This window comes from Micromonospora sp. RHAY321 (assembly GCF_023896955.1).
Classification (GTDB): domain Bacteria; phylum Actinomycetota; class Actinomycetes; order Mycobacteriales; family Micromonosporaceae; genus Micromonospora.
Genome location: NZ_JAMHIW010000003.1, coordinates 562,681 through 619,329 on the forward strand (window position 1 = coordinate 562,681; position 56,649 = coordinate 619,329).

Sequence of the window (56,649 nt, forward strand, 5' to 3'; positions counted from 1 at the left end):
GCGACCACGCCCATGTTGCCGGCGGCGGCCTCGGTGATCACCGCGGCGATGTGCTGGCCCTCGGCGGCGAAGGCCTCCTCGACCGCCCTGATGTCGTTGTAGGGCAGCACGATGGTCTCGCTGGCCGCCGCGCCGGTGACGCCGGGCGAGTCGGGCAGGCCCAGGGTGGCCACGCCGGACCCGGCGGAGGCGAGCAGCGCGTCGACGTGGCCGTGGTAGCAGCCGGAGAACTTGACGATCTTTGAGCGGCCGGTGAAGCCACGGGCCAGCCGGACCGCCGACATGGTCGCCTCGGTGCCGGAGTTGACCAGCCGGACCTGCTCCACCGGGGTCCGGTCGACGATCTCGGCGGCAAGCTCCACCTCACCGGGGGTGGGGGTGCCGAAGCTGGTGCCCCGGGCGGCGGCGGCCTGCACCGCCTCCACGACCTCGGGGTGGGCGTGCCCGAGGATCAGCGGACCCCACGAGCAGACCAGGTCGACATAGCGGCGGCCGTCGGCGTCATGCAGCCACGGACCCTCCCCGCGAACCATGAAGCGTGGGGTGCCGCCGACCGCCTGGAAGGCACGCACGGGGGAGTTCACCCCGCCCGGCACGATGGCGCGGGCGCGGTCGAACAGGGCCTCGGAGGCCGGCGCGTCGGCCGGGTAGCGGCCAGATCCGGCAGAGAAGGTGTCGGTCACGATGCCGCCATTGTGTCAGCGCCGGGCGGCCAGGCCGCAGCCACCCCGGACCGGGGTTACCCGGCTCACCCGCCTCCGGTGCCCGGCAGCGGCGCCGACGCGCGGCTCACAGCCTCGACAGGCCGGGCCGTCCGGATCGCGCTAGGCTGACCGGGTGGATCGTGCCGAACTGTCCATCACGCTACACCGGACGGGCGACGAAGCAGTGCTGCGCCTGGCTGGTGAGATCGACATGCTCACGGCCGCGCAGCTCTCCACCGTCGTCAACGAGGTGCTGGCCGACCCGCCCCCGCGAATCGTGCTCGACCTGGGCGGTGTCACCTTCTGCGACTCGCAGGGCCTCGGCACGCTGGTCGTCCTCAGCCGCAAGGCCAGCCACGCCCAGAGCCTCCTGATGTTGACCCACGTGGGCGATTTCCTGATCCGCGTCCTCGACATCACGGGCCTCCGCAGCGCCCTGATGATCCGCAACGACCAACCCACGGGCTGACCCGGGCCGGCCAAAGGCCAGGCCCAGGGTCAGGCGGTGTTGCCCCAGCGGGCCTGTTCGAGCAGTCGCACCGCCCGGTCCCGAACCTCCGGCTCGTCGGACCGGAGCAGGGTCGTCGCCTCGTCGACCGCGTCGGTGAGCCGCCGCCACTGCGTGTCGCGCTCCCGGACCAGGTCCGACTGGGCGGCCAACTGCCGCGTCTTCACCCACAGCTCGACGAAGACCGACACCTTGGCCCGCAGCACCCACGGGTCGAACGGCTTGGTCAGGTAGTCCACCGCCCCCACCTGGTAGCCGCGCAGGGCGAGCTGGGCGTCGCGGTCGGCGGCGGTGAGGAAGATGATCGGCACGTGCCGGGTCCGCTCCCGGCGCTTGATGTGGCTGGCCGTCTCGAAGCCGTCCATGTCCGGCATCTGCGCGTCCAGCAGGATCACCGCGAAGTCGTCCACCAACAACTGCTTGAGCGCCGCCTCGCCGCTCTCCACCGCCACGGACTGGACGGGCAGGCCTTGGAGGATCGCCTCCAGGGCCATCAGATTCTCCCGCCGGTCGTCGACGAGCAGCGCCTTGGCCATCTGGGTCACGAGGTCTCCTCAGTCCGGCTGCCGCTGATCCAGGACGACATCAGCTCGATCAGGTCGTCCAGGTCGACCGGCTTGGTGATGTAGTCGCTGCCCCCGGCCGCGAGTGCGGACTCGCGGTCGCCCGGCATCGCCTTCGCGGTCAGGAAGACGATCGGCAGGTCGGCGAACCGGTGGTTGCGGCGAATCTGACGGGTGGTCTCGTACCCGTCCTGGTCCGGCATCATGGCGTCCATCAACACGATGTCCACCTCCGGGTGCTCGGCCAGCAGGCGGACACCGTCCGCTCCGTTGTCCGAGTACAGCACGGTCATCCCGTGCAGCTCCAGCGCGCTGGTCAGGGCGAAGACGTTACGCACGTCGTCGTCCACGATCAGCACCGTGGCCCCGTCCAGCTGACGGGTGGCCGGCGCCTCCGGCCGCTCCGGCAGCAGCTCCAGCGGCGGCATCAGCAGCGACGACGGCAGGCCGGCGCGCTGCGGGGACGGCGACTGGGGCGCGACCACGGCGTCCGGGGCCAGCACCTGCGGCACGAACAGGGTGAAGGTCGAACCCTGCCCGGGTGCCGACGACACGGTGATGGTGCCCCCGATCAACCGAGCCAGGTCACGGCTGATCGACAGGCCCAGGCCGGTGCCGCCGTAGCGGCGGCTGGTGGTCCCGTCCGCCTGCTGGAACGCCTCGAAGATGATCGACAACTTGTCGTCGGAGATGCCGATCCCGGTGTCGATCACGGTGAACGCGATCACCTGCTGGGCGTTGGTCAGCGCCGGCACGTCGAAGACCGCGTTCTCCGCCGCCGGGGCGATCCGCAGCGTCACCGCACCGTTGTCGGTGAACTTCACCGCGTTGGAGAGCAGGTTGCGCAGGATCTGCTGCAACCGCTGCGCGTCGGTGACGAGCGCCGGCGGCAGGTCCTTGCTCACCCGTACCTGGAAGTCCAGGGACTTCTCCTCGGCCTGCGGGGCGAACGCCTGCTCGACGTAGCCGCGGATCTCCGCGAACCGGATCTCGGTCGGCTCGACGTCCATCCGGCCCGCCTCGATCTTGGACAGGTCCAGGATGTCGTCGATCAGCGACAGCAGGTCCGAGCCGGCGCTGTGGATGGTGCGGGCGAACTCGATCTGCTTCGGGTTGAGGTTCTGCTCCGAGTTCTCGGCCAGCAGTCGGGCCAGCAGCAGCAGCGAGTTCAGCGGCGTCCGCAGCTCGTGGCTCATGTTGGCCAGGAACTCCGACTTGTACGCCGAGGCCCGGGTGAGCTGCTGCGCCTTCTCCTCCAGGCCGAGGCGGGCCAGCTCGATCTCCCGGTTCTTCGTCTCGATGTTGCCCTTCTGCTCGGAGAGCAGGGTGGCCTTCTCCTCCAGCTCGGCGTTGGTGCGCTGCAACTCCGCCGACTGCTCCTGGAGCTCGTGCGCCAGCCGCTGCGACTGGGCCAGCAGCTCCTCCGTACGCCGGTTGGCCTGGATGGTGTTGACGGCGACGCCGATGGTGAGCACCAGCCGCTCCAGGAACGACAGGTGCAGCTCGGAGAACGCCGCCACGCTCGCGAACTCGATCACCCCGAGCAGCTCCCCCTCGAACAGCACGGGGAGCACCACCAGGTCCGACGGGGGCGTCTCGGCCAGTCCGGAGCGCAGTGTGAGGCGGCTGTTCGGGGAGGCGCTGACCCGGATCGTCCGGCGCGAGAGCGCCGTCTGCCCGACCAGCCCCTCACCGGGGCCGAAGGTGACGTCGTGGCCGCGGGCCACGTACCCGTAGGAGGAGGTCAACCGCAGCCGCATGCTGCCGTCGGCGTCGTCGGCCAGGAAGAAGGCACCGAGCTGGGCGTCGACCAGCGGGGTCACCTCGGTCATGATCATGCGGCAGACCTCGCCCAGGTCCCGCTGGCCCTGCAACAGGCCGCCGATCCGGGCCAGGTTGGAGTCCAGCCAGCCCTGCTCGGCGTTCTTCTTGGTCGTCTCCCGGAGGGTGACGATCATCTGGTTGATGTTGTCCTTCAGCTCGGCGACCTCACCCTGCGCCTTGACCGCGATCCGCTGGGTCAGGTCGCCGCGGGTCACCGAGGTGGACACCTGCGCGATGGCCCGCAGCTGGGTGGTCAGGGTCGAGGCGAGCTGGTTGACGTTCTCGGTGAGGTCGCGCCAGGTGCCGGAGACACCCTTCACCTGCGCCTGACCGCCGAGCTTGCCCTCGATACCGACCTCGCGGGCCACCCGCGTGACCTCGTCGGCGAACGACGACAACTGGTCGACCATCGTGTTGACCGTCGACTTCAGCTCCAGGATCTCGCCCTGCGCGTCCACCGTGATCTTCTGGCTGAGGTCGCCCTTCGCCACCGCCGTGGTCACCGAGGCGATGTTGCGGACCTGGCTGGTCAGGTTCGACGCCATCGAGTTCACGTTGTCGGTCAGGTCCCGCCACGTGCCGGAGACACCCTTCACCTGCGCCTGACCGCCGAGCTTGCCCTCACTGCCGACCTCGCGGGCCACCCGCGTGACCTCGTCGGCGAACGACGACAACTGGTCGACCATCGTGTTGACCGTCGACTTCAGCTCCAGGATCTCGCCCCGGGCGTCCACCGTGATCTTCTGCGACAGGTCACCCTTCGCCACGGCCGTGGAGACCTGGGCGATGTTCCGCACCTGCGCCGTCAGGTTCGACGCCATCGAGTTGACGTTGTCGGTGAGGTCGCGCCAGGTGCCGGCCACGCCGCGCACCTGGGCCTGACCGCCGAGCTTGCCCTCGGTGCCCACCTCGCGGGCCACCCGCGTGACCTCGTCGGCGAACGACGACAACTGGTCGACCATCGTGTTGACCGTCGACTTCAGCTCCAGGATCTCGCCCCGGGCGTCCACCGTGATCTTCTGGCTGAGGTCACCCTTCGCCACCGCCGTGGTCACCGACGCGATGTTGCGGACCTGGCTGGTCAGGTTCGACGCCATCGAGTTCACGTTGTCGGTCAGGTCCCGCCACGTGCCGGAGACACCCTTCACCTGCGCCTGACCGCCCAGGTTGCCCTCGGTGCCCACCTCGCGGGCCACCCGCGTCACCTCGTCGGCGAACGACGACAACTGGTCGACCATCGTGTTGACGGTGTTCTTCAGCTCCAGGATCTCGCCCTGGGCGTCCACCGTGATCTTCTGGGACAGGTCACCGCGTGCCACCGCCGTGGAGACCTGGGAGATGTTGCGGACCTGACTCGTGAGGTTGCCGGCCAACTGGTTCACGTTCTCGGTGAGGTCACGCCAGGTGCCGGAGACCCCGCGCACCTGGGCCTGGCCGCCCAGCTTGCCCTCGATGCCCACCTCACGGGCGACCCGCGTCACCTCGTCGGCGAACGACGACAACTGGTCGACCATCGTGTTGACGGTGTCCTTCAGCTCCAGGATCTCGCCCTGCGCCGCCACCGTGATCTTCTGCGACAGGTCGCCCCGCGCCACCGCCGTGGAGACCTGGGCGATGTTACGCACCTGGGCGGTCAGGTTCGACGCCATCGAGTTGACGCTGTCGGTCAGGTCCTTCCAGGTGCCGGCCACGTTCGGCACCTCGGCCTGGCCACCCAGCTTGCCCTCGGTGCCCACCTCGCGGGCCACCCGCGTCACCTGCTCGGCGAAGAGTCGCAGCGTGTCGGTGAGGTAGTTGATCGTGTGCGCCAGCTCGGCGACCTCACCCTTGGCCGACACGGTGATCTTCTGTGACAGGTCGCCCTTGGCCACCGCCGTGGACACCTGGGAGATCGACCGCACCTGGTAGGTGAGGTTCGACGCCATGGTGTTCACCGAGTCGGTGAGGTCCTTCCACGTGCCGGCGACGCCCCGGACGTCGGCCTGGCCACCCAGCTTGCCCTCGGTGCCCACCTCGCGGGCCACCCGGGTCACCTCGTTGGAGAACGAGGAGAGCTGGTCGACCATGGTGTTCACGGTGCGCCCGATGCGCAGGTACTCACCGCGCAGCGGCCGGCCGTCGATCTCCAGCGCCATGTGCTGGGACAGATCGCCGTCCGCGACCGCCACGATGACGCGGGCGATCTCGGTGGTCGGCCGGCCCAGGTCGTCGATCAGTGAGTTGATCGCCCGCTGCCCCTCCGCCCAGGAGCCGTCCAGACCCTCGTCGTCGAGCCGCTCGGTGAGCCGGCCGTCACGACCGACGATCCGGCTGATCCGCCGCAGGTCCAGGTACTGCCGCTCCTGGAGCGACACCACCTCGTTGAAGGCGTCCGCGACCTCGCCGCCCTTGCCCGCCCGGCGAGGTAGCCGAACCTTCAGGTCGCCGCGACGGACCCGTCGCAGCGCCTCGGCCAACTCACCGAGGAGCGCCTCGTGGTCGGCCGCGGACGGATCCGCCACCGACTGCTTCGCCGTGGTCATGATTCCTCGCTCAACTCGGGGGCCGCCGGCCCGGTGCGGACACGCCGGCTCCCCATATTGTGCCCGCGCGCGCCGCGGTGCCAGGGTGCGCGACCCGCCGGTTCGCCCCGGACGGCCCACGGATCCTCTCGATGGGGGCCGATCCAACACGGCCGGTCGCAGACCTCGCCGGCGTGCCAGACCCCCTCGTCAGGGGCGGACTGTCGCAGCCGGTCGGAGATCGGCGCGCGGCCCGCCGACACACGCCTCCGCGATCGTCGACCGGCTTGGCACCCGGCGGGGCGACGGTGGAGGATACGGGGGTGTCAGCCGAGGCGGGGCCCGCGACGGCCGGGGCCCGGAACGGGGCGGTCCGGCGTGTCCGCCTGCCCGCTGACCGCCGCACGCCCGCCGCAGCCCGCGCGGTCGTCCGCTCGGTGCTGACCGAGGCGGCCCTCGACGAGCTGGCCAACGAGGCGCTGCTGCTCACCACGGAGCTGACCACCAACGCCATCGAGCACGCCCGCACCGAACTGGACATCGAGGTCGTCGCGGACGAGATCGGCCTGTCCGTGACGGTCTCGGACTTCGCACCCGGCACGGGCGACGAGCTGACCGTCGGCGTCCGCAACGACGCCACCGAGATCAACGAGGTCTCCGAGCGGGGGCGGGGTCTGCTGCTGGTCGACCACTTCGCCAGCCGCTGGGGCACCACGTACCTGCCCACCGGCAAGGGCGTCTGGTTCCGGCTGGACCGGCCCGGCGCCGACCCGTCGGCCGCAGCCGCCGCGAGCGGCGAGTCGACGCCCGCCGCCGCCGGCCCGGGAGCCGCCGTCGACAGCTCCGCGCCGAGCGCCGGCGCGATGAGCGAGCTCATGCAGACCGCCCCCGACATGTACGCGGACGACCCGCTGCCCGACTTCGCCACCGGCCTGCTCAGCCGGGTCGCCGAGATGGTGGGCGCGGCCGGCGGCACGATCCGGCTGGACCGGGGCGACGGGCAGGGTCGCCAGGTGCTGGCCCGCTTCGGCCGGCAACCCCGCGACGACGGCGACCTGCTCCGGGTGCCGCTGACGGTGCACCGCCCGTACGCCGGGGAGCTGGAGCTGGACGCCGCACCGTCGGCGTACGCCCGGCCGCTGGCGGTGCTGACCGCAGAGCGGCTGTCGCTGCACCTGGAGAACGACCGGCTGCGCCGGGCCGACGTCCGCCGGCAGGCGTGGCTGACCTTCCTGGCCGAGGCGAGCGAACTGCTGGCCCAGTCGCTGGACGTCGAGCTGACCATGGCACTGATCCCGCAGCTGGTGGTGCCCCGGCTCGGCCAGTGGTGCGCGGTGCACACCACCGACGAGTGGGGCCGGCTCCGGTTGGCGGCGGCCACCCACGCGGACGAGTCGGTGCTGCCGCAGCTGCACAAGGTGCTGGCGGAGACCGGCCCGGACTCGATCCAGGCCCGGCTGCGGGAGGCGTCCCGCAGCGCGGCACAGATTCCGCTCGGCGGGCCGATGGAGGGGTTCGCGGTCCCGTTGATCGCGCGCGGGCAGCGGCTCGGCACCCTGGCCGTGGGGCGGCACCAGCGGCACCGGCACGACCCGGACGAGGTGTCCGTGCTGGAGGACGTGGCCCGGCGGGCCGCGCTGGCCATCGAGAACGCGCGGATCCACGCCGAGCGCCGCCGGGTGGCGCAGACGCTCCAGCAGTCCCTCCTGCCGCCGGTGCTGCCGCTGTTGGACGGGATCGGCTTCGCCGCCGAGTACGTCCCGACCGGCGACGACGCCGAGGTGGGCGGCGACTTCTACGACGTGGTGCCGCTGCCCGACGGGCGCTGGCTGGTGGTGATCGGGGACGTCTCGGGCAAGGGCGTCCAGGCGGCGGCGGTCACCGGGCTGGTCCGCGACGTCATCCGGGTGCTGGTCGGCGACGGCAAGCCGCTGCCGGAGGCCCTGGCCCGGCTCAACGAGACGCTGGTCGAGCGGGGCGGCGGCCGGTACTGCACGCTCGCCCTGGCGGCGGTCGGGCCGGGCGACGGCAACCGGCTGGACGTCTCGCTGCACCTGGCCGGGCACGACCGGCCGGTGCTGCTGGCCGCGGCGGGCGGCGCCGGGTTCGTCGGCACCGGCGGCACGGCGCTGGGCCTGTTGGACACGATCACCTCGCCGACGGCGGGGATCACGCTCGCTCCGGGCGACTCGCTGATCTTCTACACCGACGGGGTCACCGAGCGGCGGCGCGGCCGGGAGCTGTTCGGCACCGACCGGCTGCGTGACGCCGCGGCGCCCCTGGCGGGATATTCGGCCGACGTGGTCGCGGCCCGGCTGCGCGCCGCCGCGATCAACTTCTCGGTCGAGCCGCCGCGCGACGACATCGCCATCCTGGTGCTCCGCAACGACGCGACCTGAGCGCGGGCGGCACCCGATTCACGGTCGGCTCGGTAGATTGACGGCCATGTCGACTGTCGCACGGGTCGCGCCGTACTCCCGGCCGCTGGTCCGGGTGCTGATCGCCGCGCAGCTCGCGACCGTCGGGGCGTTCCTCACGGTGCTGCTGCTCTACCTGGGCCGGATGGCCGCCGCCGGCGTCGGGCCGGCCGAGATGCTGACCGGCGCGTACGACCCCAAGGAGCTGGTCCCGTTCGGGATGCACGGGGCGAACCCGTTGTTCTGGCTCTACGCCGTGGTGGCGCTGCTCTACCTGGTGGGCGCCGTGCTCGGGCTGCCGTTGGCGGTCGTCGCGGTGGCGCTGGCCGCCCGGGAGCGGGACGCCCTGCCCCGGACGGCCCGGACGCTACTGCTGGCCGGTGCGGCCAGCAGCGTGCTGGTGCTGGTGGCCCGGTTCACCCCGCCGCTGCTCGACATGCATCAGTGGTGGTTGGACTGACCACCGGGCGGTAGCGAGGAACGCGCCCGGTCACAGGCCGCCCGGGAGCCGGCCGGGCGCGAGCCGGTGCTTGGGGTCGAGGTGCTCCTTGGCGGCCCGCAGCTGGGCCAGGCCGCCCAGCTCACCCCACAGGTCGACGGCCTGTCGCACCGGCGCGGGTGCGGAGACCACGACGCAGCGCCCCTGCCGGGCCAGCAGGACCCCTCGGACGGCGGCCAGGATGGACGCCACCCGGTCGGGGGCCAACGCGCCGGGCAGTGCCGCGTGCACCACGCCCAACCCTGCGGAACCGCGCACCGGCACCGGCGCGCCGGCCGCGTCGCGCAACGCGTAGACGGCGGCGTGCAGGTCGCTGATCGGCACCTCCAGGCGCAGCGCCGTGTCGCCGGGTGCGAACGGGTAGCGACGCCACCACGGCGGCGGGGAGTGCGTGACGGTGGCTTCCCCGTGCAGCAGGCCGACCAGGCGCTCGGCGCGTTCCGTGACGTCGGCCGGCCCGCCCTCCAGCAGCACCACGAGACTGCCCGCCCGGGACGGGGCGCTGGCCCGCCCGGACATCGAGGGGTGGCGCTCGCGGGCGGTGGCGGACGGATGGCCGGGCGGGTACGGCGAGCGGGGCCTGGGCGCGCCGGCCGGCAGGTCCAGCTCGATGGCCGCCGGCTCGAGCCGGGCGGCGAGGATCGCCCGGACCAGGTCGTGCACCTCCAGTGGCGTCCACACCGGGCGGGACACCCAGAGCAAGCTGGCCGGCGCTGGCTGCACCCGCAGGCTCGCCGAGACCAGCACACCGAGCGCGCCCTGCGAGCCGCACAGCATTCGCGCCAGGTCCAGCCCCGGCGCTCCGCCGCCGGCGCTGACCAACTCGCCGTCGGCACCCAGGTAGCGCAGACCGAGAAGCTGGTCGCAGGGGCTGCCGTGGCGGTGTCGCAGGGGGCCGGCCTCACCGGCGGCGAGCACCCCGCCCAGCGTCGCCCCAGGCGACGGGGCGTCCATGGCCAGCCGCTGCCCGGTGCGCTCCAGCGTGGACTGCACCGCTCGCAGCGGAGTGCCGGCGCCAACCTCGGCGACCGGCGCGCCGACCGGCTCGTGACCGATGCCGGCCAGCCGGCCGGTGTCGAGCATGATGTCGACCCGCGCGGGCGCGGCACCCCAGTCGATCTTGGTGCCGGCGCCCCGGGGGACCACCGTCAGGTCATGCGCGGCGGCCAGGCGCAGCACCTCGGCCGCGGCGTGTGGCCCGCCCGGCACCGCCACCCAGCGGGCCGGTCGCCCGGCCACCTCGTCGGCCGGCCCGGCGAGCCGGGCGAACGGCGGACCGCAGATCGCCGCCAACCTCCGGGTGATCTCAAGGGCTCCGGACCGGTCGAGGGAACTCGCTGCTGCCGCCATGCCGGCCATCGTACATGTGTTCGAATGCGGTGGTGGCGACTATCGGGATGCCGCTGGTCCGGCGCGCGGAGCGAGCCGGCCGGTAACGTGGCGCCGTGACCACCGAGACTGCCCCGCCCGCGGCGAAGCGGGTGCCCGCCGAGCGCACCCACCACGGCGACACCGTCATCGACGAGTACGCCTGGCTCGCCGCAAAGGACGACCCGGAGACGATCGCCTACCTGACCGCCGAGAACGCCTACACCGAGGAGCGCACGGCGCACCTGGCCGGGTTGCGTGCCGAGCTGTTCGAGGAGACCCGCCGGCGCACCCGGGAGACCGACCTGTCCGTGCCGACCCGCAAGGGCGGGCACTGGTACTACACCCGGACGGTCGAGGGGCAGCAGTACGGGGTGCACTGCCGGCGCGCGGTCCGCGACTCCGAGACCGACCCGCCGCTCAGCGCGGACGGCGCCCCGCTGGACGGCGAGGAGGTGCTGCTCGACGGCAACCTGCTGGCCGAGGGGCACGACTTCTTCTCGCTGGGCGCCTTCGACGTCAGCCCGGACGGGCGCTGGCTGGCCTACTCCACCGACTTCTCCGGCGACGAGCGGTTCACGCTGCGGGTGAAGGACCTGACGACCGGCGAGCTGCTGCCGGACGAGGTGCCCGACACGTTCTACGGCACCGCCTGGTCGGCCGACGCCTCGGCGCTGTTCTACGTGACCGTCGACGACGCCTGGCGGCCCAACCGCGTCTGGCGGCACACCATCGGCTCGGCCGCCGCGGACGACGTGGTGGTCCACCAGGAGGACGACGAGCGGTTCTGGGTCGGCGTGGAGCTGACCCGGTCGGAGAAGTTCATCCTGATCGACATCCACAGCAAGGTCACCAGCGAGGTGCTGGTGATCCCGGCCGGCAACCCGACCGGCGCGCCCGCCGTGATCGCGGCCCGCCGGCAGGGCGTCGAGTACACGGTGGAGCACCACGGCCACCGCTTCCTGATCCTGCACAACGACGGCGCGGAGGACTTCGCGCTGGCGTTCACCTCGGCGGACACGCCGGGCGACTGGGTGCCGCTGATCGAGCACAGCCCCGGCACGCGGCTGGAGGCGGTGGACGCCTTCGCGAACCACCTCGTGGTGTCGCTGCGCACCGACGGGCTCACCGGGCTGCGGGTGCTGCCGATCGGGGGCGGCGACGCGTACGACATCGACTTCCCGGAACCGTTGTACAGCGTCGGCCTGGACGCCAACCCGGAGTACCGCACCGGGCAGCTCCGGTTGCGCTACTCCTCGCTGGTCACGCCCGACTCGGTGTACGACTACGACCTGGTCACCCGGCAGATGGTGCTGCGCAAGCAGAAGCCGGTGCTGCCCGGCCCGGACGGACGGCCGTACGACCCGGCCGAGTACGAGCAGCACCGCGACTGGGCGCTCGCCGACGACGGCACCCGCGTGCCGATCTCGCTGGTCTGCCGGGTCGGTACGCCCCGGGACGGCTCCGCCCCCTGCGAGCTGTACGGCTACGGCTCGTACGAGGCGAGCATGGACCCGTGGTTCTCGGTGGCCCGCCTGTCCCTGCTGGACCGGGGTGTGGTCTTCGCGGTGGCGCACATCCGGGGTGGCGGTGAGCTGGGCCGACGCTGGTACGACCAGGGCAAGATGCTGGCCAAGAAGAACACCTTCACCGACTTCGTCTCCTGCGCCCGGCACCTGGTCAAGGCCGGCTGGACGGCCAGCGACCGGCTGGTGGCCCGGGGCGCCTCGGCGGGCGGCCTGCTGATGGGCGCGGTGGCGAACCTCGCCCCGGACGCGTTCGCCGGCATCGTCGCGCAGGTGCCGTTCGTGGACGCGCTCACCTCGATCCTCGACCCGTCGTTGCCGCTGACCGTCACCGAGTGGGAGGAGTGGGGCAACCCGCTGGAGGACCCGGAGGTGTACGCGTACATGAAGTCCTACACGCCGTACGAGAACGTGGCGCCGGTGGACTACCCGGCGATCCTGGCGGTGACCAGCCTCAACGACACCCGGGTGCTCTACTCGGAGCCGGCGAAGTGGATCGCCCGCCTGCGGGCGGTCTCCCCGGGCGGCGACTACCTGCTGAAGACCGAGATGGGGGCCGGGCACGGCGGCCCGAGCGGCCGCTACGACGCCTGGCGCGAGGAGGCGTTCATCAACGCCTGGATCCTGGACCGCCTCGGCCGCGCCTGAGCTGGTGACCGGGGCGGCGGCGATGAGTGACGAGGACGGTGCGGCGCCGGCTCCCCGGCGCGCCTCCGCCTGGATGATCCTCGCGGTGGTGGCCGCCGCCCTGCTCGTCTGCTGCTGCTCCGCCGCCGTCGGCCTGGTGATCGCCTGGTCCGCCGGCCTCTTCCACGCCCCGACCTGACCGGCAACCGCGACGTCGCGGACGGGTCAGGTCGGGGTGGGCAGCCCGCCGATCAGGGGCGGCCGGCGCCGACCAACGCGGCGGCCTCGCCGGTACGGACCATCCGTTGCCAGCGCAGCCGGTTGCCGACCAACGCGGTGACCACCGACTGCACCACGACCAGATACATGAGTTGCCGGTAGACCAGCTGCTGGAACGGCAACGCCCACAGCGGCCCGTACCGCTCCCGGTCGAGGCGTAGCGCGTAGCCGGCGGTGGCCGCCTGGAGCAGCAGCAGCCCGGCCCAGGCCAGGGCGAGGGTCGACCAGGGCAGGAAGAGCAGGCCGTAGACGGCGAACACGTCGACCGCCGGCGCGGTGAGCGGCAGCACGATCTGGAACACCGTGAGGTACGGCAGACCTCGCCGGCCGAGTTTCCCGCCGGCACCCGACTCGCGCAGCGCGTGCCGGTGTTTCCACATCGCCTGCATGGTGCCGTAGCACCAGCGGTACCGCTGCCGCCAGAGCTGCCGCAGCGACGAGGGGGCCTCCGTCCAGGCGATCGCCGACTCCTCGTAGACCACCCGCCACCCGGCCCTGAGCACCTTCATGGTCAGGTCGGTGTCCTCGGCCAGCGTGTCCGCCGGCACGCCGCCCACCCGCAGCAGCACCTCGCGCCGGAACGCGCCGATCGCGCCGGGGATGGTCGGCATGCACTCCAGCACGTCGTACATCCGGCGGTCGAGGTTGAAGCCGATCACGTACTCCAGGTGCTGCCACCGGCCGAGCAGCCGGCGCCGGTTCGCGACCTTGGTGTTGCCGCTGATCGCACCCACCGTCGGGTCGGCGAAGCCCTGCACCAGCCGGTGCACGGTGTCCGGTTGGAAGACGGTGTCCCCGTCCACCAGCACCAGCAGGTTCGCGCGGGCCGCCCGGATGCCGGTGTTCAGCGCCGCCGGCTTGCCGGCGTTGGCCTGCCGGATCACACGTACCCCGCGCAGCCGCATCCGCTCGACGATGTCGGCGGTGCCGTCGTCCGATCCGTCGTCCACCACGATCACCTCCAGCGCCGGGTACGCGCTGGCCACCAGGGAACGGACCGTGGCGGCGATGTTCGCCGCCTCGTTGTACGCCGGCACGATCACCGACACCGGGACGCGCACCTCGGGCCGGTCCCGACGGGGCCGGCGGACTCGACGTACGTGCCGTTGGGCGCAGATCACCTGCACCACCAGCCGCAGCACGCCGAGCACCAGGGCGATGGCGAGCAGTGCGTTCATCACCCCGGCCGACCAGCGTGCGCCGGTCTGGGTCCAGCGCAGCGCGGTGCCGCTCAGTCGGCTGCCGGCGCCGGCCGGGACCATCGACGGCGAGGCGTCGATGCCCGTGGAGATCGTGGTGAACCGGTAGCCCTGGCCGGTCAGCGCGGGCAGCAGCCGGTCCAGCGCGGCCACCGTCTGCGCCCGGTCACCGCCGCCGTCGTGCATCAGCACCACGGCGCCCTGTCCCCGCTTCGGGGTGGCCGCCCGGGCGATCTGGTCGACGCCGGGGCGCTGCCAGTCCCTGGTGTCCAGGTCGGCGAGCACCGCGACGTGCCCGGTCCCGGCGGCGGCGCGCAGCGCGGCGTACTCGGGCCCGGTCAGCGCCGTCGGCACCGAGGAGAACGGCGGCCGGAGCAGGGTGACCTCCCGGCCGGTCGCCGCGGCGACCGCCTTGCGGGTGAGCGAGAGTTCGAGGTCGCGTCGCCACGCCGGTACGGCGGCGAGGTCGGCGTGGGTGTAGGTGTGCGACCCGATCTCGTGGCCCTCGGCGAGGATCCGGCGGACCAGCTCCGGGTGCTCGTTGACCCGGGCTCCGACCACGAAGAAGGTGGCGTGCGCGCCGTGGCGGCGCAGCACGTCGAGCACCTGCGGGGTCCAGCGCGGGTCCGGCCCGTCGTCGAAGGTCAGCGCGATCGTCCGGCCCGGCAGAGCCCGGCTGACCGGCTCGGCGTGATCCAGCCGAAGGACCGGGCCGCCCGACCCGACCTGGGCCGGTACGCCCGGTGCGGCGGAACCGCTGGCGGCGGGGGTGCCGGAGCCGCCCGAGAGGCCGTTCACGAGGCCGTTGACGGTGAGTGCCGCGAGCAGCAGGAGCAACCCGAGCAGGAGCAGGATCCAGTGCGCCCGCGGATCACGTCGGGCCACGTGTCGCGCCATCGTCACTGCGGCTTACCAGGCGACCGGCTCGGCTTCGAGGTGTTGCGGTGCTCGTCGGCGCGGCCCGGCTGGTCGGTGGCCGACGGCCCCGTCGACGTGGTGGGCGGGCCGGAGCGCCGGACACCGGTCGCGGTGGGGCTGGGCAGCGGCGCCGACGTGCGGGTCACCGGGGACGGCGACGGCGAGTCGGGCACCCGGGGCTGTGTGATCCCGTCCACGCCGGCCTCCACCGGTCGCGGTGCCCGAGGGTCGTCGGACCAGCCGGGCAGCGACACGGAGGTGTCCAGGAAGAGCCCGGCGGCGATCAGCCCGAGGCTGGCGAGCAGACCCAGACCCATCGTGGTCCCGGCGATGACGGTCAGCCGCCGGCGGCGGCCGGTCCCGTCGACGAACACCGGCGGTGTGCCACCCGGTTGGTTGTGCATCTGGCGAACTCCCACCGCTTCCGCGCCGCGAACCGTCCGGTCGGGCGCCGGCGACCCGATGGTCCGGGCCTCCGGTGCAGACAGCGGCACCGCCAGCGACGCCGTTACATCGACTCAGGCCGTCCGCAGCTCGTCCACCGCCGTGCTCACCCGCAGGAAGAGCAGGCCGACGCCGACCGTCACCAGCACCGCGGCCAACGCGCCGGCTCCCAGCCAGGCCAGTTGCTCCAGCGGTACGTCCGGAACCCGCTCGGCCCCGGCGGTCTCCACGAACCGGACGTACTGGTCGCGGGTCGCCGGGTCGTCGCAGAGCGCCGCCGTGGCGTCGCAGACCGCTACCGAGCCCGCGCCCGTCGCCGCCCTGGGGAACAGCCCTCGGCCGAGGAGCGTCCCGACACCGAGGGCGAGCAGGATCGCCGGCACCGCCGGGGTCAGCGCCTGCCAGGCGATGGACCGGCTCAGCGCGCCACGCGGCACGCCGGTGGCGACCAGCGCCGAGTAGGCCCGGCGGCGGGACACGATCCCCTCCACCAGCGCGACGATCAACCCTCCGGCGGCGATCAGCACGGCCACCCCCACCGCGACGTCGACCAGGTCCATGGTGGACAGGTAGAACGGGTCGGCACCCCGGTCGACGCCGTCGAGCTGGTTCTGCTCCCGTTCGAGTGCGTCCTGGGCCACGAAGTAGGCGCGCAACGCGGCCGCGCCGCCGCCGAAGATCAGGGCGGCCAGCAGCGCGGCGAACGTACGGCTGCCGGCCCACGGGTCGGCCATCAGCCGACCTGCGGCGAGCAGCGCCGGCGGACGGCGGGCGTACCGGCGCAGCAACCGCCCGCAGGTGTACGAGATCCAGCCGGTGCCGATCACCACCCCGATCATCGCCGCGAGGCCACCCGCCACGAACATCAGCGGCACCAGCCAGCGCGCCACCTGCTCGTCGTCGAGTTGATAGAGCACCGGCCGGATCGCCGCGAAGCAGGTCAGGCCCAACGCGATCAGCACACCGGCCCACGGGCGCGGCCCGCGCTCCCGGGCCGCCTTGCGGCTCACACCCAGCGGGCTGGTGGTGACCGTCCGCAGCATCACCGCGGTGGCCAGCGCCGCGATCACCGGCAGGCCCAGCACCACCGCCGCCATCGCCCCGACCGACGGCAGCACGTCGGTGGGCAGAGCCAGCCGGCCCTGCCCGTCCCGCCGGTGCAGCAGCTCCCGACCGGCCAGGTAGACGCCCAGCCCGACGAACGTGCCGAGCAGGCTGGCCAGGCCCGTCTCCAGCACGGCCAGCCGGGTGACCTGGCCGGGGGTGGCGCCGGCCAGCCGGAGCCCGGCCAGCCGGCGGTCCCGGGTCGGCGCGCCGAGCCGGGCACACTGGCCGGCCAGTGCCAGCACCGGAATGGTCAGCAGCAGCAGCGCGAACGCCGTGCCACCGCGCAGCCCCGGCTCACGCAGCAACTCGTTGCGGTACTGCTCGGACTCCACCCAGGCGTTCCCGGCGGGTTTCGGGATGGCCAGCACGGTGAGCGCCGCCAACCCGGCCAGGGTCGCCAGCAGGGCGCTGAGCGCCGTGAGCACCACCCGGGCGGTGTCGGTGCGGGTGCCGGCCAGCGCGAGCCGGACCAGCGTCGCCGGCCTCACCGGGAGCCGCCGGCCAGCGGCACGTCGAGCCCCAGGCCGGTGTGGTCCACCAGACCGTCGCGCAGCACGATCTCCCGATCGGCGTACGCGGCGATCCGCGGTTCGTGGGTGACCAGCACGACGGCGGTGCGCTGCTCGCGGGCGAGTCGGACCAGCTGGGTGAGCACCTGCTCACCGGTGAGCGTGTCCAGGGCGCCGGTCGGCTCGTCGGCGAAGAGCACCCGCGGCTCGGTGACCAGCGCCCGCGCGGTGGCACACCGCTGCTGCTGACCGCCGGACATCTCGCCGGGCCGGAGGTCGGCCAGCTCGGCCACCCCGAACCGTTCCAGCCAGGTGAGCGCCGCCGTCCGCGCCTCTCGCCGCCCCGTGCCGGCGAGGAGCAGGGGCAGGGCGACGTTCTCCGCCGCGGTCAGCTCGGCGACCAGTTGGCCGAACTGGAACAGCACCCCGAACTCGGTGCGCCGGAGCCGGGACCGGGCCGCCTCCGACAGGTGGTCGATGCGATGACCACGCCAGCTGACCTCGCCGGCGTCCGGGCGGAGGATCCCGGCCAGACAGTGCAGCAGAGTCGACTTGCCGCAGCCGCTCGGACCCGTGACGGCCACGATCTCGCCCTCGGTCACGTCGAGCGTCACGCCGCGCAGGGCGGGCGTCGGGCCGTACGCCCGAACCACGCCGCGAGCCTGGAGTTGCGTCACGGGTGCACCTCCCGGTGCCAGTCGGCGACGCGGTCCAGGGTGGCGTGCAGCCAGCGCAGGTCCGCGTCGAGGTGGGCGATCGCGAAGTCGGCCGCGACCACATCGCTGAGCGTGGCGGCCGGATCGGCCTTGACCGTGGTCAGCTCGCGCAGCCGGGCGGTGTGCGCGGCGCGCTGGGCGATCAGGTAGGTGCGGGCCCGGTCGACGTCGGCGACCAGCAGCGCCACCACGACCTTGGTGAAGAGCGTGCTGGCCACGTACGGCATGGGTGGCTCCACCGTGGACAGCCACTGGTCGAGCGTCGCCCGCCCCTCGCCGGTCAGCGCGTACGCCGTGCGGTCCGGACCGGCGGCCCGGTCCTGCCCGGCGGCGGCCACCAGGCCGTCACGTTCGAGTCGCCCGAGGGTGGCGTAGACCTGCCCGAACGCCAGTGGCCGGGCTCGGGGCAGCCGCTCGTCGTGCGCACGCTTGAGCTCATAACCGTGCCGGCTGCCAGCGGCGAGCAACCCGAGCAGGACATGCGGCGTGGACACACCGCAACTATTCACTCAGCGAATACCGCTGTCAACCACCGCAGCGTCAGCGCGTGGGCAGCCAGGTCGGGGGACGGCCGGTCTGGGCGAGGAGGTGGTCCAGGTCCGGCAGGTCGACGGAGGAGGTCGGCACCGGGTCGGCGAAGACGCCCATCCTGCGGGCGGTCGGCGCCAACCCCTCGACCAGCCCGCGCAGCTCCGCCACCGCCTCCGGAGCCGGCTCGTACGGCTGGCCGGTCGCGACGGCGAGGTCCCAGCCGTGCACTGTCAGGTCCAGCAGCGCCATGCCGCCGATGACGGTCTGCGGCATGCCCATGCCCGGCGACACACCCTCCAGCGTGGACGGGTCCGACCAGGCGGCGACCAGGCGGCCGGTCTCCGCCTCGAACCGGTCCCGCCAGCCGTCGACCAGGTGGTCGGGCTTGTCGGCCCACTCCACCGACCGCTTCTCGGCCAGCGCCTGGAAGTTCACCACCACCTCGATCAGATGGTTGAGCAATTCCCGGACCGTGTAGTCGCGGCAGGGCGTGGGCAGGCCGAGCTGGTCGTCACCGATGCCACGCACCACGTCGACGGTTCGCGGCGCGGCAGCCGCGAGCAGATCGCTAGTCTGAGTTGCCATAGGGCCAGCGTATGAGGGTGGTCTTGAAAAAATGCGACAGCAACCGCGTGGCGACAGCCGGGGAATCCTCGACCCGGGCCGGTTGCTGCGCGAGGTCCGCTTCCGCCGGCACCTGCCCGCCGAGTGGCTGCGACCGTGGGTCGAGCACTACTGGTTGATCGACTGGGCGTTGAGCGCGCCGTTCGAGCAGCGCGTCGTGCCGCACCCGGCGGTGAACGTGGTGTTCCGCCGCGACGGCGACGGGCCGGAGGCCGGCGAGGTGGCCGGAGTGGGCCGGGACCTCTTCCGGATCACGCTGGCCGGCACCGGCCGGGTCTGCGGAGTCCAGTTCCGCCCCGGCGGCTTCCACCCGTTCTGGCGACGACCGGTCGCCGAGCTGACCGGCCGCCTGCTGCCGTTGCCCACCGGGCGGCTGACACCGCCCGACGCCGAGATGTGCACGGGCACCGACCATGAACGCCGTCGCGCGCTGGACGCCCTGCTCACCGCCTGGGCACCCGACGCCGACCCGGCGGTCGAGGAGGCCGTCGCGCTGGCCGAGGCCATCCGGACGGACCGGACGGTGCTGCGGGTCGACGACTTCGCCGCGCGCCACCACATCCCGGTCCGCCGGTTGCAACGGCTCTTCACCGAGTACGTGGGGGTCGGGCCGAAGTGGGTGATCCGCCGCTACCGGCTCCAGGAGGCCGTCGAACAGGCCGCCGGCGGGCCGCTGAACTGGGCGGGCCTCGCCGCCGACCTCGGTTACAGCGACCAGGCCCACCTGGTCCGCGACTTCACCGCCGTCGCCGGCGTGTCGCCCGCCGCGTACGCCCGATCGGTCCACTGACGCGGGGCGGCCAGCCCAGCTTCGGGTGCCGGCTCAACGGCGACGCAGCACGACCACCGCGACGTCGTCCTGAATCTCCGGTGGGGCCAGCTCCACCAGCAGCCGGGCGCAGAAGTCGTCCAGGTTCTCGTCCACCGTGCCGGACACCGCGGCGAGCGCGGCCAACCCCTCGTCGATCGTGGCGTCCCGACGCTCGATCAGCCCGTCGGTGTACAACACCAGCGTGGCCCCGGCCGGAAGCACGAACTCCAGGTCGGCGGGGCGGGGCGCGCGGACGCCGAGCAGCGGCGCCGAGTGCTGCACGAACTCCACCTTGCCGTCCAGGCTGAGCACCGGCGGCAGGTGACCGGCGCTGGCCAGCCGGACCCGCCCGGTCGGCGGATGCAGCAGCAGCACGCAGAGCGTGGCCAGCTCGTTCGGCAGCAGGGTCCGCATCAGCTCGTTGACCCGGTGCAGGATCTCGCCGGGCTGGTGCCCCTCGACCGCGTACGCCCGCACCGCGTGCCGTAGCTCGGCCATCACCGTCGCCGCGTGCAGCGAGTGGCCGGCGACGTCGCCGATCGCCATCAGCAGGTGCCCGTCGAGCATGACCAGCTCGTAGAAGTCGCCGCCCACCTCGGTCTGGGCGCTGGCCGGCTCGTAGCGCACCGCGAAGTCCAGCCCGGCCACCGTGGGCAGCCCGCGCGGGAGCAGGCTGCGCTGGAGGGTGACCGCGATCCGGTGCTCCTCGTCGAACGAGCGCTGCCCCTCCACCGCCGCCGCCACCGCCTGGGCGAGCTGCACCAGCACCGGTGTCCGGGCGGTCTGGGTGGCGGTCGGGACCACCACGTACAGCGGGGCTCGGTCCTCCCGCAGCCGGGCGGCGGCCACCGTCACCGAGTCGCCCGCCGGCCACTCGATCAGCCCCCAGTCCGCCGGGTCCTCCACGCGCACGGTCGCGCCGGTCGGCACGCCGGTGTCGTCGACGACCCACGGCACCAGGGTCGCCTCGGCGCCCGGACCGGCGCAGATCCCGGCCAGGCAGTCGCCGTCGAACGTCTCGGCGACCACCGCCGCCGGGCTCTTGAAGATCTGTGCGGCACCCTCGGCGGCGGCCTCCAGCAGCCGGGCGAAGGTCGGCGCGGCGTGCACCGCCACTGTCGTGTCGGCCAGCACGAGCAGCCGCTCGGCGAGCAGCTCGGCGCGCTGCCGGGCCTGGTAGTAGCGCAGCACCGCCCGGGTGGTGGCGATCAGCTCTTCCGGCTCGATCGGCTCGGTCAGGTAGGCGTCCGCACCCCGGGTCAGCCCCTGGGCGCGGTCGGCCACGTCCACGGCGTGCGCCGAAACGTGGATCACCGGCATCGCCGGATGCGCCTCCTTGATCCGTTCGCAGACCTCGTAGCCGCTCAGGTCGGGCAGCCGGACGTCGAGCACCACCAGGTCGACGCGGTCCACCTCGACCCGGGCCAGGGCCTCGGCGCCGTTCTCGGCCTCCAGGACGGTGAACCCGGCCCGGGTCAGCCAGCTGACCAGCAGGTAGCGCTTGGTACGACTGTCATCGACCACCAGGACGGTCGCCGGCCCGCCGTCCACGTCACGCTCCGCCCACGGGCAGGGAAACGGTGAAGGTGCTGCCCCGGCCGGGCTCGCTGGTCAGCTCCAGTGTCCCGCCGAGCAGCATCACCAGACGTCGGGCGTACGGCAGGCCGAGCCCCGTGCCACCGACCCGGGTCGCCCCCGGCACCTGGTAGAACTCCTCGAAGATCCGGTCGTGCAGCTCCGGGGCGATGCCGGGGCCGGTGTCGATGACCGAGAAGTTCCACCGGTCGTCGCTCTGCCGGGCCCGCAGCCGCACCTCGCCGCGCTCGGTGAACTTCAGCCCGTTGTGCAGCAGGTTGCGCAGCACCTGGCCGAGCAGCACCTCGTCGGTACGCAGCACGGCCGGCGCGGGCGGCTCCTCCACCACCAGCTCCACCCCGGGCCGGGTGGCCAGCGCGCGCAGCGTGCCACGCAGTTGACCGAAGAGCGGGCGCAGGTCCACCTCCGCCCAGTCCGGCTCGATCCGGCCGGACTCCGCCTTGGCGAGGTCCAGCAGCTCGTTGACCAGCCCGAGCAGGTCCGCCGCCGAGGACCGGATCAGATCGACCTGGCGGGCCTGCTCGGTGGTGAGCGGGTCGGAGGCGGAGTCGGCGAGCAGACGCCCCAACCCGATGATCGCGGTCACCGGGGCGCGCAGCTCGTGGCTCACGTTGGCCAGGAACCGACTCTTGGACTCGCTCGCCGCGCGCAGCTGGGCCGACTTCTCGTCCAGCTCGGCGTAGAGGGCGACCACACCCCGGTTGGTCTCCTCCAGCTCCTCGGTGAGCTGGTTGTAGAGCGCCAGCACGCCCCGGTTGGTCTCGGCGAGCTCCTCGTTCAGCACGGCCAGCTCGTCGCGCTGGCTGCGCACCTCGTCGAGCGCCGCGATGAGCTGCCCGTTCTGGACGGTCAGCTCATCAAGGGCGCTGGACGGCGCGGTACGGCCGAGTTCGGCACGGAACTCGGCGAGCCGCTCCGGGGTCGGCGTCGGCGCGTTGGCCGGAACTCGTCGGGACATCCTCACGACCGTAACCCCCTGGACGGTCGACACGCTCAAGGTGTCGACCAGTCGGGACACGGCGCCGGACTGCGGCTCGAACCGGCCGTCGGGCAGCGGGGCCACCGGGGCCAGGTCGGCGCGGAGGTGGAAGCGGCCGTCGACGCCCGCGTCGATGTGGAAGGAGACGTCCGCGCCTCCGACCATCCGCAGCAGGTCCCGGGCCACCTCGCTGAGAGCGGTGGCGATCCGGACCTGGTCCTGGTGTTCCAGGCCGACCACGGCGGCCACCTCGCGGCCGCGCTGGCGGATCACGAAGATGTCCTGCTCGACCCGCAGCGCCATCTGCAGCAGCGGCAGCCCGGCCGGCTCCTCGGTCATGCCCAGGACCTCGCGACCAGCACGCAGGCGTCGTCGCGCCGGACCCCGGCGTCGCGCAGCAGGGTCGCGGCCATCACCAGCGGGGATCGCTCCGCCAGGCCCGGGTAGTCGGTCAACCGCCAGCGGTCGACCACTCCGTCGCTGTGCATCACGAGCCGGGCGCCCGGAGCGAAGGGATAGTCGTACTCCCGGACCGCCGGCCGCTGGTGCCCCGCGATGCCGGGCAGCGACACCAGCCCTCGGCGCTGACCGTCACCCTCGACGATCACGCCGGCGATGTTGCCCAGCCCGGCGTAGCGCAGCATGCCGTCGGCGGGCGCCAGCTCGGCCACCGCCAGGGCCGCCCCGCGGGTGTACGACATGGCCCGGTGCAGGTGGCTCACCACCGCTGCGGGCGGGGTGGCCGGGGCGTCGCGGAACGCGGCGAGCGCCGCCTCGGTGGCGGCTGCGGCCAGCGGGCCGTGCCCCAGGCCGTCGCTGACCAGCACCTGGTGCCGCCCGTCGGCGACCCGGACGGCGTACCCGTCACCGCTGACCGTCTCGCCGGCCAGCGGCCGGGTCAGGGCGCCGGCCCAGGACGGCCGGGCGGGCTCGGCCGGCCAGACCTGCACGGCGAGGACGCTGCCCCGACCGGGCAGCGAGTACGCGTCGAACCAGCTGGCCTGTCGGACGATGGCACCCAGGCCGATCCCGAGCGTGCCCGTGGTGGAGTGCCCGTCCTGCGACGAGACGGTCAGGTCGGCCATGCCGGGCCCGGAGTCGATCGCCACCAGCTCCACGCCCGCCTCACCGGCCCGGCGTACCGGCCGGAGCAGCAGGACGCCCTCGTCGGCGTGCTTGACCAGGTTGCTGGTCAGCTCGGCGGCGACGATCGCCAGGTCGGCGATGCGCGACTGGCCCAGCTGAATCTGCTCGCCGAGTCGCTCGGCGGCACGCCGGACGGCGCTGGCCGCGCTGCCGGCCTCCACCCGGAACCAGATGCCACTGTCGGTGACCGCGTCGCCGTTCACCGGGACCACTTGGTGACCGTGATACGCGTGCCGGTCTCCGCCGACGTCTCGATCTCGAATTCGTCGACCAGTCGCCGGGCCCCGCTGAGCCCGAGGCCCATCCCGCTGCCGGTGGTGTAGCCGTCGGTGAAGGCCAGGTCGAGGTCGGGGATGCCGGGCCCGGAGTCGGCGAAGACGATGCGCACGCCCCGGCGCCGCCCGTTGTCCACGGTCGTCACCTCCACCGAGCCGCCGCCGCCGTACACGAGGGTGTTGCGGGCCAGCTCGCTCGCCGCGGTGACCACCTTGGTCTGGTCGACCAGGGAGAGCTTGACGGCCACCGCCACGCCACGAACCAACTGGCGGACGCGCACCACGTCCTCGTCACTCCGGATCGCCTGCGCCTGCGGGCCCAGGTCGACGCCCGCGGTCACGGCGTGGCCGTCTCGGCGTCCGGATCATCGTCGAGCTGGTACTCGAGCTCGTCGGCGCGGGCCGCCGCGATCAGTTCCATGCCGCGCTCGACGTTCAGGGCGGTACGGATTCCGTTCAGCGACAGCCCCAGTTCGACCAGGGTGATGGCGACGGCGGGGCGCATCCCGACCACCACCGTCTCGGCGTCGAGCACCTTGGAGATCGACGCGATGGTGGAGAGCATCCGCCCGACGAAGGAGTCGACGATGTCCAGCGCGGTGATGTCGATGATGACGCCGTGGCAGCCGGTGACGACGATCCGCTCGGCGAGGTCCTCCTGGAGCGCGACGGCGGTCTGGTCGGACATGTCGAGCTGGATGGAGACGAGCAGGATGTCACCGATCTTGAGGATCGGAACCCGTTCCATCAGGCGTCCCGGCGTGGCTGTCGACGGGTGCTCTCCACGCCGGTCAGCCGCAGCACGTGGCGCAGCGCGTCGGCGAGGCTCGCCTTGGTGGCGATGTCACCGAACTCGATGCCGAGCGCGACGATGGTCTGCGCGATCTGCGGGCGGATGCCGGAGATGATGCAGTCGGCACCCATCAGCCGGGCGGCCACCACGGTCTTCAGGATGTGCTGGGCGACCTGGGTGTCCACCGCCGGTACGCCGGTGATGTCGATGATCGCGTACGGGGAGCTGGTGTCGACCAGGGTCTGCAGCAGCCGCTCCATCACGACCTGGGCCCGGGCCGAGTCCAGGGTGCCGACCAGCGGGACGGCGACCACGCCCTCCCAGAGCTTGACCACCGGCGTGGAGAGTTCGAGCAGCTGCTCGGCCTGGTCGGCGATCAGGCTCTCCCGGGTGCGGACGAAGCTCTCGAAGGTGAACAGACCCATCTCGTCGACCAGCCCGGAGAACGCGACGTAGTCGCGCAGGGCGTTGTCGCCGCCGGCCTCCTGCACCAGCTCGACCAGCACGTCCTTCAGCGCGAAGATGCTGATCGCGGTCTCGGTGGCGGAGAAGCCCTGCCGGGCCCGGCCACGGGACAGCTCGGACAGCGTGGCGCGCAGCTCGGCGGCGGTGTCGGCGGACAGGTCGATGGCGCCCTGCTGGCCGGTGTCGACGATGGCCTGGTGCAGGTCCTGGACCTGCCGGCGCAGCTCCGCCTGACTCAGTCGGCCGCGCAACGAACCGGCGACGGTTTCCGTCCATCGGTGCGTGACCCGCTCGGCCTGCCCGCTCAGCAGCGCGGCGAGTCGACCGCTTTCCTCGGCGCTCAACGCCATTGCGAAAACCCCCTCGACCTGGAACGGGGCGGACTCTATCACCGGGGGCTGATCAACTACTTGCCCCGTAGCAACGGAATGATGATGACCACCGGATCCCGGCTCCCGTTCTGCGTTCGACCCCGTTCGTGGGATACCGTTCCCCCGATAACAGGAGGTCTGGCGAATGTCCTTGACGGTGCACACGGAACAGCGCGGCGACGTGGTCGTCGTGTCGGTCGCGGGCGAGCTGGACATGGCGACCGCACCTCAGTTGCAGGACCAGATCACCGACCTGCTCGACAAGGGCCGTAACCGGCTGGTGTTCGACCTGGCGGATGTCTCGTTCTGCGACTCGACCGGCCTGTCGGTCTTCGTCCGCGCCAAGAACAGCTGCGACGAGGCCGGCGGCGTGGTGCGGCTGGCCGCCCCGCAGCGGGGGGTGCTGCGCATCCTCGAGGTGAGCGGCCTGGTCGAGGTGCTGCACACCTATCCGACGGTGGATCAGGCCGTCGCTGGCGAACCGTCGCCGGCCTCCTCCTGACCGCTGTCGCTCGTCACTCGTCCTCGACGTAGCGGGGACGAGCGATCGCCATGCCCGCCGCCGCCTGCACGGCGAGCGCGACCAGCAGGAATCCGACCGGCGCGCTCCAGCCGCCGGTGACCTCGTAGAGGATGCCGACCATCAGCGGGCCGAGGGCGGCGATCACGTACCCGGTGCTCTGTGCGAACGCGGAGAGCGCGACGGTTCCCTCGGCGGTGCGGGCGCGCAGACCGATGGCGGTCAGGATCATCGGAAACGCGCCCTGGCCGATGGCCAGCAGGGTCACCCAGAGCAGCGCGGCGCCGTGTGGGGCGAGTGCCAGCCCCAGGTAGGCCAGCGTGGACGCGGCGGTCAGCCCGAGCACCAGGGGGCGCAGGGTGGCGAGCCGGCCGGCCAGGGTGGGCATCACCAGGGCGATGGGCACGCCGAGCGCGGTCACTCCGGCGAGCAGCAGCCCGGCCGACTCCGGCTGGTAGCCGGCGTCGCGGAACAGTTGGGCCAGCCAGCCCATGATCGCGTAGCCGCTGAGCGACTGGGCGCCGAAGTAGATGGCCATGGCCCAGCCCAGTCGGGTCCGCGCCGGCCGGATCCGCGCCGGCGGGGAGACGGCCGCCGTCGGGGTTGCCCGCCGTGCGGCCGCCCGCGCCCGCAGCGCCAGCGGCACCCACGGGAGTACGGCCACCGCGGCCAGCCCGGCCCAGACGCCGAGCCCCGCCCGCCAGGACCCGAAGGCGTGCGCGATCGGCACCGCGGAGGCCGCGGCCACCGTCGTGCCGACGGTCAGAGCCATCGTGTACGCCCCGGTGACCAGGCCGGTGCGGTGCGGGAAGTGCTGCTTGACCAGCATCGGCAGCAGGATGTTCGCCACCGCGATGCCGGCCAGCGCCAGCGCACTGGTGATCATGAAGACCCAGGTCGAGTCGGTGGCGACCCGGAGCACCTGGCCGGTGGCGAGGGCGAGCATGGCGACCACCAGCACCCGGGCCGGCGCCACGCGGCGGACCAGCCACGGGGTGAGCGCGCCGAGGCCGGCGAACGCGATGGTCGGCAGGGTGGTGACCAGGCCGGCGGTGGTTCCGGAGAGACCCAGCCCGTCGCGGACCTCGTCGAGCAGTGCGCCGAGGCTGGTGACCGCGGCGCGCAGGTTGAGCGCGACCAGCAGCATCCCGACCAGCACGAGCGCTCCGCCGGTCGCCGGGTGCGTCCGTCGGCCCCCGCCGGGGTCGAGCGCCGGGCCGGGAGTGACGGCGACGGGGGCCGGGGGCGCCGGAGCGGCGGTCGGTGGCGGGGTCATGACCTCTAACCTACAATCATGGGATGAATTTGGGACCGGTGATGTAACCAGTGCCACCGTCGGTCGATTCCGCTTCCGCGCCGCCGGTGCCGCCCCGCGGCCACCGCGTCCGGCAGACCATCGAGCAGCTCCGCGCCCGGATCCTGGGTGGCGAGTGGCCGGTCGGCGCCCGCATCCCCACCGAGCCGCAACTGGTCGCCGCGCTGGGCGTCGGGCGCAACACCGTCCGTGAGGCCGTCCGTGCCCTGGTGCACGCCGGCGTGCTGGAGTGCCGGCAGGGCTCCGGCACGTACGTGGTGTCCACCGACGAGCTGGCACCGGTGGTGGCCCGACAGCTCGGCGACGATCGGATGACCGAGGTCATCGAGGTGCGGCGCGCCTTCGAGGTGGAGGCCGCCCGACTCGCCGCCCTACGGCGTACCCCGGCCGACCTGGCGGCGCTCGACGGCGCGCTCGCCGAGCGCGAGGCGGCCTGGCAGGGCGGTCGGGTGGACGCGTTCGTCGAGGCGGACGCGGCACTGCACACCGCGGTGGTCGCCGCCGCGCACAACGCGATGCTCGCCGAGCTGTACGCCTCGGTCGGCGCCGCCCTGCGCAGCACCGTCGCCCAGGCGATGGGGGACGTGCTCACACCCGAGCGCTACGTCGACCACACCCGACTGGTGGAGGCGATCCGGGCCGGTGACCCGGCGCTGGCGGCGATCGAAGCCGGCGCTTTTCTGGAGCCCGCCGGAGGGGCATAGGTTGTGCCGGACGGAAAACCGGACACCTCGGGAGTACGGATGCTCAAGGGCTTCAAAGACTTCATCATGCGCGGCAACGTCGTCGACCTGGCGGTCGGCATCGTGATCGGCGCCGCGTTCACCGGCGTGGTCACCGCTCTCACGACCTCCTTCCTCAAGCCGATCATCAAGCTGGTCGGCGGCGGGGATGACCAGTTCGCTGGTCAGTGGGAGATCAGCAAGGGCAACTTCATGGACTGGGCGGGGTTCCTCAACGCCCTCATCACGTTCGTGCTCACCGCGGCGGTGCTCTACTTCTTCGTGGTGTTCCCGATGAACAAGCTGGCCGAGCGGCGCCAGCGGGGCGAGGAGCCGCCACCGGCGGCGCCGAGCGAGGAGGTCAAGCTGCTCACCGAGATCCGGGACGCGCTGGTCTCCGCCGGTCACACCACTCCGGGCCAGCAGCGCGGGGCGCTGGACGACGTGCTGGGCCGCCGCACGGAGCCGCCGGCACCGCGCTGACCGACGGATGCACATCGGCCCCTGCGGGAATCCCGCAGGGGCCGCATCTTCTCGTACGTGTGTTCGATAGAGTCCCGCCATGGAGCAGCGAAAGCACTGGTGGAACGGGAAATGGGGGCGACTGGCCCGGCGGGACGTCTTCCTCCGGGTGGACGCCGACCGGTGGCACGTCGAGCAGCGCGCCGGCGGCGCCGAGGGCATCTCCCGGTTCTACGAGTACGGCAGTGCGGACGAGGCCGAGGACACGGTACGGGCACTGCTCGACGGCCCGGACACCTGGCGCGAGCTGTCCCCGCGCCCACCGGGCGGCTGGACCCCGACGAACGGCTGAGCGGTAGACGACAGCGTTTAGCGGCGTACCGCCCCGGGAACCGCGATGGGATGAACCCCCAGGACGAGCAGCAGGCGACCATCTCGCGGATCACCACGGGGATGCCGGTGATCGACCCCGCCGGCGCCGAGGTCGGCACGGTGGATCTCGTCCAGCGGGGTGATCCGAACGCGGTGACCGTGCAGGCGCCGACCGCCGATCCGGGCAGCAGCCTGGACGAGCTGATCGAGGCCACGGCGGTCGACGAGCCAGAGGTCCCGGCCGACCTGGCGGCCCGGCTGCTGCACGGCGGCTACCTGAAGGTCTCCACCGAGCTGGCCGGGACCGGCGCGGTGTACGTCCCGGCCGACCGGATCGCCGCCGTCACGGACGGCCGGGTGCTCCTCACGGTCGGCGTGGCCGACCTCCCTCCCGAGGAGTAGCTCCGGTCGGGCAGCGCAGTCCTCGACGCTGCCTGCCCAGGCGACGGGTCCGGGTACCGGCACCCGTCGCCTTTGGAGCTGATGTCGTAAACGATTCAGCCAGCGTGATGTCCTAAGCGATTCAGCTCGAAAGGGAGTCGGACCCAGGCCGACCGGCGGCCGGCAGCGGCTCGGCCAGCGCCTCGGGCCGAGGCACCGCCGGCAGCGGGTCGACCGGCGCCTCGGACCGAGGCACCTCCGATGCGGGTTGGTTCGGCGCGGCGGGTGGGCGGCGGCGGAAGAGCAGCAGCATCAGGCAGCCGGCGACCAGCCCCCAGAACGCGCCACCGACACCGACCAGCGTCACCCCCGACGCGGTCACCACGAAGGTGACCACGGCGGCCTCCCTGGTCGCCGGGTCGGTCACCGCCGAGGCGAGTGCGGTGGCCAGGGCTCCCAGCAGCGCCAACCCGGCGACCGCCTCGATGAGGATGGGCGGGGCGACCGCGACCAGCGCGGTGGCCACGCCGGCACCCAGCCCGAGCAGGGCCAGGCCGATGCCGGCGGTGACCGAGGCGACCCACCGGCGGTCCGGGTCGGGGTGCGCGTCGGGGCCGGCGGCCAGCGCGGCGGTGATCGCCGCGAGGTTCACCGCGTGCCCGCCGGCCGGGGCGGCCAGCAGGCTGGCCAGGCCGGTGGCGCGCAGCGCGGCGCCGAAGGGCGGGCGGTAGCCGTAGCCGGCCAGCACCGCCATGCCGGGTACGTTCTGCGCGGCCATGGTGACCAGGAACAGCGGGAGTGCGAGCCCGACCAGCGCGGACGCGTTCCACGCCGGCGCGGTCAGGGTGACCGACGGGGTCAGCTCCCCGACGGCCAGGCCAGCCGGCGGTGCGGTCAGCGCGATGGCCGCCACCGCCACCAGCAGCGCGCCGGGCACCGCCCAGCGGCGGGCGAACCGGTGCAGCAGCAGCCAGGCGACCACCACCGGACCGGCCACCGCGGGCAGCTCGACCAGCGCGCGGACCGGCGCCGTGCACAGCGGCAGCAGCACCCCGGCGAGCATCGCGCCGGCGACCGGCTTCGGGATGGCGGCCACCGTCCGGCCGAGCGGCGGGAACAACCCGGCCGCCACGATCAGCAGACCGGAGACGAGGAACGCGCCCACCGCGACCGGCCATCCACCCGGCGGCGGCCCGGTCGCCACCAGCAGCGCCGCACCCGGCGTGGACCAGGCCACGCTCATCGGCACCCGGTGCCGTACGCCCAGCCAGGCGGCGGCGAGCCCGCACGCCACGCAGAGCGCGAGCAGGCCGGAGGCCGCCTGTGCGTCCGACGCGCCGGCCGCCCGGAGCCCGGCCAGCACGACGGTGAACGAGCTGGCGAAGCCGACCAGCGCGGTCACCATGCCGGCCAGCACCGGTTGCGTGCGTCCGGCCATCCCCATCCTCCCGACTGTTCCGTTTACGGAACAACAGCGTGTAGCACGATAGCCGGGTGCCGCACCCACCACCAGCCCGCCGTCCGGGCCTCGACGTGGATCCCGCCGTCGTGGGCCGCCGGGTCCGCGCCCTCCGCGAGGAGCGGGGGATCTCGCTGTCCACACTGGCCCGACTCGCCGGCGTCGGAAAGGCCACGCTCTCCGGCCTGGAGCGCGGCACCCGCAACCCGACGCTGGAGACACTCTGGGCGGTCACCGCGCACCTCGGCGTGCCGCTGACCGCCGTGCTGGCCGAGCCGGCCGCCGAGCCCACCGTGCACGGCACCGCGGTCAGCGCCACCCTGCTGGAGGTGTTCACCGACGCCGACGCGACCTACGAGCTGTACCGGATGCGGGTCGCGCCCGGACCGGGGCAGCTCTCCCCCGCCCACCAGCCCGGGGTCACCGAACACGTCACCGTCTTCGCCGGTGTCCTGTGCGCGGGCCCGGCCGACGCGCCGCTGACCGCGCCGGCCGGCGGTCACCTCCGCTGGGTCTCCGACGTGCCGCACAGCTACACCGCGGTGGGCGACGACGAGGTCGCCGCCAGTCTGCTGCTGCGGTATCCGCGCCGCTGATTTCTCGACATAGGCGGTGGGCGTAGAGACGGCGGTGGGGTGTTCTTGGCAAGCTGGACCCCATGACGCTGATCCTCCGCTCGGCCATCCTCAACGACATCGGACTGATCCGGACCAACAACGAGGACTCCGCCCTCGCCGGTGACCGCCTGATCGCCGTCGCCGACGGCATGGGCGGGCTGCCCGCGGGTGAGGTGGCGAGCGAGATCGTGATCCGGATCCTGGACGAGCTGGCGCCGCCGACCGAGCCCGACGAGGCCGCCGATGCCCTACGCGCCGTGGTCAGCACCGCCAACCAGCGCATCCACGCCGCCATCACCGTCGACCCGACCCGCGAGGGCATGGGTACGACGCTGACCGCGGCACTGCTGGCCGGCGAGACGCTGGTGCTGGCCCAGGTCGGCGACTCCCGCTGCTACCTGCTGCGCGACGGGGAGCTCACCCAGCTCACCCGGGACGACACGTTCGTCCAGGCACTGGTCGACCAGGGCACACTCTCCCCCGAGCAGGCCCGGCACCACCCGCAGCGGTCCCTGGTGACCCGGGCCGTGCAGGGCGCCGACACCCCACCGGCGGTCGGCGTGCTCACCGTGGGCCCCGGCGACCGGCTGCTCCTGTGCAGCGACGGCCTCTCCGACTACGTCGAGGACGAGGCCATCGCGGCGGCTCTGGGCATGTACTCCGACCGCCAGCAGTGCGGCGAGCAACTGGTGAAGCTCGCCCACCACGCGGGCGCGCCCGACAACGTCACCGTCGTCGTCTCCGACGTCATGACCCGCTGACCCGGCCGCAGGTCCGACCTGGTCGATGGGCGAACGGCCCGCCGTGGCGATTCCGATCGACCCACTAGGTAGTTGTGCCATCTAGCTGATGCCGCTACTGTCCGCCGGGTGGATTCCGACCGGCGCGGGCAGTGGCTGCGGGGGGTGCTCGACATCTGCGTCCTGGCCCTGCTGCGGGAGCGCGAGTCGTACGGCTACCAGCTCGCCCAGGCGCTCGACGCCGCGGGAGTCGGGCCGATCCAGGGCGGCACGCTCTATCCCGTGCTGCTGCGCCTGCAACGCACCGGCCTGGTGACCGCGCAGTGGCGGGAGGGCACCGCCGGGCCGGCCCGCAAGTACTACCGGCTCACCGACGACGGGCGGGAGGCGCTGCGCCAGGGCGGCAGTGCCTGGCTCGCCTTCGTCGCCCCGGTGAGCGACGTCGTCACGAAGGGGGTCGCCGGGTGAACGCCGACGATTGGCTGCGTACGTTCACAGCCGAGCTGCACCAGCGCCGGGTCGCGGCGGACGCCGCCCGACACGTGGTCGCCGAGGCCGCCACACACCTGCGCGAGGGAGGCGGCGACCCGTGGGTCGTCTTCGGTCCACCCCACCAGTACGCGGCCGCGATCGTGGAGAGCATCGGCACCGCGCCCGGACCGCGCCCCGGGCCGGTCCGGTTGCACGCCCGGGGCATCACCAAGCGGTACGGCCGGCGGACGGTGCTGAGCGACGCGACGCTGACCGTCCGGGCCGGACAGATCGCCGCGGTGGTCGGCGCGAACGGCTGCGGCAAGAGCACTTTCCTGCGGATCTGCGCCGGGCTGGTCTCGCCCGACGCCGGTGAGGTGACCATCTCCGGGCGGCTCGGCTACTGCCCGCAGTCCGGTGGCACCGCCGACTTCCTGCTCGCCGACGAGCACTTCGTGCTGGTCGGCGCCGGTCAGGGAGTGGCCCGGGGGCCCGCCCGCCGCGCCGGACGGGCAGCGGCCCGACAGCTCGGCTGGGAGGCGGGCGGCGACATGCTGGCCCGGCACCTCTCCGGCGGCACCCGACAGAAGCTCAACCTGACCATGTCCACGCTCAGCAATCCGGACGTGCTGCTGCTCGACGAGCCGTACCAGGGCTTCGACCAGGGCACCTACGTCAACTTCTGGGATCAGCTCGCCCGGCTGCGCGACGCGGGCAAGGCGATCGTCGTGGTGACCCACCTGCTCAACCAGCTCGACCGGGTGGACACCGTGCTCGACCTGACCCCGACACCACAGTCCGGGTGGCTCGCGCCCGGCGTCCAGGGAGGTCACCCGTGAACCGGCTCCTCACCGTCGCCGAGATGACCCTGCGGGAGTTGCTGCGGCGTCGGGGCGTACTCCTGCTGTTGCTGTTGATGCCGTTGACCTTCTACCTGATCCGGCGGGACGCCTACCTCGGGCAGTCGGTCCGCTCGCTGCTGCTCGGTGTGGGCTGGGCGGTGAGCACGGCCGCGCTCTTCGCCACCACCGCGGCCCGTGAGCTGGAGCCCAGGCTGAGGCTGGCCGGCTACCGCCCGCACCACCTCTATCTGGGCCGGATGCTGGGGCTCTGGACGGTGGGGCTGGTGATCTCCGTACCGTTCTTCCTGCTGCCCCTGGTCGACGGCGCGGAGCTGCGCTACGCCGGTCTGGCCGCGGCGATGCTCTGTTCCGTCGGTGTGGCGGCGCCGTTCGGCATGTTGATCGGCGCGCTGCTGCCCCGGGAGCTGGAGGGCACCTTGCTGCTGCTCACCGTGGTGACCGTGCAGATGCTGATCGACCCGGCCGGGTCGGGGGCGAAACTGACGCCGTTCTGGTCGAGTCGGGAGATCGCCACCTGGGCGGTGGACCACACCGACGAGGGCTACCTGTCCCGGGGGGCGCTGCACGGGCTCGCCGTCACCACCCTGCTGGTCCTCGGCGTGGCCGCCGTCGCCAGCGTCCGGCTGCGCCGCCGTCGGCACCTGCGGCACCTGCCCGTCGGCTGACCGGCGCGCTGGCGGATTGCGCCAATCCGGTTGCTCCGACCATCCCGGCAGGTTGAGATGGTCGGATGACCGTGCGCCGGGTGACCGCCGATGAACGCCTGACCACCAGCTTTCCGCTGGCCGCGTACGCCTTCGAGTCGTCACCGCTCGGTGCCGCCCGGGTCGACGCGTTCCGTGACTACCTTCCCTACCAGGCGGACAACCGGACGCTCATCGTCGAGGAGGGCGGCAGCACCCTGGCCGCCGCCTCGGCCATCCCGATGCGGCAGAACCTGCGCGGCACGGTGCTGCCGATGGCCGGTGTCGCCGGGGTGGCCACCCATCCGCTGGCCCGCAGGCAGGGGCACGTCCGGACGCTACTGCACCAGCTCCTCGACGAGATGCGCGACGAGGGGCACGCGCTCAGCGCGCTCTACCCGTTCCGGCCCAGCTTCTACGCCCGGTTCGGCTATGCCGGGCTACCCAAGCCGCGCACGGTCACCTTCGCCACCGCCGACCTGGGCTCGCTGCTGCGCCTCGAACTGCCCGGCGAGGTGCGCTGGGAGCGGATCGGGGCCGCCTATCCGGCGTGGCGGGGGTTCACCGAGCGCTGCCTGCGGGAACGGCACGGCTTCTCGGTCTTCCCGGAGTACCGCGCCGTCGGGCTGCGCGACCGGGACGAGCACTGGCTGCTCACCGCCCGCGTGGGCGACGCTGTCACCGGCGCGGTCACGTACCGGATCGACGACCACGGCGGCACGCTCATCGGCAACGAGCTGCTGTACGCCGATCCGCTCGCCCGGGCGCTGCTGCTGCAGTTCTTCTCCCGGCACGTCGACCAGGTCGACCGGATCACCGTCCAGGTCCCGCCCGACGAGCTGCCGGAGCTGTGGCTGACCGACCTGGCCGTGCACGTCGAGGCGCGGGCCGCCCGGCCTGGATCGTCCGCCCCGATGGCCCGCCTGCTGTCCGTGGCCGCGCTGCACGGGCTGCCCGCCGGGCCGGGCCGGGTCCGCATCGAGCTGACCGGTGACCGCTGGCTGGCCGGCAGCCACCTGCTGGACGGCACGAGCGGGTCGCTGGAGGTGACCTCGGACGCCGACGGCCGGACGCCGACGGCCACACTGACCGCCGCCGGGCTCTCCGCCCTGGCGTACGGGGTGCTGGACCCGGCCGAGCTGCCGCTGCGCGGGCTGGGTGAGGTGCCGGCGGACGCGGCCACCGAGCTGCGCGGCATCTTCCCCCGCCGGGTCCCGTACGTCTTCGCCGACTTCTGAGCCTGTCGCCGGGCAGCCGAGTTTTAGCAGCTGGTTAAGCCGGCATGGCGAATTCGCCCGGACGCCGTCCCGGCTCCTAGCATCACGGGGTGCGCATGACGTCGCTTGCCGCCCTCCTCGTCCTCGGTGTCGCCACCGCGACCCTGCCCGCCTGCGCGCCCAGCGACCCGGCCCCGGCCTCGCAGCCCGGCTCCTCGGGCGACCCGGCGGCGCTGTCGACCGCTGACCAGGGCGTCGCGCCGGCGGGCCGGGACGGTCTCGGCGGCCCCGGGGCCAGCGCGAGCCCGAAGCCGGCCACCCCCGCCGGCAAGGCGCTCGCGGCCGGCAACCCGAACGGCAACGCCACCGTGCCGGCCGAGGGACGGGCCGTCGACACGTCGAAGCCGACCCGGACCATCGGCACCGGCACCCCGGCGAGCTGCACCTCCGCGGCGGTCGTGAAGGCCGTCGCCGCCGGCGGGATCATCACCTTCAACTGCGGGCCGGCCCCGGTGACGATCAAGATGGCCGCCACCGCGAAGGTCCGCAACGCCAACGGGGCGAAGGTCGTGCTGGACGGCGGCGGCACAGTCACGCTCAGCGGCCAGGGGCAGCGCCGCATCCTCTACATGAACACCTGCGACGAGGCCCAGGGCTGGACCACCTCGCACTGCCAGAACCAGGACCATCCGCAGCTCACCGTGCAGAACCTGACCTTCGCCGAGGGCAACTCCACCGGGGACAGGGCCGAGGGCGGCGGCGGTGGGGCGATCTTCGTACGCGGCGGGCGACTCAAGGTGGTCAACTCCCGCTTCGTCCGCAACCGCTGCGACCGCACCGGCCCCGACCTGGGCGGCGCGGCCATCCGGGTGCTCAGCCAGTACGAGAACAAGCCGGTGTACGTGGTGGGCAGCACCTTCGGCGGCACCGCCGGCCAGGGCGGTTCCTGCTCCAACGGGGGCGCGCTGAGCAGCATCGGCGTCTCGTGGGTGGTGCTGAACAGTGTGCTCAGCCACAACGAGGCGATCGGCAGCGGCGCCAACCCGGCGAAGTCCGGCACGCCCGGCGGTGGCAGCGGCGGCGCGATCTATTGCGACGGCAACGAGTTCACCGTGCGGATCGCCGGCACCATCATCGAGAACAACAAGGCCAACGAGGGCGGCGGCGCGGTCTTCTTCGTCAGCAACAACCGCACCGGCACCATGACGATCGAGAAGTCCACCCTGCGCCGCAACCCGAGCGGCAAGTTCGAGACCCGGGGCTTCCCCGGCATCTTCTTCCTCGGCGCCCGCAACCCGACCGTCACCGGCTCCAAGCTTAGCTGACCCCGGCGTACCTCAGTAGGGGTTGCCCTGGCCCGCCACGCGGGCGCGGAGCAGGCCGGCCGGGCGGCCGGGCAGGTCCGACGCACCGGACATCGGCGGGCTGCCGGTGTGGCCACCGTCGGCCATCCCGGCGAAGAGTTCCTTCAGCGCGGTGAGCGCCGTGATCTTGGGCTGCCAGCCCAGCTCGGCCTCCGCGCGCTCGCTGGACATCAGCGGCGCGTTGAGGGCCAACGCCACCCACCCCGGGTCGACCGGCTGCAACCGCGTCCGCCACGTCAGCGCCGCCGCCGCCCGTAGCACCGGCGAGGCGACCGGCACCGTCCACCCGTGGAAGTGCCGGGCCACCAGCTCCGGGGTCAGCACCGGGTCCGCGGCGACGTTGAAGGCGCCGCGCACGTCACCCAGAACCGCCCGGGCGTACGCGTCGGCCACGTCGTCGGCGTGCACCGCCTGCATCCGCAGCCGGCGGTTGTTGGGCACCAGCGGGATCCGGCCGTAGCGCAGCAGCCGCACCGGTGCCAGCGGGCCGAGGAAGTAGCGGGTGATCTCCACGCCGGCATCCCGCTGGAAGGTCAACCCGGGTCGCAGCCGCACCACCCGGAGCGTCGGGTGACTCTGCTCGATCCGGTCCAGCAGCGCCTCCACCTCCGCCTTGTGCTCGCTGTACGACGAGCCGGCAACCCCGGTGGCCGGCCAGCGCTCGCTGACCGGGTGGTCCTTCGGGCCGGGCGCGTACGCGCCGACCGAGGAGGCGTACACCAGCGCCGGCACGCCGGCCCGGACCAGCGCGTCGAACACCGCCCGGCTGCCGTCGACGTTGGTCCGCCGCAGCACCCTCTGGTCGTGACTGGGCTGGATCTGCCAGGCCAGGTGCACCACCGCGTCCGCGCCCGCGAACACCTCGACGAGCTTCCCCGTCGCACCCGGCGCGCCGATGTCGCAGGAGTGCCACTTCACCCGGTCGTACGGCTCGCCCGCCTCCGGCCCGGGCAGCCGCCGAGCCACCCCGACCAGATCCACGCCCCGCTCCCGGCCCAGCCGGCGCAGCAGAGCGGTACCGACGTTGCCGCTCGCCCCCACCACCACGATCCGCATGTCCGACCCCGTACCCGTCCAGCGGCCCGCCAACCGCCCGACCTGGTCCGGCGCGGCTTGGCGCGGCGCGGCTTGATCCACTCGACATCCTGGAAGTCGGGCGGTCCCGGTGGGCTGGACAGCCCGACTTCCGGGATACCGAGTTGATCAGGGGCGGGGGGAGTCCCGGACCCAGCCGTGCTTCTCCTTGCCGCGTCGGCCGGTCGTCGCCGCCAGACAGCGCGGGCAGATCCAGCCGACCGGGTCGGCCTCGGTCAGGACGTCGGTGCCCGAGTAGTCGAAGCGCACGTGCGGGAAGCGACGCAACCGGGTCCGGCTGAGCGCCAGCCCACAGACGGTCTGGTTCTGGCCGGGCAGCCAGGCGTGCACCTCACCACCGGGCTCGCGTACGCCGTCCGGCCCGATCTCCTCGCCCGACGCCGCCACCGCCGGAGTCCCGCTGATCCTCATGCCTGTCCCGATTCCCCTCCGAACCGCACCCATGCATCCGGTTGATCCGGCTCGACCGGACCAGCCGGGCACCCGGGCGCCGTGTTGATCGACGGATGGCCTGCGCGGGCCACAGGCATCGACGGGTGGCCGGAAGCCGAGAGTCGCTGGCCGGCAGTGTCGGGTAACCTGAGCGCGCGGGCCGCTAGCTCAATGGCAGAGCTGTGGACTTTTAATCCATAGGTTCAGGGTTCGAGTCCCTGGCGGCCCACTCTTCCGCAGGTCAGCGGCCCCGACCGGGGTCGTTTTAGACGCGATCAAGGCCGGTACAGCAGCGAAGTACAGCAGTAGGCCGTTCATCGGTCGAGCGCCTTACCAAGTCGCTTGAGCGCTTCGCGGGTGGCCGCCGAGGACACCACCGTGTAGATCTCCATCGTGATGGCGAACTGCGCGTGTCGAAGGATCTGCATGGCCACCCGAGGGCGCACGTCCAGGTCGGCCAGGAGTGAGGCGCAGGTCCGCCGGGCGTCCCGAACCGTGATCCGCCGGACTCCGGCCGCGTCGCAGCGTCGGTCCCAGAACCGGTTGAAGTTACGGGGCTCGACCGTCCGGCCGTAACGTGTGGTGAAGATGAGATCCGACGGCTGCCAGACGGGGCCGGCAGCTTCGATGGTGGCGACCTGGGTGTCGCGGCGGCGGCCGAGCGCCACGGCGCAGATGTCCGGCAGCGGCAGCGTGGCATCGGAGGCGGCCGTCTTCGTCTCCCGATGCAGGAGCTGGTCGCCCACCCGCTGGAGTTGCCGGTCGATGGTGAGTTCAGCCGCATCGAGGTCGACGTCAGCCCACGACAATCCCAGCATTTCGCCCTTCCGAAGGCCGAGCACCAGGACTAGGAATAGGCAGCGTAGAGCGGGTCATCGTCGGCGCGGGCCGACTCCAGGAACCGTCGAGCCTCGTCACTCGACCAGGCTTTGCGCTTGCGGGACCGGACCGGTGGCAGCTTCACGAGCGAGGCGACGTTGCGGGAGATCAGGCCCTCGGTAATGGCCTGGGACAGGATCGTCCGCAGCACCGTCCGCAGGTGGGCGATGCTGGTCGCCGACGGGAGATTCTGGCAGCACTGGCCGAGCGCACAGCAGCGCCGCTGTGCCGGCTTGCGGCGAGTGTCCTTGCCTTGGGCGCAGCACTGGCAGGTCCGGCCTACGGCGTTGATCCAGGTCTGGACGTCGCTGACCCGCAGCTTGTCGAGCCGCTTCTTACCCAGACCCGGAGCCAGGTACAGCCGTACCGCCACCTCGTAGGTGACGTAGCTGCCCGGAGCCAGGTTCGGTCGGCGAGCTGGCGGCGGTCGCGGGGCTGCGGTTAGGGCGCCTCCGGCGGGGACGCTCCGGCGGGGACGCTCCGGCTCCAGGATGGCCGAAGATCGTCGGCAGCCGCCGGGTCCGTGGGTGGTTGTGGTAGGCCATCCCGCCCGCCATCGACCCGGGCAAGCCGAGCAGACCGCCGCCCAACCCGCCAGCGCCCGTACGAGCCGTCAAGGTCCGCTTGACATGGCGGGCCGGCGGCGGTCCGCTCCCCAGAAGGGCGGGTCGACGGCAGACGGGATGGCGTACGGCTCTGGAGAGAAATGCATCTTCCTGGTGAAGCTTACAGCGACTGGAGTATCACATCCAGGTAGCCCCGATCGTCGCTGCGCTGTTGCTTCATTACTGATCGAGCGACAGCTGCGTATGGCGATCTTGCAGCGCCATACGCTGCGAGACGGTCGACCGCATCGCGATATGCCGACCGAGCCCCCGCAATTTCATCCGGAGGCAGTCCCGCCTGTCCCTTTCGCAGGTAGCGCCTGTACGCTACGTCGACCCGCCTAACTGCTTCAGTGACCTGGTTAGCAATGAGGGATCGTTGAATCATAAGCCGGCTATGCGTCAGATGATATATCTCTATCGAGTAAGTTGCGCGCTGGAAACTATCCGGGTTGTCATCCTCAACGTCACTCGGCGTCGGACTTCCATCGCTAAGGAAGGCGATCAGGGGAGGATCCAGAACGCGCGTCGGATCGAGCAGTACGGGATCCTCGTCCTCCCAATAGTCGTCCCTAAAGGCGCGCCGACTTCCTGCCATCAGCGGGAAGTGGGCCGCTTTGCCGCCGTCCGTTCCACCTCGCCGATCCACCCTTCTCTCATTGCAGTAGCGACAGGCTAAGCGGAAATTCCTGGGGTCTAGTGCGAGCCACCAGTAACCGGGATGCTGTGCGTCCTCCAGAACCTTGCCCTTTGGCCTGTAGTGGTCAACCATAAAATCATCTCGCGCAATGGGAGTCTCGCAATACCAGCACTTGTCGTGTGAGAGTTCCGCAAGTTTTTCCGCCAGCGCCCGCCAGATCTTTGCCAACGGACCGTCTAACAGATCTTTGCGGGCCGCCGCATCTCGGCAGGCGGCGAGCAGCTGCTCGCCACTAATGCGCTTCTCAGCCCAGCCATCTGGAAATCCCAGGTTATCAAGGCAGATCCAGATCACCGGCTTCCTCCTCCGCTCTGATCTCGCGCACGACCTGCTCAGTCAGCCGCTTTTGGTCCAAGACTTCCTCTCGAGACAGAACCGGCGAAGCCGCCAACTCCGCATCCTCCTGCGACATCACCTCGCGCAAGAACCTGGCATACAGCGGATCTGGATGAAGGGCCGAGAAGTCCACCTGTCGAAGCGACTCCTCAAGCTCCGCCAGCTCCAGAAGTTCAGCCTCGCTAAGCCTTCCACGGTTCAGCCGTAGGCGATCTCGTCGCTCTAGGAGCTTCGTCATTTCGGGCGCAAGGACCGACCTAAAGCCGAACAACTCGCTGAGGAGGACGCCACCGACGCCCAGCCGTACGGGGTCCTCGTCTGGTTGGAACGCCGCGATCCGGCCATCCTCGCCAACTGCTAACTGACGTACCTGCTCTTTGCGCAACAAGGAGATGGCCACAGGATCGTGAGAGGCCATAAGGAGCTGGCTCTCGCCTCGGTCACCCACAGCTTCCTCGATGAGGTCTAGAAACCGCAGGCTCCAAGCGGGGTTCAGATGTGTATCGGGCTCATCGAGAAGGAAGAGAGACTCCTCCTCCTTCGTAAAGCGAAGCAAGCCAAGAACCATGAGAAGTTGCTGCTCGCCTTCGCTAAGTTCAGCAAACGTCACAGTCCCGTCGACGTTTCTCTTTCGGAGTTGCACCCGCACGTCAGATATCAAGTCCGATACAAAGGCGCTCTCCAGTGTCGTGAACAGCTCCCGGGCTCGTGGAGCGGAGCCGCCGGATGACAACCGCTCTGCAAAACCAGCCAAGGCTTCCTGCGTAGAAAGAAACAGATAGAGGTGCTCTAAGGTCTTGGTCTGCCGAATGCCGAACGGCGTTCTCTGCTCAAGCAGGAGTGGAGCAAGGGCCGAGTCATACAGCTTGCTCAGAAAATTCCGCACAACGCCCGCGGCGCCCCAAAACTCGCTCTTTCGGGCTGGCCCCTGCTTCCGCGACGCCCAGTACGGCTGTTTCATGACGAACAGCACGCTCTCTACCGCCTCGATGCCAAGCTCACGCTGCAGGAACGGAAAGTCATCGATTGAGCGCTCCGCAAGGAACGAGAGGAGCACAAATTGGCTGTGAATCAGGCGGCCGTAAATCAACCTTTGACGTGCAGACGCATCCTGCCTGATCATCGCGTCTCTGAACTCAGCGAGAGGAGCATCGAAGATCGACTCTAGGCGGTTACTCGGTCCGGAGTAGTAGGCAAAGACTGTGTCGGGCAGGAGGGATCTGCTCGGATGGGCAGTCAGGGTGCGTAGCGTTGCCTTCTGCCCGTCAATCCATACAGTCGTATGGCTACGTACGGCTGCCGGATCGTGAGTGATTCTTACGGTCCGGCCGCGAATAGAGTATTCGATAGCATAAGGAAAGTCTGTGCGTGATCGGCCCGGGCCTGCGTCCAAGTCCCTGAAGATCCGAACGATAGCCTCAATCAGGTTGGACTTTCCGACACCGTTCTTGCCGACGAGGACCGCTGTTGAGGAACGACTATCGAATTTAATTGCAAAGCCGCGCAAGTTCTTGTAGTTCGGAAGTGACAGCTCGAGTATCTTCATCGAACGGCTCGAATCAAGTCGGCTTCACGGGCGTACACGGCTTTGCCGTCGGACACGAGCGATTGAAGGACGCGGTAAAACTCATCGACCTCGTCACTCTTGTATCCCGCGGCTCTAAACGCTTGCTCAGGGGTCAAGCCGACACCGGACTCGGTCAAGATGGTTAACAAGAGCGGACCGGCGGTGGGACTGGGAGTTGAGGCAGATCCCTCTGCTGACGAGCCCTTCGCGCGTCGCGGCGCACCTTCCATCGGTATCTCCAGTTGTCCGAGGAGCGATGAGCGCTCTTCCCCTTCGGGGACCGCCTGTGTGAACTTGCCACGCAACGCGCTACGCACGAAAGCGGCACCCAACTCCTCGGCGGTCCGTGTAGCCATCACAAGGAGGTCCTGGATGGCTTCTAGCTTCGAGATTCCCAACTCAAGGAGCCGAGCTACTTCGCGTTGCTCCTCGATTGGCGGAAGTAAAACATGAAACTCATCGAAATCTCTAAAATAGATTGTCTTGTGCGTACTTCCCTTACCGAAGGACCGGAGCGAATCCCTTTCTGCGAGGAGAAGTAACTGCAGCCAACGAGCGTCCACATGAACGGAGCAAATCCAATTTACAAAGTCCTGGCTAGTTGCCATCGGACGTCCTAGTCGCACGGCATAACCAATAGACGCCGTGCGGCTAAGGCATACAGTGTTAGCTGGCAGAAGCTCCGCCGAGGAGTTTTCCAGCCCGGCGTCAGTGATTTGCCGCGCGGTGTCCTCCACCACTCCGCCGTTGTTGCGATTTGCGTCCGGAATTCCAAGCCAGGGGATGTCGCCGTCCCAGTACTCGGGCACACGGCGGCTAGGTGTATGGCCTGTCCGCATGTCTGCAACGTCTTGCAGTCGGGTCCAGGCCCAAGCCGGCGGGACGTCGGCCAAAGGCTTGGGGCCGAGAGCAATCCCAAATCTGCCAAGGCGGGTCGTAGATGAGCCGATCGAAGCAGATCCCTCATCTTGAGGTGTAGCAGAGGTTTTCGTTGCCAAAGTGGCCCGGTTTGCTTGGCTGGTGCGCCATGGTTCCGTTAGACGACCGTCAAAGGCTCGACGGAATAAGGCTCCTTGTAGCCTCTGCGCCGTTACTTCCGACTCACGGATAAATTCATTGGCCTCGCCAAGCCTGGAATGAGCGGCCGCGACGAGATTTGCGATTCTCTGCTGCTCGGTAACAGGCGGAACGGGGAGCCGCAACTCTAGGAGGTCTTTTCGGGTAAGACCCGGAATGTGGCCGCGAGCGCGGCTAATGAGCAGCTGCGCCTGGTCGCCAAGAGCCAGGGCGTAGTAGGCGGGAAGCAGAGGCTTGTAGGGTGTAAAGGCCATAAGGTCGCGACCGATCGCGGCATGAACCCCAGGGAAGACCTTTCCGGCCCCTGCTCCCTTGACCACAATGAAGACACTGCCAGGGGGCGCGATGCGAATGGGGTCGGTAGTCCATCTGTCGATGCGGACCTCTCGGCCGTCCCATTGCTCGGGCCCAGCGACGTATGGCGTGCCGATCGAAGATCTGTTGACCGCTTCGGATCTGGGCGACTGCCCACTCGTTAGCCAGCCTAAGTCGGCTAGTGAGGCCTCTTCCCAGTGAGCAGGGAGGTCATGTTGCATCCGGACCACCGTCAGTGAAGAGGGTCGCGAACTCGTCCGTCAGCTCCGTTACTTTCACAAGCGTTGCGCGCAAGTTCTGCAGAATCACCGCCGGATCTACGTCCTTTGACTCGGTCATTGCGCTCTGTTCGTCCTGAACTCCCAAATCAAGTCGGTGAGCGTGAGCGATGACCTCTGCCTCACTGAAGTGGCGGTAACGGTCGCTGCGCGATGTATCTTGCTGGTTATCGCCGAACTCTGCCGATCGATAGAGTTCCTGGAACTCGCCAAGAAGCTCGTTTAGTTTCCCGTCGCTTGCCCTTGCGTTGACTCCGGAGCGCGCGTCGTACACCCAAACGCCCGTGTCTGGCTTCTGGCCGTCCGGGATTCTCCTAAAGAAGAGAACGTTGGTCTTAACACCTTGGGCGTAGAAGATCCCACTCGGCAGGCGAAGGACCACCAGACGGTCGCACAGGCTCATCATCTCTCGGCGAATGTCTCTTCCGACGCCCTCGTCGAAGAGCACGCCGTCTGGAACAATGACCGCAGCACGGCCGCCGTGCTTGAGAGCTCTGTATATATGCTGCAGGAACGCCAGCTGCTTATTTGACGTTGCGTGGCTCAAATCTGGCCTTGCGATGATGCCTGCACCGCGCTTTGACCCAAAGGGTGGATTGCTAAGGACAACGTCAGCGGGCGGAAGTTCTGCACCGGTGCTTGTGAGAGCATCAGCTAGCCGCAAGTCTGCACGGACCTCGTGCAAGAAAAGGTTCATCAGACAAAGCCGATGTGCGCTCTGCACGAGTTCAATTCCGACGTATTTCGGACTGCCTGTTGGACTGGATTCAGCGAGCGTAGCCTCGCCGGCCATCGCCGATGCGTGACGCGCCGCGGCAACTAGGAATCCGCCTGTCCCTGCTGCTGGGTCCTGGACGACCTCTGCGGGCTGGGGATCGACAACGCGCACAATAAGGTCGACCAGGAATCGAGGAGTAAAGTACTGGCCAGCGCCAGAGCGCTGTTCCGTCGCGTTCCTTTCGAGCAGTCCCTCGTAGACGTCGCCGAGGGCTTGCTGGCCAAGGGATTGCCAATCGATGGATGAGATCAGCTCCACCAGCTTCGCCAGGACGGACGGATGCCTTATAGAGGTTGAGGCAGTTGAGAAAATGCTGCTTGTTAAGGGGTCGTCCGCTAGGGCGAGCTGCGTCAGCTGACGTTGGTAGAAGTCGAGCTTATTAGAGTCAGGCTCTTTAACGAGGTCGGACCAACGAAAACCACTCGGGATTCGGTTGGTGGTGGAACCACCGCTTCGTTCAGAAATACAAAGAAAGAGAAGCCAGCTCAGCTCCGAAATGTAGTCCTGATACGTGATACCGTCGTCCCGTAGAACGTCACAAAATGACCATACCTTCTGTACCAATTGGCGAATTTGCGCGTTCACAGCCTGTCCTTACCTCGTCCGACGCTGCGACCCTACCCGGTTCGCCCCCAGGGCTGCGTGACCGCTGTAGCATAAGGTGCCCCAAACGTTGTTCGCGGCGGGTCGGGCCTCGCCTACGTTTGCCGGTGACTCTCAGTGACTGAATGTGTTCCCTCCACGGAACTCGCTTGCGCCACAGCGAACGGTCGCAGGTCTGGCTGGTCTCCATGCGACGTGTCTTAGCAGCGCATACAAGAGGATTTCGGAACACGTAAGTGCCACAACCGCAGGGTCGCTCACAGCCCAGCCAGCCAGACTTGCTGCGGCAGGTACAGCGAGCCGGCACGGTCGATCTTGCAGGGTAGGTACCAGGCGCCGAAGGCGGCATGCTCGTAGAGTCTGCGGGGTGAGTGGCTCATACCTGGTCGTCCTCGGTGAACGCGACGCTATCTGGTGGGTGCTGCACGAACAGCGGATGGCGTTCCCGGCTACTCCAAGATCCGAGGTGGCGCAGCTCGCCGCCGGCGATCGGCTGTTTCTCTACGCCACCCGCAATGCCTGGCACAACCCGGTGCGCGACCGGGGGCGTGTGATCGGTACCGCCACGGCCGCCACGGCGGTGCGTCGCTTGGACCAACCGATAGAGATCGCCGCCCGCGCCTTCCACTCCGCCTGTGAGCTGCACATTGAGGGGCTAGTGCCGTATCCCGGCGGGCTGGAGTTGCAGCCGTTGGTGAGGCGGCTGGACGCCTTCCCCAAGCCTCACGCGTGGAATATCTATCTCCGACGACCTCTCGTTCGTCTGTCCGACGCCGATTGCACCATCCTCGACCGAGGTCTTGGCCAGATGCTCGCGCCACCCCACCGGGCTCTGCCGACATACCAATCAGCGCACCCAGCCGCGGAGAGGCCGGCGAGCAGCCAAAACGATTGACGGCGACGGGCGATCGCGGCTTGGCTGGGCGACGGCGCGACGTGCTGCTCGTCCGGCGGGGTCGGCTGTCGAACAGGGTGAAGGTCGATCCTCGTCCGGACCGGGCCGTTCGGGCGACCGGACGCAGCTAACGGGCACGCTTACCCAAGACCCATCAGACAAGCAGGCTGTAGGTGCCGTCCGGGTTCTGGTAGAAGTACGCGGTGTAGCCGCCCGGGTTCCCCTGCCGATGCTTCGGCAGGAAGACGCCATAGGTGTGGTCCGCCCAGCCGGGACACGCGCGACGGACGTCGTGGGGGCGGAAGCGGTTACCCAGTCGGCCCGCGGCTCTAGCGTGACGGATGTGATCAACGAAGCGGCTCACGAATCCAAGTGTGGACGCTCGGTTGGTGGGCGCGATAGTCCCAGCAGACATCGGAGCCTCACGAAGTAAGCAGCGAGTCAGCAAACATTCCGCTGCGCGACGACAAACAGGCTGAACAAACGACGTAGCTGTCGTGCTTGAGTGGACGGGATGACGTCTGTCGGCACTGGCTGAGATCCACGACCAGGCTCGCTCCCCCCGACGGGGGTCGCTGACGGCTGCGGCAGGGGTCAGCGACCAACGCGGATGCGGACGGCGGCATACACCTCGCGTGAGCCGTCGGCCCGGAAGATCACGATGACCGGGATGCCCTCACCGATCTCCAGCTCACGCCGCTCGGCGGGGGTGGGCATACGCGCGGTGGCGGTGTCGCCCTTGAGGAGGGACACCGTTTCGGTCGGCTCGTCGGCGCGGACGAACGTGCCGCGCGGTGGTTCCACGATCACGAGCCCTTCCGACCGGAGTAGCGCTACTGCTTGTCGGACGCTCGTGCGGCTCAGCCCGTACTCCTGAGCCAACCGCAGCTCGCTGGGAAGCGAGGCCCCGGGCGCGAGGTCGCCAGACGCGATCCGGTCTCGCAGGAGGTCTGCGAGCTGCCGGAACACGGCGCGATCCGCGCTGGGGTCGATCACGAATGTGACGCTACGTGCCCAACAGTTCTACATCTTATTGTATCTACAGTCCTACGTCGTTACGGTGATGTGAGCTGGGACGACAGCCGGCGACCGGCTCCACCTGCCCGTGAGATCGAAGAACGCCCGAGGGGAGACCTAGTGCCTCGCGTGTCGTACGAGGAGTACTTAGTGGCCGTCGCGCTAACTCTGGCAAGGCGGCACCGGCCGGTCTGGTCATGGCAGCGATGGCGGAAGGTCTGCCGATGCGGGGGCGAGTTGCGCTGCCATACGAGGCATCGAATCCCGATCAACCGGGGTCACTGGCCCTCAGAGGGCGGCCGGCTATCCGCTCCGTCATTGGAACCGCCGGCCGAGCGGGGGGAGCCGAAGTGACGAGCCACCTCCCGATCACGCCGGCCTGGACCTGCGGCGGCTGTGGTGCCGACTGGCCCTGTCACACCCGCCGGCGAGAGCTGCGAGCGGAGTACGACCGCGCTTCCGTGTCACTCGCCCTCTACCTGGCCGCCCAACTCGTAGACGCCGCCCAGGACCTGTCCCAAGTCCCCGCCGGCCACCTGCACCACCGCTTTCTCGGCTGGACCCGATGAGCATCCTGCGACCCGGCGACGAGAAGTTTCACTACAGCGACGGCTCCCACAAGTGGATCCCGCCGAACCCGGACTACGACCAGGAAGTCTGGGACGAGCAGGTCCGCCAGCACAAGCACGGCCACCTCAGGAACGAGCGCCCGAAGGTCCGCATCCAGCGCCTCGTCTGATGCCAGCAGTACAGCAGCGAAGTACAGCAACCGTGCCAGCCGAACCGGACCGAGACGCGCGCCAACAGTCCGGATGACCTCGAACAACGCACGATCCAACCGACTCGCCGGCAATCCATAGGTTCAGGGTTCGAGTCCCTGGCGGCCCACTCTTACGCAGGTCAGCGGCCCGGACCGGGGTCGCTGTTGCCGCGATCGAGGCCGGTACAGCAGCGAAGTAGGGGCAGTAGGCCGGTAACCGGTCGAGCGCCTGCCTGCGCATCACGCTGGCTATCGGCACATCGAGTCGATCAGTTCGTCAAAGCCGGGGAAACTCTTCCCGCGCTGCGGCGATTACCTCAGCCGCCGACTTGCGATGTGCCGGTGCCCAGCGTTCGGCGATCTCCGTGAGACGGGCATCCGGGCGGGGCTCATGTTCGTGGTTGGGGTATTCCGTCGCCTCCCAGGGACCGAATCCGTCGGCGAGAAGCCATAGATAAGTCCACAAGTTCTGCGCTACGACTCCCGTTTGGCCCTCTGAACCGAGAAACACCACCGGCTGCTGCTCGATCGGCTCACGATGACGCATCAGCCAGAAGGCGGCGAGGCCACCGGTGCCGTCCTGCCCGAAGACCCGGAACTCGGATCCGTCAAGCTCCACGTTTCCCGTCCATGCCCGCCACCACTCAGCACGCGAGACAGCTGAACGCAGCGGCGCTGCGGGGGCTTCCCAGAGATCATCGGGCAAGGCCCTGCCCCATGCGCGCCCGGTACAGCGGTCAACGTCGGCCAACAGGGACCCGTTGTGACGCTTGACCGACGTGTCCTTGCGTCCATGACCAGCCAGTACCACGCCCAGCAGCCCTGACCTCACCCCGATTCGCCGCCGAGGAAGGCTCGGGGACCGCCCCTGGCCCGCCAGGAGGCGTGGGGGAGCCGAAGGGCCGCGCGACTCCATTCGGCTTGCAGGGTCAGCGGGCCGGCGATGCGCCTGCCGGACGAGTACGAACCGCTGACGGAAGAGAGAAGGGACACCCTCCAAGGTCCGTTGACATGTGTTTCCGTCCAGTGACAGCGTTGTCATCGACTCATTTCCTCCATATGAGACGAGGAGCGCACCTTGCTCTATCGGAGTTCACGCCGCCGCGGCGCAACAGCAGCCGCCACCACCGGCATTCTCATCACGGGGCTGATACTCGCTCCGTCCGCGCCGGCCCAGGCCAGCCACAACCAGGCGAAAGACGAAGCCGTTCGGTCGGGCAACGCACGCTTCGAAGTGCTGTCCCCGACCCTGATCCGCACCGAGTACCAGAAGGACGGCAGGTTCACCGACGCCGCCACGTTCAACGCCATCGGGCGCGATGATTTCCCCCGTACGCGTTTCACCAAGCGCATCGATCACGGCTGGCTCACCATCGACACCGGCGCGATGACGTTGCGTTACCAGGTCGGCTCGGGCGCGTTCACCGCCGACAACCTCACCGTGCAGCTCAAGACCGGCAAGCAGACCGTGCAGGGCCAACCGTGGGCCGGCCACACCGCCCCGGCCTGCGCGTTCGGCGCGCTCTGCGAGGCCGAATCGCTGCAGCTGAACGGCCCCGGCGTGGCCACCGACCACCGGGGATTCACCGGACACGGCTTCGCGGCGGGTTTCGCCTCGTCCGGCGACTCGGTCACGTTCGCGCTCGATGCTCCAAAGGGCGGCACGAAGCAGCTCACCGTCCGCTACGCCAACAGCACCGGCGGCGACGGCCAGAACGTGGCCCGCACCCTCACGGTTCACGTCGACGGCGATGCCGGCCGCACGCTGACGCTGCCGCCCACCGCGAACTGGGACACCTGGGGCCTGGCCAGCGTGCCGGTCGACCTCACCGCGGGCCAGCACGAGATCAGCATCGTGCGAGGTCCCAACGACTCCGGCAACGTGAACGTCGACAGCCTCGCGGTGGTCAACCCGGGCGACCCGTTCCCGGCACCGACCCCGCCCCAGCCGCAGCCCCTGCGGTTCGGCACGCTGGGAGAGGCCGAGACCGGCGCGCTGACCGGCGGCGCGAGGCCCTCGAACGACCACAACGGCGCTTCCGGTACGGGCTTCCTGGCCGGCCTGGAAAGCACCACGTCCGCTGACGCGCTCACCGTGACGGATGTTCCGTCCGCCGGTGACTATCAGGTGCAGATCCGGTACGCCAACGGCCAGGCCGGCTCCCAGCCGAGCCAGGCGCGCACCATGTCGGTCACGGCGGGAACGGGGGCGCCGGTCACGGCGACCCTCCCGCCGACCAGCGGATGGGACTACTGGAACACCCTTTCCGTCCCGGTCCACCTCGAGCGCGGCACCAACACCGTGACGCTGGGGTGCCCCACGGATGCCAGCTGCAACGTCAACGTGGACACGGTCGCCGTCACGAGCTCGGACTCTCCGCTGCTCGCTCCGCACGCGCCGCTCGGCGGCTACCGCCGGGGTCTGGACGGCGTGACCGGTTCCGCGCTCACCGCTCCGGGCCTTCTCTACCAGGACGGCTGGTACCTGCTCGACGACTCGGCCTCGGCCCTGAGCAACACCAAGCCCCGGCCCGCCGCCGAGCAGGACGGCTACGTCTTCGCGTACGGGCAGGACTTCACCCGTGGTTTGAAGGACCTGTCGACCCTGACCGGGCCCACGAAGCTGCTGCCGAAGTGGGCGTACGGGGTGTGGTACTCCGAGTACTACGACCGCACCGCCACCGAGTTCCAGGACCTGGTGACCCGGGCCAAGGCCGAGGGTGTGCCGATGGATGTGCTCGTCCTCGACACCGACGTCAAGGCGCCGGACAAGTGGAACGGCTGGAGCATCGACCCCACCCGGATCCCCGACCCGAAGGCGTTCTTCGACTGGGCCAAGAACCAGGGCCTGCACACCGGCATCAACATCCACCCCAGCATCCTTGGCTCGGACCCGAAGTTCGCGCAGGCGCAGGCCACCGCGAAGGGCAAGCTCCAGCGCGTCGGCTGCAACGGCGGTGCCGACTGCTACGCGTTCGACTTCGGCGACCCGGACCAGCTCAAGGCGTACATGCAGCTCCACGACGGGATGCTGCCGAAGGGCACCAAGGGCCCGGACCTCTGGTGGCTGGACTGGTGCTGCGACAACACGAAGTCCTCGCTCGCCGGAGTGACCGCGGACGCATGGATCAACCAGCAGTACGCCGACAAGACCGGTTTCGCCTTCTCCCGGGCGTACGGCTCGTTGCAGGCCGGCGGCTACAGCAGCCCGACCCCGGTGTCGACCGGACCGTGGGCCGACAAGCGCACCACGCTGCACTTCACCGGCGACACCACCTCCGACTGGCAGACCCTCCAGATGGAGGTCGGCTACACGCCGGGCGAGTCGGCCGCGACCGGGCTGGCCGCTGTCAGCCACGACATCGGCGGGCACACGGGCGGCCTCCAGGAGCCGGGCAGCGAACCGGGCAGCACCAAACTGCCCGACGACCTGTACGCCCGGTGGGTCCAGTTCGGTACGTTCCAGCCGATCGACCGGCTGCACTCCAACCACAGCGACCGGCTTCCCTGGCAGTACGGACCGGCCGCGAACGCGTCGGCCAAGAAGTTCCTGAACCTGCGGGAGGAACTGCTGCCGTACACCTACGCCGCAGCCAAGGAGGCCACCCGCACGGGTACGCCCATCGTCCGCTCGATGTACCTGGCGTACGCGAATGAGCAGGCCGCGTACGCCACCGCCGGTTCCGAGTACCTCTACGGCCCGGACTACCTGGTGGCACCGGTGACGACGCCCGGCAACACCGCCACGACGTCGGTGTGGTTCCCGCCGGGCAACAGCTGGACCGACATCTTCACCGGGAAGACCTATCGGGGCGGCACCACGCAGAACATCACCACCACGCTGGACACCATGCCGGTGTTCAAGAAGCACTGAGACGGTCAGTCCCAGACCGGCACCCACCACCACCCGCCTTCCGGGGCGGCTTCCAGGGCGGGTCCGGACGTCGGCCGGGTGGGGAAACCCACCCGGCCGGCGTGCTCGCCCCGCCGGCCCGGGCCGAGCACGTCGAGTTCGGCTCGATCCTCGGACCGGACGGGCGGATGCTGAGCAGCCGGGCCGGCGGGCGGTGAAGCTGGTCGGGCGGTCGGCATCGGCGCGATCAAGTACGCCGACCTGTCCAGCGACCGCACAGGGACTACGTGCTCGACTGGGAGCGGATGCTCTCGCTGGACGGCAACACCGCGCCCTATCTCCAGTACGCGTACTCCCGGATCCGGTCGATCTTCCGGCGGGCCGGCGTGGCGGCCCGGCCGGAGGCGGGCATTTCGCTGGCCGAGCCCGCCGCTGCCTGCGTCATGAGGCGCCACCTCAGTTCAGGGTGCGTCAACGCCGCTACGTGGTACGAATGCCTCAGTGCGGTAGAAGCCACGGACAGGCGAGTCGATGACGACGAGTAGGGCGAGCAGGCTGCTGCGGAAGCCGGGGGATCCGCAACGGGCGACGTTCCTGGAGCTGTTCTTCGACCTGGCGTTCGTCTACGTGCTCTCCCAGCTTTCGCAGGTGCTCAGCCAGGATCTGACGTGGCGCGGCGCCTTCCACACGTTGGTGTTGCTGCTGGCGGTGTGGTGGGTGTGGTGCAGCACGGCGACGGTGCCGGACAGGTTCGACCCGCAGCGGCCGGCGATTCAGCTGCTGGTCATCGCAACCCTGGTCGGCAGCCTGGTGATGGCGGTCGCGCTGCCTGAGGTGTTCGGCGCGCAGGGCCTGGTCTTCGCGGGCGCGTACGTCGTCCTCCAGGTCGGTCGCAGTCTGGTCCTTCTGGTCGCCCTGCGGGGCCACGAGTTGCAGCGCGGCGCGCTACGGACGCTTGTCTGGTTCGCCGTGTCTGCCGTGCCGTGGGTCGCGGGTGCGCTGGTGCACGGCACCGCCCGCGAGGCACTGTGGACGCTCGCGGTGGCCATCGACTATCTGGGCGGCAAGCTCCGCTATCCCACACCGGGCCTGGGGCGCTCGCCCAGCTCCGAACTGCCGAGCGCCGCCGAGCACCTGGCCGAGCGGCACCGGCAGTTCTTCATCATCGCGCTCGGCGAGTTGATCCTGGTCTCCGCCTCGACTCTTGGCGGCGAGGGCTTCGCGCCCTACCGGACCACGGCGTTCGTGGTGTCGATCGCCACCACGGTGCTGCTCTGGCGCATCTACCTCTACCGTGCCGGGGAGTTGTCCGCGGCAGCCATCGCGGGATCCGCGGACCCCGCGCGCCTCGGCCTGTCGGCGTTCTACGCCCACCTGGTCATGGTGGCCGGTGTCGTCGTCACCGCCGTCGGCGCCAAACTCGTCATCGCCCACCCGTCCGGGCATCCTGAGACGGCCTGGATCGCTGTCATCCTCGGCGGACCCGCGCTGTTCCTGGTCGGGCGCTCCCGTTTCGAGTACGCGGTCTTCGCCCGGGTGTCCCACGATCGACCGATCGGGCTGATCGCACTGGCCGCCCTGGCACCGGTCATGCTCCTCGTGCCGCCGCTCGTGGCCGCCCTCGCCGCCACCGCGGTCCTGGCCGGGGTCGCGATCGCCGACACCACCCACGCGAGGGGGCACGAACCCGAGCTGCCGTCGCCACCCGGCTAGCCGGGACCAGACCCGACGACGACAGGAGCATCATGGACCAGTTGAGCCGCCGCGCCCGCGACCTCGGGATCGTCGTCGGGCCACTGCCGACCGGTCGGCACAACGCGATCACCGACGTCACCGGGATCCTGGTCGGGCACACCACCATCGACGACGGTGCCGACCTGCACACCGGTGTCACCGCCGTGGTGCCGAGCCAACTCGGCCCGGGACGATGGACCCTGCCGGCCGCCGTGTACTCCGGCAACGGCCACGGCAAGCTCGTCGGCTCGACACAGGTGGACGAACTCGGCGTACTGGAGTCGCCGATCGTCCTGACCGCAACGCTGTCCGTCTTCCGGGCGGCGGACGCGCTGCTGAGTCACCTGATGGACCGTCGCCCCGAGGGTCTGTCGTTCAACCCCCTGGTCGGCGAGACCAACGACGGCCACCTCTCCGACATCCGCCGCCGTCCGATCACCGAGGGGCACGTGCTCGCCGCCATCTCGGGGGCGTCCGGCGGGCCGCCGGCGGAGGGCTGCGTCGGGGCCGGCACCGGCACTACGACGCTGGGCTTCAAGGGCGGCATCGGCACCTCGTCGAGGACGGTACGGGTGGCCGACCGTCCAGCGACCGTCGGTGCCCTCGTCCAGTCCAACTTCGGCGGATCGCTGACCGTACTCGGCGTCCCGATGCCGGTCGACGAACTGGTCCCGGACGCCGACCGGATCGAACCGCCTGGCAACTCCTGCATGATCGTGGTGGCCACCGACGTACCCCTGGATGCCCGGCAGCTCGGGCGGCTCGCCCGGCGGGCGGTCTTCGCGATGGGCCGGGTCGGGGCGGCCTACAGCAACGGCAGCGGCGACTACGCGATCGCGTTCAGCACTGCGGAGCCGGACCAGCGTCCCATCCCGGACGGGGAGATCAACCCGGTCTTCGCCGCCGTCCTGGACTCGGTCGAGGAAGCGCTGCTCAACTCCCTCTTCACCGCGACCACCACCACCGGGATGGCCGGTCGTACCAGTCACGCCGTTCCACACGAGGCCGTGGTCCGACGGTTGTCGGCGGCGGGCCGGCTGACGGACCCGGCCTGACCGGGCCGGTGAGGGTGGCGGCCAGGGCGCTGTACTTTCAGACCACGGCTTCAGTGGTGTGAGGGACGACCGAGGTCAGGCGGGTGGCGTGCTCTGACGACGCCTCCGCTCGATGTCCCTCTGGACCTCGGGATCCCACAGGGCGGCGTTCCAGTCCTCAGGCTGCGGCTCGGCCGGAAGCGGAGTCCCCGCCGTCAGCGACACGCTCTGCCGCTGCTGCGGAACGTCGTCCGCCAGGCCGGCCGGGCCGGCCGCGGTCACTGGCGTCGCCGGCTCGGCGAGCCGGCGACTGACCCGGTTGTGGGTGATCAGCGACCCGATGATGACGAGGATCGCAGCCGCCGCCCGGACGACGTGAAACGCCGTCGGCGTCTTCATCGGCAGGAGGTACGACAGGACGAGGATGATCGAGCCCCCGGAGATCGCCCAGTTCCGGACCGCCGCGACCGTGCCTCCGTGGGCTTCGACGACGTCCTTCGTGGCGTTGGACCAGGTCAGGAAGGCGAAGAAGAGTGCCAACGGCACGGCAATCGACAGTACGGTGACGGCCTTCCCGCCTGGCGACGTCAGCACGTCGGCGCTGATCCCCGCTCGGACCATCGACAGCCCTGCGAGCATCACGGCGAGCGCCACCAGAGCCCACAGGGCGACTTGCCACCGCGCGGGCGGCCGCGTCACGGGAACGGGTCCGCCAACACAGCTGTGACCCTGTCCCAGGTGGTCGAGCTGGACACCGCACTTCGGACAGTTCATGGTCAGCCATCCCCCGCACTGACTGTTGAGGCCGCAGCAGGCTAGCAGCCGGGCGACCCTCGGGCGGGGCGCTCAGGCTCCGGCTCCTGCCATGCTGGCTCGCATGCTGCTGCCACCCGCTCTCGCACGAGAGTTGTCGATCCTGCGCAGGGCGTACCCCGATGAAGTGCCGGACGAGGACTACCGTGCCCTTCTCGTCGTCCTGTGGCCCGACTTCTCCGACCGCAACCTCGCCGCCGTCGTCGCCGAACTGGTCGGTGGTGAGCCTGCCCTCGTCGCTCACGACGCCACCGCGGCCGTGGCCGGCCAGGTACGGCCGCTGGCGCGCGACATCGAGAGGGTGCGGGAGCGGCTGGCTTCGGCCGGCTATGTGGCCGATGACGAGGTGACGGGCGAACCGGAGGAGTGACCCGAGGTGACGTCGGTCGTCAGCGGGCTCGGGCGGGACGGAAGGTGAAAATGCCGGCCCGGTCCAGGACGGCGACCACGAGCAGCACCCCGGTGGCGACCGCACTGACCGCCAGCAGCGGTAGTCGCATGGCGACCGCCGCGCCGACCAGCGCGAGCAGGCCGGCCACTCTCGGCCAGGAGATCCGCCGGTGGATCGCGATCGAGAACAGGATCCGCCCGAGGAGGAAGAGGGTCGGTCCGCCCAGAATGACCAGGACGACGGTCGTGCCGCCGATCTCGGTGGGGTGGGCGATGGCGACTTCGGCCCCGACGGCGGTGGCCACGATCCCGGCGATCATCACCAGGTGCAGGTAGCTGGTGACGACGCCGAGCCGGGACGGGTCGGCGTGCTCGATGGCCGGGCCCAGGCGCTGGCCGGCGGGCGTCACGTAGAGCAGGCCGATCAGCACGGCGTTGGCGAAGACCAGCAGGAAGGCGGCGGTCTCCGGGAGGTTCAGGCGGGTGCCGGCGTACGTGAGGCCGGCGACGAGGATGAGTTCGCCGAGCGCGATGATCATGATTTGCTGGTACCGCTCGGCGAAGTGCTCGCCCGCGAGGTGCAGCTCCTCCTGCCGGGCCCGCCCCAGCGACGGCGTGGGCCAGCCGAGTCGTGGGCCGATGAGGTCGATCGCGAGGGCGAGCACCCACAGCGGCACCCGCCACTCCGGCAGGAACGCGCCGAGCAGCCACGGTACGGCGGAGACGCTGTACCAGGTGAGGATCCGCAGCGCCCGGCTCTGCCGCGGGTGACCGCGCAGCATGAGGGCGGTGACGGTGCCACGGGCGAGGTGGACAGCGACGTACGCGCCGGCGAAGAGCAGGCCCCGCCCGTCCAGTGCCTTCGGGATCGCCACGCCGGCCAGCAGGCTGCCCAGCGTGGCGCCGACCAGCAGCCCTCGGATCGGCAATGCCTCCGGGTCGTACCAGTCGGCTAGCCAGGTGGTGGTCACCCAGATCCACCAGACACCGGCCAGCAGCAGC

Annotated in this window: 54 protein-coding genes, 1 tRNA gene and 2 pseudogenes (2 of these 57 cut by a window edge); 27 read left to right on the forward strand and 30 right to left on the reverse strand. The window is 70.7% G+C overall.

Annotated features, from left to right (window positions below):
• Positions 1-683, reverse strand: partial view of a glutamate-1-semialdehyde 2,1-aminomutase gene (gene hemL / locus M8C17_RS10730; RefSeq protein WP_252416250.1) — the 5' portion only. The gene continues 655 nt to the left of window position 1, outside the view; 683 of the gene's 1,338 nt are visible here — the first part of the coding sequence; its start codon is at positions 681-683; the stop codon falls past the left edge of the window.
• A gap of 154 nt (positions 684-837) precedes the next feature.
• On the opposite strand from hemL, the gene M8C17_RS10735 reads away from it, so the two are divergent.
• Positions 838-1,173 carry an STAS domain-containing protein gene (locus M8C17_RS10735; RefSeq protein WP_007454492.1) on the forward strand — a complete coding sequence of 112 codons (336 nt, stop codon included), beginning with the start codon at positions 838-840 and terminating at the stop codon, positions 1,171-1,173.
• 29 nt (positions 1,174-1,202) lie between these two features.
• On the opposite strand, the gene M8C17_RS10740 is transcribed toward M8C17_RS10735, so the two are convergent.
• Positions 1,203-1,757 (reverse strand): two-component system response regulator, encoded by a 555-nt coding sequence (locus M8C17_RS10740; RefSeq protein ID WP_252416251.1) that lies wholly within the window; start codon positions 1,755-1,757, stop codon positions 1,203-1,205.
• Positions 1,754-6,121, reverse strand: coding sequence for a HAMP domain-containing protein (locus tag M8C17_RS10745; protein WP_252416252.1), 4,368 nt, complete (start codon positions 6,119-6,121; stop codon positions 1,754-1,756). Before M8C17_RS10745 ends, M8C17_RS10740 begins: the two co-directional genes overlap by 4 nt.
• Before the next feature lie 302 nt (positions 6,122-6,423).
• Between M8C17_RS10745 and M8C17_RS10750 the strand changes: the two genes are divergently transcribed.
• Both M8C17_RS10750 and M8C17_RS10755 read left to right on the forward strand, forming a co-directional pair.
• Positions 6,424-8,499, forward strand: a complete 2,076-nt coding sequence (locus M8C17_RS10750; protein WP_252416253.1) for a SpoIIE family protein phosphatase — start codon at positions 6,424-6,426, stop codon at positions 8,497-8,499.
• Positions 8,500-8,545: 46 nt separating this feature from the next.
• The gene (locus tag M8C17_RS10755; protein ID WP_252416254.1) at positions 8,546-8,977 is read left to right on the forward strand and encodes a hypothetical protein; all 432 of its coding nucleotides are present in this window, start codon (positions 8,546-8,548) and stop codon (positions 8,975-8,977) included.
• Positions 8,978-9,007: 30 nt separating this feature from the next.
• Here the strand turns inward: M8C17_RS10755 and M8C17_RS10760 are convergent, their stop codons facing one another.
• Positions 9,008-10,366, reverse strand: coding sequence for an FAD-binding oxidoreductase (locus M8C17_RS10760; RefSeq protein ID WP_252416255.1), 1,359 nt, complete (start codon positions 10,364-10,366; stop codon positions 9,008-9,010).
• 95 nt (positions 10,367-10,461) lie between these two features.
• On the opposite strand from M8C17_RS10760, the gene M8C17_RS10765 reads away from it, so the two are divergent.
• Entirely contained in the window at positions 10,462-12,558 is a 2,097-nt protein-coding gene (locus tag M8C17_RS10765) for a S9 family peptidase (RefSeq protein ID WP_252416256.1), read from the forward strand.
• Between the two features lie 22 nt (positions 12,559-12,580).
• A complete protein-coding gene (locus M8C17_RS10770; RefSeq protein ID WP_252416257.1) occupies positions 12,581-12,736 on the forward strand; it encodes a hypothetical protein in 156 nt (51 codons plus the stop codon).
• A gap of 52 nt (positions 12,737-12,788) precedes the next feature.
• On the opposite strand, the gene M8C17_RS10775 is transcribed toward M8C17_RS10770, so the two are convergent.
• The 6 genes from M8C17_RS10775 to M8C17_RS10800 all read right to left on the reverse strand — a co-directional run bounded on the left by M8C17_RS10775 (position 12,789) and on the right by M8C17_RS10800 (position 18,825).
• Positions 12,789-14,900 (reverse strand): bifunctional polysaccharide deacetylase/glycosyltransferase family 2 protein, encoded by a 2,112-nt coding sequence (locus tag M8C17_RS10775; protein WP_252416258.1) that lies wholly within the window; start codon positions 14,898-14,900, stop codon positions 12,789-12,791.
• Between the two features lie 14 nt (positions 14,901-14,914).
• Positions 14,915-15,337, reverse strand: a complete 423-nt coding sequence (locus tag M8C17_RS10780) for a hypothetical protein (RefSeq protein ID WP_252416259.1) — start codon at positions 15,335-15,337, stop codon at positions 14,915-14,917.
• A gap of 114 nt (positions 15,338-15,451) precedes the next feature.
• Complete coding sequence (locus M8C17_RS10785; protein WP_252416260.1) at positions 15,452-16,972, reverse strand: FtsX-like permease family protein; 1,521 nt, start codon at positions 16,970-16,972, stop codon at positions 15,452-15,454.
• Positions 16,969-17,670, reverse strand: coding sequence for an ABC transporter ATP-binding protein (locus tag M8C17_RS10790; RefSeq protein ID WP_252416261.1), 702 nt, complete (start codon positions 17,668-17,670; stop codon positions 16,969-16,971). The genes M8C17_RS10785 and M8C17_RS10790 overlap by 4 nt, the downstream gene beginning before the upstream one ends.
• Positions 17,667-18,203 (reverse strand): PadR family transcriptional regulator, encoded by a 537-nt coding sequence (locus tag M8C17_RS10795; RefSeq protein WP_252416262.1) that lies wholly within the window; start codon positions 18,201-18,203, stop codon positions 17,667-17,669. The genes M8C17_RS10790 and M8C17_RS10795 overlap by 4 nt, the downstream gene beginning before the upstream one ends.
• 46 nt (positions 18,204-18,249) lie before the next feature.
• A complete protein-coding gene (locus tag M8C17_RS10800; RefSeq protein ID WP_252416263.1) occupies positions 18,250-18,825 on the reverse strand; it encodes a TIGR03086 family metal-binding protein in 576 nt (191 codons plus the stop codon).
• Between the two features lie 31 nt (positions 18,826-18,856).
• Here M8C17_RS10800 and M8C17_RS10805 point away from each other — a divergent pair, with 31 nt between their 5' ends.
• Positions 18,857-19,654, forward strand: a complete 798-nt coding sequence (locus M8C17_RS10805) for an AraC family transcriptional regulator (RefSeq protein ID WP_252416264.1) — start codon at positions 18,857-18,859, stop codon at positions 19,652-19,654.
• Between the two features lie 33 nt (positions 19,655-19,687).
• Here the strand turns inward: M8C17_RS10805 and M8C17_RS10810 are convergent, their stop codons facing one another.
• The 6 genes from M8C17_RS10810 to M8C17_RS10835 are packed head-to-tail and all read right to left on the reverse strand — an operon-like array spanning position 19,688 to position 25,279.
• A complete protein-coding gene (locus M8C17_RS10810; protein WP_252416265.1) occupies positions 19,688-21,226 on the reverse strand; it encodes a SpoIIE family protein phosphatase in 1,539 nt (512 codons plus the stop codon).
• Position 21,227: 1 nt separating this feature from the next.
• On the reverse strand, positions 21,228-22,589 hold the full coding sequence (locus tag M8C17_RS10815) for a sensor histidine kinase (protein WP_252416266.1): 1,362 nt from the start codon (positions 22,587-22,589) through the stop codon (positions 21,228-21,230).
• The gene (locus M8C17_RS10820) at positions 22,586-23,599 is read right to left on the reverse strand and encodes a SpoIIE family protein phosphatase (RefSeq protein ID WP_374558042.1); all 1,014 of its coding nucleotides are present in this window, start codon (positions 23,597-23,599) and stop codon (positions 22,586-22,588) included. The genes M8C17_RS10815 and M8C17_RS10820 overlap by 4 nt, the downstream gene beginning before the upstream one ends.
• Positions 23,596-24,012, reverse strand: coding sequence for an anti-sigma regulatory factor (locus tag M8C17_RS10825; RefSeq protein WP_252416268.1), 417 nt, complete (start codon positions 24,010-24,012; stop codon positions 23,596-23,598). Before M8C17_RS10825 ends, M8C17_RS10820 begins: the two co-directional genes overlap by 4 nt.
• On the reverse strand, positions 24,009-24,419 hold the full coding sequence (locus M8C17_RS10830) for an STAS domain-containing protein (RefSeq protein ID WP_252416269.1): 411 nt from the start codon (positions 24,417-24,419) through the stop codon (positions 24,009-24,011). Before M8C17_RS10830 ends, M8C17_RS10825 begins: the two co-directional genes overlap by 4 nt.
• Positions 24,419-25,279, reverse strand: coding sequence for an STAS domain-containing protein (locus M8C17_RS10835; protein WP_252416270.1), 861 nt, complete (start codon positions 25,277-25,279; stop codon positions 24,419-24,421). Before M8C17_RS10835 ends, M8C17_RS10830 begins: the two co-directional genes overlap by 1 nt.
• Before the next feature lie 166 nt (positions 25,280-25,445).
• On the opposite strand from M8C17_RS10835, the gene M8C17_RS10840 reads away from it, so the two are divergent.
• Entirely contained in the window at positions 25,446-25,802 is a 357-nt protein-coding gene (locus M8C17_RS10840) for an STAS domain-containing protein (protein ID WP_252416271.1), read from the forward strand.
• 13 nt (positions 25,803-25,815) lie between these two features.
• Here the strand turns inward: M8C17_RS10840 and M8C17_RS10845 are convergent, their stop codons facing one another.
• Positions 25,816-26,967: an MFS transporter gene (locus M8C17_RS10845; RefSeq protein WP_252416352.1), complete on the reverse strand. Its 1,152-nt coding sequence runs from the start codon at positions 26,965-26,967 to the stop codon at positions 25,816-25,818.
• Positions 26,968-27,146: 179 nt separating this feature from the next.
• Between M8C17_RS10845 and M8C17_RS10850 the strand changes: the two genes are divergently transcribed.
• From M8C17_RS10850 to M8C17_RS10865, 4 genes are all read left to right on the forward strand, one after another.
• Positions 27,147-27,839: a FadR/GntR family transcriptional regulator gene (locus tag M8C17_RS10850; protein WP_252416272.1), complete on the forward strand. Its 693-nt coding sequence runs from the start codon at positions 27,147-27,149 to the stop codon at positions 27,837-27,839.
• Positions 27,840-27,878: 39 nt separating this feature from the next.
• A complete protein-coding gene (gene mscL, locus M8C17_RS10855) occupies positions 27,879-28,340 on the forward strand; it encodes a large conductance mechanosensitive channel protein MscL (protein WP_252416273.1) in 462 nt (153 codons plus the stop codon).
• Between the two features lie 79 nt (positions 28,341-28,419).
• Positions 28,420-28,671, forward strand: coding sequence for a hypothetical protein (locus M8C17_RS10860; RefSeq protein WP_252416274.1), 252 nt, complete (start codon positions 28,420-28,422; stop codon positions 28,669-28,671).
• 50 nt (positions 28,672-28,721) lie between these two features.
• Positions 28,722-29,093 (forward strand): hypothetical protein, encoded by a 372-nt coding sequence (locus tag M8C17_RS10865; RefSeq protein WP_252416275.1) that lies wholly within the window; start codon positions 28,722-28,724, stop codon positions 29,091-29,093.
• Between the two features lie 121 nt (positions 29,094-29,214).
• Here the strand turns inward: M8C17_RS10865 and M8C17_RS10870 are convergent, their stop codons facing one another.
• Complete coding sequence (locus M8C17_RS10870) at positions 29,215-30,510, reverse strand: benzoate/H(+) symporter BenE family transporter (RefSeq protein ID WP_252416276.1); 1,296 nt, start codon at positions 30,508-30,510, stop codon at positions 29,215-29,217.
• 56 nt (positions 30,511-30,566) lie between these two features.
• Between M8C17_RS10870 and M8C17_RS10875 the strand changes: the two genes are divergently transcribed.
• The 7 genes from M8C17_RS10875 to M8C17_RS10905 all read left to right on the forward strand — a co-directional run bounded on the left by M8C17_RS10875 (position 30,567) and on the right by M8C17_RS10905 (position 36,447).
• On the forward strand, positions 30,567-31,127 hold the full coding sequence (locus M8C17_RS10875; protein ID WP_252416277.1) for a helix-turn-helix domain-containing protein: 561 nt from the start codon (positions 30,567-30,569) through the stop codon (positions 31,125-31,127).
• Between the two features lie 62 nt (positions 31,128-31,189).
• A complete protein-coding gene (locus tag M8C17_RS10880; RefSeq protein ID WP_252416278.1) occupies positions 31,190-31,909 on the forward strand; it encodes a PP2C family serine/threonine-protein phosphatase in 720 nt (239 codons plus the stop codon).
• Positions 31,910-32,017: 108 nt separating this feature from the next.
• Complete coding sequence (locus tag M8C17_RS10885; RefSeq protein WP_252416279.1) at positions 32,018-32,356, forward strand: PadR family transcriptional regulator; 339 nt, start codon at positions 32,018-32,020, stop codon at positions 32,354-32,356.
• Positions 32,353-33,198, forward strand: coding sequence for an ATP-binding cassette domain-containing protein (locus M8C17_RS10890; RefSeq protein WP_308209404.1), 846 nt, complete (start codon positions 32,353-32,355; stop codon positions 33,196-33,198). The genes M8C17_RS10885 and M8C17_RS10890 overlap by 4 nt, the downstream gene beginning before the upstream one ends.
• Entirely contained in the window at positions 33,195-33,887 is a 693-nt protein-coding gene (locus M8C17_RS10895) for a hypothetical protein (RefSeq protein WP_252416280.1), read from the forward strand. Before M8C17_RS10890 ends, M8C17_RS10895 begins: the two co-directional genes overlap by 4 nt.
• Positions 33,888-33,967: 80 nt before the next feature.
• On the forward strand, positions 33,968-35,143 hold the full coding sequence (gene eis / locus M8C17_RS10900) for a GNAT family N-acetyltransferase (protein WP_308209405.1): 1,176 nt from the start codon (positions 33,968-33,970) through the stop codon (positions 35,141-35,143).
• Positions 35,144-35,238: 95 nt separating this feature from the next.
• Positions 35,239-36,447 carry a hypothetical protein gene (locus tag M8C17_RS10905; protein WP_252416353.1) on the forward strand — a complete coding sequence of 403 codons (1,209 nt, stop codon included), beginning with the start codon at positions 35,239-35,241 and terminating at the stop codon, positions 36,445-36,447.
• A gap of 12 nt (positions 36,448-36,459) precedes the next feature.
• On the opposite strand, the gene M8C17_RS10910 is transcribed toward M8C17_RS10905, so the two are convergent.
• Positions 36,460-37,542, reverse strand: coding sequence for an NAD-dependent epimerase/dehydratase family protein (locus tag M8C17_RS10910; protein WP_252416282.1), 1,083 nt, complete (start codon positions 37,540-37,542; stop codon positions 36,460-36,462).
• A 147-nt stretch (positions 37,543-37,689) separates the two neighbouring features.
• Positions 37,690-37,992 (reverse strand): hypothetical protein, encoded by a 303-nt coding sequence (locus M8C17_RS10915; RefSeq protein ID WP_252416283.1) that lies wholly within the window; start codon positions 37,990-37,992, stop codon positions 37,690-37,692.
• 178 nt (positions 37,993-38,170) lie between these two features.
• On the opposite strand from M8C17_RS10915, the gene M8C17_RS10920 reads away from it, so the two are divergent.
• A tRNA-Lys gene (locus tag M8C17_RS10920) sits at positions 38,171-38,242 on the forward strand.
• Positions 38,243-38,327: 85 nt separating this feature from the next.
• On the opposite strand, the pseudogene M8C17_RS10925 reads toward M8C17_RS10920, so the two are convergent.
• From M8C17_RS10925 to M8C17_RS10945, 5 genes and pseudogenes are all read right to left on the reverse strand, one after another.
• Positions 38,328-39,301: pseudogene (locus M8C17_RS10925) on the reverse strand (tyrosine-type recombinase/integrase); the annotation flags it as partial.
• Positions 39,302-39,618: 317 nt separating this feature from the next.
• The gene (locus M8C17_RS10930) at positions 39,619-40,491 is read right to left on the reverse strand and encodes a hypothetical protein (RefSeq protein ID WP_252416284.1); all 873 of its coding nucleotides are present in this window, start codon (positions 40,489-40,491) and stop codon (positions 39,619-39,621) included.
• Positions 40,472-42,079, reverse strand: a complete 1,608-nt coding sequence (locus M8C17_RS10935; protein WP_252416285.1) for an AAA family ATPase — start codon at positions 42,077-42,079, stop codon at positions 40,472-40,474. Before M8C17_RS10935 ends, M8C17_RS10930 begins: the two co-directional genes overlap by 20 nt.
• Positions 42,076-43,713, reverse strand: a complete 1,638-nt coding sequence (locus tag M8C17_RS31850; RefSeq protein WP_308209406.1) for a restriction endonuclease subunit S — start codon at positions 43,711-43,713, stop codon at positions 42,076-42,078. Before M8C17_RS31850 ends, M8C17_RS10935 begins: the two co-directional genes overlap by 4 nt.
• A complete protein-coding gene (locus tag M8C17_RS10945; protein ID WP_252416286.1) occupies positions 43,703-45,133 on the reverse strand; it encodes an N-6 DNA methylase in 1,431 nt (476 codons plus the stop codon). The genes M8C17_RS31850 and M8C17_RS10945 overlap by 11 nt, the downstream gene beginning before the upstream one ends.
• A gap of 385 nt (positions 45,134-45,518) precedes the next feature.
• Here M8C17_RS10945 and M8C17_RS10950 point away from each other — a divergent pair, with 385 nt between their 5' ends.
• The gene (locus M8C17_RS10950; RefSeq protein ID WP_252416287.1) at positions 45,519-46,046 is read left to right on the forward strand and encodes a hypothetical protein; all 528 of its coding nucleotides are present in this window, start codon (positions 45,519-45,521) and stop codon (positions 46,044-46,046) included.
• Positions 46,047-46,200: 154 nt separating this feature from the next.
• Here the strand turns inward: M8C17_RS10950 and M8C17_RS10955 are convergent, their stop codons facing one another.
• On the reverse strand, positions 46,201-46,410 hold the full coding sequence (locus M8C17_RS10955; RefSeq protein ID WP_252416288.1) for a hypothetical protein: 210 nt from the start codon (positions 46,408-46,410) through the stop codon (positions 46,201-46,203).
• A 230-nt stretch (positions 46,411-46,640) separates the two neighbouring features.
• Positions 46,641-47,042 carry a GntR family transcriptional regulator gene (locus tag M8C17_RS10960; protein ID WP_252416289.1) on the reverse strand — a complete coding sequence of 134 codons (402 nt, stop codon included), beginning with the start codon at positions 47,040-47,042 and terminating at the stop codon, positions 46,641-46,643.
• Between the two features lie 371 nt (positions 47,043-47,413).
• Here M8C17_RS10960 and M8C17_RS10965 point away from each other — a divergent pair, with 371 nt between their 5' ends.
• A complete protein-coding gene (locus M8C17_RS10965; protein ID WP_252416290.1) occupies positions 47,414-47,632 on the forward strand; it encodes a flavin reductase in 219 nt (72 codons plus the stop codon).
• A complete protein-coding gene (locus tag M8C17_RS10970; protein ID WP_252416291.1) occupies positions 47,629-47,802 on the forward strand; it encodes a hypothetical protein in 174 nt (57 codons plus the stop codon). The genes M8C17_RS10965 and M8C17_RS10970 overlap by 4 nt, the downstream gene beginning before the upstream one ends.
• Before the next feature lie 298 nt (positions 47,803-48,100).
• Here the strand turns inward: M8C17_RS10970 and M8C17_RS10975 are convergent, their stop codons facing one another.
• The gene (locus M8C17_RS10975; protein WP_252416292.1) at positions 48,101-48,442 is read right to left on the reverse strand and encodes a hypothetical protein; all 342 of its coding nucleotides are present in this window, start codon (positions 48,440-48,442) and stop codon (positions 48,101-48,103) included.
• 615 nt (positions 48,443-49,057) lie between these two features.
• On the opposite strand from M8C17_RS10975, the gene M8C17_RS10980 reads away from it, so the two are divergent.
• The 4 genes and pseudogenes from M8C17_RS10980 to M8C17_RS10995 all read left to right on the forward strand — a co-directional run bounded on the left by M8C17_RS10980 (position 49,058) and on the right by M8C17_RS10995 (position 54,465).
• Positions 49,058-51,697, forward strand: coding sequence for a TIM-barrel domain-containing protein (locus M8C17_RS10980; protein WP_252416293.1), 2,640 nt, complete (start codon positions 49,058-49,060; stop codon positions 51,695-51,697).
• A 95-nt stretch (positions 51,698-51,792) separates the two neighbouring features.
• Positions 51,793-52,063, forward strand: a pseudogene (gene argS / locus M8C17_RS10985) (arginine--tRNA ligase); the annotation flags it as partial.
• Between the two features lie 144 nt (positions 52,064-52,207).
• Positions 52,208-53,389 (forward strand): low temperature requirement protein A, encoded by a 1,182-nt coding sequence (locus M8C17_RS10990; RefSeq protein ID WP_252416294.1) that lies wholly within the window; start codon positions 52,208-52,210, stop codon positions 53,387-53,389.
• A 32-nt stretch (positions 53,390-53,421) separates the two neighbouring features.
• On the forward strand, positions 53,422-54,465 hold the full coding sequence (locus tag M8C17_RS10995) for a P1 family peptidase (RefSeq protein WP_252416295.1): 1,044 nt from the start codon (positions 53,422-53,424) through the stop codon (positions 54,463-54,465).
• A 75-nt stretch (positions 54,466-54,540) separates the two neighbouring features.
• On the opposite strand, the gene M8C17_RS11000 is transcribed toward M8C17_RS10995, so the two are convergent.
• Positions 54,541-54,990, reverse strand: coding sequence for a hypothetical protein (locus M8C17_RS11000; protein WP_252416296.1), 450 nt, complete (start codon positions 54,988-54,990; stop codon positions 54,541-54,543).
• A 331-nt stretch (positions 54,991-55,321) separates the two neighbouring features.
• Between M8C17_RS11000 and M8C17_RS11005 the strand changes: the two genes are divergently transcribed.
• A complete protein-coding gene (locus M8C17_RS11005) occupies positions 55,322-55,627 on the forward strand; it encodes a DUF3349 domain-containing protein (protein WP_252416297.1) in 306 nt (101 codons plus the stop codon).
• Between the two features lie 19 nt (positions 55,628-55,646).
• Here M8C17_RS11005 and M8C17_RS11010 read toward each other — a convergent pair whose 3' ends face one another.
• Positions 55,647-56,649 carry the 3' portion of a low temperature requirement protein A gene (locus M8C17_RS11010; RefSeq protein WP_252416298.1) on the reverse strand. Its footprint extends 158 nt past the window's final position, so the window shows 1,003 of its 1,161 coding nt (coding positions 159-1,161); its start codon lies off the right edge, out of view — the gene reads right to left on this strand; its stop codon occupies positions 55,647-55,649.

Excerpts from the sequence above, each read along its gene's own strand:
- M8C17_RS10770 (WP_252416257.1), top strand. The coding sequence starts at position 12,581 with ATGAGTGACGAGGACGGTGCGGCGCCGGCTCCCCGGCGCGCCTCCGCC.
- M8C17_RS31850 (WP_308209406.1), bottom strand. The coding sequence starts at position 43,713 with ATGCAACATGACCTCCCTGCTCACTGGGAAGAGGCCTCACTAGCCGAC.
- M8C17_RS10990 (WP_252416294.1), top strand. The coding sequence starts at position 52,208 with ATGACGACGAGTAGGGCGAGCAGGCTGCTGCGGAAGCCGGGGGATCCG.
- M8C17_RS10970 (WP_252416291.1), top strand. The coding sequence starts at position 47,629 with ATGAGCATCCTGCGACCCGGCGACGAGAAGTTTCACTACAGCGACGGC.
- M8C17_RS10865 (WP_252416275.1), top strand. The coding sequence starts at position 28,722 with ATGAACCCCCAGGACGAGCAGCAGGCGACCATCTCGCGGATCACCACG.
- M8C17_RS10910 (WP_252416282.1), bottom strand. The coding sequence starts at position 37,542 with ATGCGGATCGTGGTGGTGGGGGCGAGCGGCAACGTCGGTACCGCTCTG.
- M8C17_RS10845 (WP_252416352.1), bottom strand. The coding sequence starts at position 26,967 with ATGCTGCTGGTCGCGCTCAACCTGCGCGCCGCGGTCACCAGCCTCGGC.
- M8C17_RS10830 (WP_252416269.1), bottom strand. The coding sequence starts at position 24,419 with ATGGAACGGGTTCCGATCCTCAAGATCGGTGACATCCTGCTCGTCTCC.
- M8C17_RS10745 (WP_252416252.1), bottom strand. The coding sequence starts at position 6,121 with ATGACCACGGCGAAGCAGTCGGTGGCGGATCCGTCCGCGGCCGACCAC.
- M8C17_RS10880 (WP_252416278.1), top strand. The coding sequence starts at position 31,190 with ATGACGCTGATCCTCCGCTCGGCCATCCTCAACGACATCGGACTGATC.
- mscL (WP_252416273.1), top strand. The coding sequence starts at position 27,879 with ATGCTCAAGGGCTTCAAAGACTTCATCATGCGCGGCAACGTCGTCGAC.
- M8C17_RS10755 (WP_252416254.1), top strand. The coding sequence starts at position 8,546 with ATGTCGACTGTCGCACGGGTCGCGCCGTACTCCCGGCCGCTGGTCCGG.
- M8C17_RS10870 (WP_252416276.1), bottom strand. The coding sequence starts at position 30,510 with ATGGCCGGACGCACGCAACCGGTGCTGGCCGGCATGGTGACCGCGCTG.
- M8C17_RS10760 (WP_252416255.1), bottom strand. The coding sequence starts at position 10,366 with ATGGCGGCAGCAGCGAGTTCCCTCGACCGGTCCGGAGCCCTTGAGATC.
- M8C17_RS10915 (WP_252416283.1), bottom strand. The coding sequence starts at position 37,992 with ATGAGGATCAGCGGGACTCCGGCGGTGGCGGCGTCGGGCGAGGAGATC.
- M8C17_RS10805 (WP_252416264.1), top strand. The coding sequence starts at position 18,857 with ATGCGACAGCAACCGCGTGGCGACAGCCGGGGAATCCTCGACCCGGGC.
- M8C17_RS10935 (WP_252416285.1), bottom strand. The coding sequence starts at position 42,079 with ATGAAGATACTCGAGCTGTCACTTCCGAACTACAAGAACTTGCGCGGC.
- M8C17_RS11005 (WP_252416297.1), top strand. The coding sequence starts at position 55,322 with ATGCTGCTGCCACCCGCTCTCGCACGAGAGTTGTCGATCCTGCGCAGG.
- M8C17_RS10860 (WP_252416274.1), top strand. The coding sequence starts at position 28,420 with ATGGAGCAGCGAAAGCACTGGTGGAACGGGAAATGGGGGCGACTGGCC.
- M8C17_RS10835 (WP_252416270.1), bottom strand. The coding sequence starts at position 25,279 with ATGGCGTTGAGCGCCGAGGAAAGCGGTCGACTCGCCGCGCTGCTGAGC.
- M8C17_RS10995 (WP_252416295.1), top strand. The coding sequence starts at position 53,422 with ATGGACCAGTTGAGCCGCCGCGCCCGCGACCTCGGGATCGTCGTCGGG.
- M8C17_RS10905 (WP_252416353.1), top strand. The coding sequence starts at position 35,239 with ATGACGTCGCTTGCCGCCCTCCTCGTCCTCGGTGTCGCCACCGCGACC.
- M8C17_RS10780 (WP_252416259.1), bottom strand. The coding sequence starts at position 15,337 with ATGCACAACCAACCGGGTGGCACACCGCCGGTGTTCGTCGACGGGACC.
- M8C17_RS10800 (WP_252416263.1), bottom strand. The coding sequence starts at position 18,825 with ATGGCAACTCAGACTAGCGATCTGCTCGCGGCTGCCGCGCCGCGAACC.
- M8C17_RS10840 (WP_252416271.1), top strand. The coding sequence starts at position 25,446 with ATGTCCTTGACGGTGCACACGGAACAGCGCGGCGACGTGGTCGTCGTG.
- M8C17_RS10815 (WP_252416266.1), bottom strand. The coding sequence starts at position 22,589 with ATGACCGAGGAGCCGGCCGGGCTGCCGCTGCTGCAGATGGCGCTGCGG.